41 protein-coding genes and 3 pseudogenes are annotated in these 42,377 nt (G+C 68.9%); 20 read left to right on the forward strand and 24 right to left on the reverse strand.

Going from position 1 to position 42,377, the window contains the following annotated elements; all coding sequences use genetic code 11:
* Positions 1-618: 618 nt before the first annotated feature.
* The gene (locus OXG55_10340; protein MCY4103641.1) at positions 619-1,833 is read left to right on the forward strand and encodes a CAP domain-containing protein; all 1,215 of its coding nucleotides are present in this window, start codon (positions 619-621) and stop codon (positions 1,831-1,833) included.
* Between the two features lie 401 nt (positions 1,834-2,234).
* On the opposite strand, the gene OXG55_10345 is transcribed toward OXG55_10340, so the two are convergent.
* On the reverse strand, positions 2,235-2,924 hold the full coding sequence (locus OXG55_10345) for a nucleotidyl transferase AbiEii/AbiGii toxin family protein (protein ID MCY4103642.1): 690 nt from the start codon (positions 2,922-2,924) through the stop codon (positions 2,235-2,237).
* Positions 2,911-3,513, reverse strand: coding sequence for a hypothetical protein (locus OXG55_10350; protein MCY4103643.1), 603 nt, complete (start codon positions 3,511-3,513; stop codon positions 2,911-2,913). Before OXG55_10350 ends, OXG55_10345 begins: the two co-directional genes overlap by 14 nt.
* Positions 3,514-3,557: 44 nt before the next feature.
* Here OXG55_10350 and OXG55_10355 point away from each other — a divergent pair.
* The 3 genes and pseudogenes from OXG55_10355 to OXG55_10365 all read left to right on the forward strand — a co-directional run bounded on the left by OXG55_10355 (position 3,558) and on the right by OXG55_10365 (position 5,451).
* Positions 3,558-3,890: pseudogene (locus OXG55_10355) on the forward strand (DUF4143 domain-containing protein).
* A gap of 78 nt (positions 3,891-3,968) precedes the next feature.
* Entirely contained in the window at positions 3,969-5,180 is a 1,212-nt protein-coding gene (locus OXG55_10360; protein MCY4103644.1) for a DUF4325 domain-containing protein, read from the forward strand.
* A gap of 103 nt (positions 5,181-5,283) precedes the next feature.
* On the forward strand, positions 5,284-5,451 hold the full coding sequence (locus OXG55_10365) for a hypothetical protein (protein ID MCY4103645.1): 168 nt from the start codon (positions 5,284-5,286) through the stop codon (positions 5,449-5,451).
* A gap of 39 nt (positions 5,452-5,490) precedes the next feature.
* Here the strand turns inward: OXG55_10365 and OXG55_10370 are convergent, their stop codons facing one another.
* From OXG55_10370 to OXG55_10405, 8 genes and pseudogenes are all read right to left on the reverse strand, one after another.
* Positions 5,491-7,464 (reverse strand): CapA family protein, encoded by a 1,974-nt coding sequence (locus OXG55_10370; GenBank protein MCY4103646.1) that lies wholly within the window; start codon positions 7,462-7,464, stop codon positions 5,491-5,493.
* Between the two features lie 312 nt (positions 7,465-7,776).
* Positions 7,777-8,055 carry a hypothetical protein gene (locus OXG55_10375; protein MCY4103647.1) on the reverse strand — a complete coding sequence of 93 codons (279 nt, stop codon included), beginning with the start codon at positions 8,053-8,055 and terminating at the stop codon, positions 7,777-7,779.
* Between the two features lie 102 nt (positions 8,056-8,157).
* Complete coding sequence (locus OXG55_10380; protein ID MCY4103648.1) at positions 8,158-8,484, reverse strand: molybdopterin-dependent oxidoreductase; 327 nt, start codon at positions 8,482-8,484, stop codon at positions 8,158-8,160.
* A 178-nt stretch (positions 8,485-8,662) separates the two neighbouring features.
* Positions 8,663-8,878, reverse strand: a pseudogene (locus tag OXG55_10385) (hypothetical protein).
* Positions 8,875-9,135, reverse strand: coding sequence for a 2Fe-2S iron-sulfur cluster-binding protein (locus OXG55_10390; protein ID MCY4103649.1), 261 nt, complete (start codon positions 9,133-9,135; stop codon positions 8,875-8,877). The pseudogene OXG55_10385 and the gene OXG55_10390 overlap by 4 nt, the downstream one beginning before the upstream one ends.
* Entirely contained in the window at positions 9,083-9,745 is a 663-nt protein-coding gene (locus tag OXG55_10395) for an FAD binding domain-containing protein (GenBank protein ID MCY4103650.1), read from the reverse strand. Before OXG55_10395 ends, OXG55_10390 begins: the two co-directional genes overlap by 53 nt.
* Positions 9,746-9,873: 128 nt before the next feature.
* A complete protein-coding gene (locus tag OXG55_10400) occupies positions 9,874-10,560 on the reverse strand; it encodes a flavin reductase family protein (GenBank protein MCY4103651.1) in 687 nt (228 codons plus the stop codon).
* A 91-nt stretch (positions 10,561-10,651) separates the two neighbouring features.
* Positions 10,652-11,227, reverse strand: coding sequence for a carboxymuconolactone decarboxylase family protein (locus OXG55_10405; protein MCY4103652.1), 576 nt, complete (start codon positions 11,225-11,227; stop codon positions 10,652-10,654).
* A gap of 237 nt (positions 11,228-11,464) precedes the next feature.
* On the opposite strand from OXG55_10405, the gene OXG55_10410 reads away from it, so the two are divergent.
* The 5 genes from OXG55_10410 (at position 11,465) to OXG55_10430 (ending at position 17,401) form a co-directional block, all read left to right on the forward strand.
* A complete protein-coding gene (locus OXG55_10410) occupies positions 11,465-13,489 on the forward strand; it encodes an ABC transporter substrate-binding protein (protein ID MCY4103653.1) in 2,025 nt (674 codons plus the stop codon).
* A gap of 178 nt (positions 13,490-13,667) precedes the next feature.
* On the forward strand, positions 13,668-14,678 hold the full coding sequence (locus tag OXG55_10415) for an ABC transporter permease (GenBank protein ID MCY4103654.1): 1,011 nt from the start codon (positions 13,668-13,670) through the stop codon (positions 14,676-14,678).
* Positions 14,675-15,568: an ABC transporter permease gene (locus tag OXG55_10420; protein MCY4103655.1), complete on the forward strand. Its 894-nt coding sequence runs from the start codon at positions 14,675-14,677 to the stop codon at positions 15,566-15,568. The genes OXG55_10415 and OXG55_10420 overlap by 4 nt, the downstream gene beginning before the upstream one ends.
* A 10-nt stretch (positions 15,569-15,578) precedes the next feature.
* Complete coding sequence (locus OXG55_10425; protein MCY4103656.1) at positions 15,579-16,622, forward strand: ABC transporter ATP-binding protein; 1,044 nt, start codon at positions 15,579-15,581, stop codon at positions 16,620-16,622.
* The gene (locus tag OXG55_10430) at positions 16,619-17,401 is read left to right on the forward strand and encodes an ABC transporter ATP-binding protein (protein MCY4103657.1); all 783 of its coding nucleotides are present in this window, start codon (positions 16,619-16,621) and stop codon (positions 17,399-17,401) included. The genes OXG55_10425 and OXG55_10430 overlap by 4 nt, the downstream gene beginning before the upstream one ends.
* A gap of 36 nt (positions 17,402-17,437) precedes the next feature.
* On the opposite strand, the gene OXG55_10435 is transcribed toward OXG55_10430, so the two are convergent.
* Positions 17,438-18,268, reverse strand: coding sequence for a hypothetical protein (locus tag OXG55_10435; GenBank protein MCY4103658.1), 831 nt, complete (start codon positions 18,266-18,268; stop codon positions 17,438-17,440).
* A gap of 364 nt (positions 18,269-18,632) precedes the next feature.
* Here OXG55_10435 and OXG55_10440 point away from each other — a divergent pair, with 364 nt between their 5' ends.
* Both OXG55_10440 and OXG55_10445 read left to right on the forward strand, forming a co-directional pair.
* Positions 18,633-19,916: a DUF4143 domain-containing protein gene (locus OXG55_10440; protein MCY4103659.1), complete on the forward strand. Its 1,284-nt coding sequence runs from the start codon at positions 18,633-18,635 to the stop codon at positions 19,914-19,916.
* Between the two features lie 89 nt (positions 19,917-20,005).
* Positions 20,006-20,104, forward strand: a complete 99-nt coding sequence (locus OXG55_10445) for a hypothetical protein (protein MCY4103660.1) — start codon at positions 20,006-20,008, stop codon at positions 20,102-20,104.
* Between the two features lie 155 nt (positions 20,105-20,259).
* Here OXG55_10445 and OXG55_10450 read toward each other — a convergent pair whose 3' ends face one another.
* The 5 genes and pseudogenes from OXG55_10450 to OXG55_10470 all read right to left on the reverse strand — a co-directional run bounded on the left by OXG55_10450 (position 20,260) and on the right by OXG55_10470 (position 22,973).
* The gene (locus OXG55_10450) at positions 20,260-20,790 is read right to left on the reverse strand and encodes a hypothetical protein (GenBank protein MCY4103661.1); all 531 of its coding nucleotides are present in this window, start codon (positions 20,788-20,790) and stop codon (positions 20,260-20,262) included.
* A 7-nt stretch (positions 20,791-20,797) separates the two neighbouring features.
* On the reverse strand, positions 20,798-21,112 hold the full coding sequence (locus OXG55_10455) for a hypothetical protein (GenBank protein ID MCY4103662.1): 315 nt from the start codon (positions 21,110-21,112) through the stop codon (positions 20,798-20,800).
* A gap of 115 nt (positions 21,113-21,227) precedes the next feature.
* A complete protein-coding gene (locus tag OXG55_10460) occupies positions 21,228-21,515 on the reverse strand; it encodes a putative addiction module antidote protein (GenBank protein ID MCY4103663.1) in 288 nt (95 codons plus the stop codon).
* Positions 21,512-21,712, reverse strand: a pseudogene (locus tag OXG55_10465) (type II toxin-antitoxin system RelE/ParE family toxin). The gene OXG55_10460 and the pseudogene OXG55_10465 overlap by 4 nt, the downstream one beginning before the upstream one ends.
* Before the next feature lie 4 nt (positions 21,713-21,716).
* On the reverse strand, positions 21,717-22,973 hold the full coding sequence (locus OXG55_10470) for a DUF4143 domain-containing protein (GenBank protein ID MCY4103664.1): 1,257 nt from the start codon (positions 22,971-22,973) through the stop codon (positions 21,717-21,719).
* 228 nt (positions 22,974-23,201) lie between these two features.
* On the opposite strand from OXG55_10470, the gene OXG55_10475 reads away from it, so the two are divergent.
* The 4 genes from OXG55_10475 to OXG55_10490 all read left to right on the forward strand — a co-directional run bounded on the left by OXG55_10475 (position 23,202) and on the right by OXG55_10490 (position 29,125).
* Positions 23,202-24,263, forward strand: a complete 1,062-nt coding sequence (locus OXG55_10475; GenBank protein MCY4103665.1) for a hypothetical protein — start codon at positions 23,202-23,204, stop codon at positions 24,261-24,263.
* Positions 24,260-26,857, forward strand: a complete 2,598-nt coding sequence (locus tag OXG55_10480; GenBank protein MCY4103666.1) for a hypothetical protein — start codon at positions 24,260-24,262, stop codon at positions 26,855-26,857. Before OXG55_10475 ends, OXG55_10480 begins: the two co-directional genes overlap by 4 nt.
* A gap of 78 nt (positions 26,858-26,935) precedes the next feature.
* A complete protein-coding gene (locus OXG55_10485) occupies positions 26,936-27,721 on the forward strand; it encodes an SDR family oxidoreductase (GenBank protein ID MCY4103667.1) in 786 nt (261 codons plus the stop codon).
* A gap of 108 nt (positions 27,722-27,829) precedes the next feature.
* Entirely contained in the window at positions 27,830-29,125 is a 1,296-nt protein-coding gene (locus OXG55_10490; GenBank protein MCY4103668.1) for an amidohydrolase family protein, read from the forward strand.
* Between the two features lie 110 nt (positions 29,126-29,235).
* Here the strand turns inward: OXG55_10490 and OXG55_10495 are convergent, their stop codons facing one another.
* Positions 29,236-29,640, reverse strand: a complete 405-nt coding sequence (locus OXG55_10495) for a cupin domain-containing protein (GenBank protein MCY4103669.1) — start codon at positions 29,638-29,640, stop codon at positions 29,236-29,238.
* A gap of 33 nt (positions 29,641-29,673) precedes the next feature.
* The gene (locus OXG55_10500) at positions 29,674-30,630 is read right to left on the reverse strand and encodes a phytanoyl-CoA dioxygenase family protein (protein ID MCY4103670.1); all 957 of its coding nucleotides are present in this window, start codon (positions 30,628-30,630) and stop codon (positions 29,674-29,676) included.
* Between the two features lie 223 nt (positions 30,631-30,853).
* Between OXG55_10500 and OXG55_10505 the strand changes: the two genes are divergently transcribed.
* The 4 genes from OXG55_10505 (at position 30,854) to OXG55_10520 (ending at position 35,213) form a co-directional block, all read left to right on the forward strand.
* The gene (locus tag OXG55_10505) at positions 30,854-32,392 is read left to right on the forward strand and encodes a hypothetical protein (protein ID MCY4103671.1); all 1,539 of its coding nucleotides are present in this window, start codon (positions 30,854-30,856) and stop codon (positions 32,390-32,392) included.
* A 175-nt stretch (positions 32,393-32,567) separates the two neighbouring features.
* The gene (locus tag OXG55_10510; protein ID MCY4103672.1) at positions 32,568-33,356 is read left to right on the forward strand and encodes an ATP-binding cassette domain-containing protein; all 789 of its coding nucleotides are present in this window, start codon (positions 32,568-32,570) and stop codon (positions 33,354-33,356) included.
* Positions 33,357-33,378: 22 nt separating this feature from the next.
* Positions 33,379-34,407 carry an ABC transporter permease gene (locus tag OXG55_10515; protein MCY4103673.1) on the forward strand — a complete coding sequence of 343 codons (1,029 nt, stop codon included), beginning with the start codon at positions 33,379-33,381 and terminating at the stop codon, positions 34,405-34,407.
* A gap of 269 nt (positions 34,408-34,676) precedes the next feature.
* A complete protein-coding gene (locus tag OXG55_10520) occupies positions 34,677-35,213 on the forward strand; it encodes a hypothetical protein (protein ID MCY4103674.1) in 537 nt (178 codons plus the stop codon).
* A 158-nt stretch (positions 35,214-35,371) separates the two neighbouring features.
* Here the strand turns inward: OXG55_10520 and OXG55_10525 are convergent, their stop codons facing one another.
* The 6 genes from OXG55_10525 to OXG55_10550 form a co-directional block, all read right to left on the reverse strand.
* Positions 35,372-36,016, reverse strand: coding sequence for a hypothetical protein (locus OXG55_10525; GenBank protein ID MCY4103675.1), 645 nt, complete (start codon positions 36,014-36,016; stop codon positions 35,372-35,374).
* A 148-nt stretch (positions 36,017-36,164) separates the two neighbouring features.
* Positions 36,165-37,052 (reverse strand): hypothetical protein, encoded by an 888-nt coding sequence (locus tag OXG55_10530; GenBank protein ID MCY4103676.1) that lies wholly within the window; start codon positions 37,050-37,052, stop codon positions 36,165-36,167.
* The gene (locus OXG55_10535; GenBank protein MCY4103677.1) at positions 37,049-37,936 is read right to left on the reverse strand and encodes a hypothetical protein; all 888 of its coding nucleotides are present in this window, start codon (positions 37,934-37,936) and stop codon (positions 37,049-37,051) included. Before OXG55_10535 ends, OXG55_10530 begins: the two co-directional genes overlap by 4 nt.
* Before the next feature lie 7 nt (positions 37,937-37,943).
* Complete coding sequence (locus OXG55_10540; protein ID MCY4103678.1) at positions 37,944-39,272, reverse strand: ATPase, T2SS/T4P/T4SS family; 1,329 nt, start codon at positions 39,270-39,272, stop codon at positions 37,944-37,946.
* Positions 39,259-40,152 (reverse strand): hypothetical protein, encoded by an 894-nt coding sequence (locus tag OXG55_10545; protein ID MCY4103679.1) that lies wholly within the window; start codon positions 40,150-40,152, stop codon positions 39,259-39,261. The genes OXG55_10540 and OXG55_10545 overlap by 14 nt, the downstream gene beginning before the upstream one ends.
* A gap of 10 nt (positions 40,153-40,162) precedes the next feature.
* Positions 40,163-41,674 carry an SAF domain-containing protein gene (locus tag OXG55_10550; GenBank protein MCY4103680.1) on the reverse strand — a complete coding sequence of 504 codons (1,512 nt, stop codon included), beginning with the start codon at positions 41,672-41,674 and terminating at the stop codon, positions 40,163-40,165.
* 292 nt (positions 41,675-41,966) lie between these two features.
* On the opposite strand from OXG55_10550, the gene OXG55_10555 reads away from it, so the two are divergent.
* On the forward strand, positions 41,967-42,377 hold a 411-nt coding region (locus OXG55_10555; GenBank protein ID MCY4103681.1), incomplete at its 3' end, for an AraC family transcriptional regulator.

A 42,377-nucleotide genomic window follows, 5' to 3' on the forward strand; every position in this document is an offset into this window, starting at 1 on the left:
CCCTGCATGCCCCCAGGATCCCACACCCCGCACCGAAACGCGAGCCTTTCAGGCCGAATAAATCAGCAGTCTCCTAGCGGGGTCCGCAGCACTTAGTCTCGCCACTGCAGGTGTCGCTAGTACGCTAGTTGCAGGGGGTACGGCAGTACAATTCACTAGGGGAATCACAATCACAGGCAAAGTTGTGGATTTCGTAAAGAGCTTGGGAAGACTGTTGGATGTGGGCCGATGGATTTATGACAATGATCGATCTCCATACAGTATCTATGCGGTGATTGATTCGTGGAGGACCTTCTGGGGGCAAGTCGCTTTGGAGATCAGCGAGCAGCTCTCTGGTGATCATCGCAAGAATTTTGATAGGTACAATAGTGCTTGCACTAGATCTAACGGGGTGCGATGGTATGATGCTGGGCAGACTATTGGACTCACGCAGGCATTCGTCAGAAGTGGGTACTTGGACTACCTTGATCCGGATCATGTCTCATAGGTGCAGTTAGACGCGATGCCGTGACTAGGGCGTAGCGGAGGAATCCGATGGATTGCTTTGTGAGTGACTCGCATTTGAGTCGGGCTGCTGCTCCCTGAGTCGCGATATGCGCCGCGGATGGTGAGCGAGAGGTGAGCACGGAGTCGATCGCGTGGTTGTGGTCGAATTGGAGAAGGGTTGCGAGCCTCTTGGGAGTGGTCGTGGCGGTCTCGGCGATCTCCGTGACGGTGGGGGCGCAGCAGGTAGGCGGTGAGACGCTTGACGTGCGGATCGTGGCGCGGAAAGTTGCCTCGGCCCGGGTGGAGTTCGCGCTTCAGCAGAGGGAGGTCGGTGGCGGTTGGGGGGAGCGGTTGTTGCCGCGGCAGCGGTTCTTTCCGGCGTCGGTCTCGGTCGGACGGTGGCTGGTGAGCACGCCTCTCGCCCTCGCGGGCGAGTCCTCCACGAGCGTGCCCCCGGGGCTCGGCTCGACGGCCGAGGATGGCACATCCGCGACGATTGTGACGACCACGTCGCCGAGCACGTCCCAGCCGCAGGCGAGCCTTGGCAAGCGGTTGCGGCCGCTTGTGCTGGACGGGGTGAACGAGTTGCGAGGAGGGTTGGCGCCGCTGGTGCTCGGTGACACTGGTGGGGCCGCGGCTGTTGGGGCCGCGGCGCAGGTGCTGGCGCAGGCCATGGCCGACGCCTCGGATTGGCAGACCGACTTCGACTTCGCGCCGCACCTGCGGGCCGAGTGGGACGTGTGGCGCTTCGTGACCGCGAGGTGGACGAGCCGGGATCCCGGCGACCAGGGCACCGTCCGGTCACTTGGCGACTCCCTGCTCGACGTGCCGGAGCACGGGCGCGCCGCGGTGGCGTGCGATCTGTGCACGCACCTCGGCCTGGGTGTCGCCACCGCACACGGGCGGACGTACGCCACCGTCGTCGTCGCCGGCCGCGCACCTGCCGAGGCCGTGATCGCCGCCGCGGAGGCGGAGATGGCCGGCCTCGTGAACGAACTGCGCGCAGGCTTGGGGCTGCCGACGCTCACCTACGACGCCGACATCGCGGCGGTGGCCCGCCGCTGGTCCGAGACGATGGGTGCCGAGGAGCGCCTCTACCACAACCCGAATTACTGGCGACAGTACCCGGCCGGTTCGCTGGCGGGGGCGGAGAACGCCTCGCAAGTGTCCGCGCCGCTCTCGCTTCGTGCCGCGGTCCGGAGGTCTTTCGACGGTCTGGTGGGCAGCCCGTTGCACTACGCCAACATGACCAACCCCGACTTCACCCATCTCGGAGTCGGCATCGCCCTCGACGACGGCGTCCTTTGGGTGACACAGAACTTCGCCCAGTACGCGGACGCGTCGTAGCGGAGTCTCGTGCCGGGCGCGATCAACCGTGCCCCGCGGTGGCAATCTCCCGGCGGGCGGCGATCATGTCTAGAGGATGCGCAGATAGGCTCTGAACAGGGGAGTTGCTGTCCTGGCACAGTGGTGCGAATCGCGCCGCCGGAGCCTGGATTCCGGCCTTCGCCGGAATGACACTCGCGGATTGGAATTCTCGGTCGGTAATGGCCGCCTATCTGTTAAGTGTATTAGCGGATAGGTAGTGACCAGGGGATTTGCTGTTCTACCGGTACATCTTTCGGCGCTGGTAGGAGGGTTGGAGGACACTCGGATCGGGATTGTCGGTCGGCGGCAATCACCTATCCGCTAACGCTCTGACGCTCTTTGGATCATCGATCGGGTGCGTTGGCCCCGTCGCCCGGTGCTCAGGTGGCCGGCGAAGGATCGTCGTCGGCCAGCAGCTGGCTGAAGGCGGCGACGATGTCGGCGTGGCGGTTGCGGAAGAACGACGTGACCGTGTCCCGGATTGCGGGACCGAAGGCGGCGGTCATGGCCGGATCGTCGTGCAGGTAGCGGAAATCCGTCAAGTGGCGCAGGAACCCGCGCACGGCCTCGAGGTCGAAGTCGATCGCGTGCCTGCGCAGATACAGGAGGATCCCCTGCTCGATGGTGATTCCGCCGTGCGTCTCGATGCGCATCACGTCGACGAAGTCGCGGAGTTGCTTGCGGTCGATGATGGCCCGGTACTTGGCGGCGGTGACGTCCTGCAGCGAACCGACGAGCAGTGAGCCCACGCTCATCGCCGGCCCGAGCCGGAACTCGTCGGCGTCGCTGACGATGTCGACCTTCACATCCTCGAACGTTCCGCGGATCATCCGATCCGACGCGGCGTCACAGTGAAACGCCCCGAGATCCGATAGAGCCGTCGTGATGCTGCGGGCCTCGAGCCGCACGGGCACGAAGAAGTCGAGATCCTCGCTCAGGCGGTGGCGGAGCCAGACGGCGAGTCCCGTCCCTCCCATGAGGATGCTGCCTGCGGGCAGGACTCCGGCGATCTTCGGCCAAGCGTCGATCGTGCCCGCCGGAAGTACGTCGGCGTAATCAGCCAGTGCCACCGTTCCGGCTCGCCAGCGTGTCGCGGATGAGCAGGCGCCTGTCCTCGGGGACGTGCGGCGTCTCCGCGACGCGTCGCAGCGCCGCGCTCGGCAGGGTCCGCAACGCCCATCCCCAGGACGTCACGTCGCCGCTCGTGAGGATCTGCTCGGCGACGAGGGCGGCGTCGCGCGGCAGCCGGTAGAGGGAGGTGTCACCCCACCAGAAGAGGTGGCGGAACCTCGCCGGGAGCCGTTCGGGCATCGGCCCCGCCGGGACCGCGGGCAACTGCGTCCTGCGCAGTACGTCCGGCACGCGGGACCAGGCCGCGACGGCGAGCTTCCAGACGAACTCCCGCCGGACCGGCCTCGACGGCACGGTCTCCTCCTCGCACGTCACGAGGCCCTCATCGAGCAGGTGCTCGAGTGCCATGGCGGCCTCCGCGGGCGTCACGCCGGCGGCCAACGCGACGGACTCCACCGGATACAGCCCCAGCGGTCGCCGCGACAGAGCGGCCAGGACACGTTGCTGCGCATCCGACAGCACGGGGGCATCCTCGTGGGGAGTAGCGAGCGGGGCGATCGCTCCGGTGGCCGTGAGTCCCGTGACCATCGACAAGACGCTAACACCCGCCGCCCGGCCCGCCGGCGGCCGGGCCGCTGCTGGAGACCTTCACGGTGAACGAGATCGCCCGCCAACTCTCCGCCTCGGCGCGGGACTGCGCGCTCTGGCACTACCGGGACAATCAGGGCCGCGAGGTCGACCTCGTTCTGGAGGACTCCGGCGGCGCCGTGGTCGCCGTCGAGGTGAAGGCGACCCAGTCCCCCGATCCCCGCCAACTCCGACCGCTCGCCTGGCTGCGCGACCGCCTCGACGACGTCGCGCCTGGCGCCTTCCGGGCCGGCCTGCTGCTCCACACCGGCGGCCAGTCCGGCAAACTGGACGACCGCCTCCACCTGCACCCCATCGACTCCCTCTGGACGGTCTGAACTCCGGGGGCGTCGCGGGCGCAGCCGTATACTCCGGCTGGCTGCCGCGACAGCCCTCCCGCGGCACGAATCAGGTACATGGAGGCGGTCCCCGGCATGTACGACGACGAGCTTGCCTTCCCGTTCGCGGGACAGTTCACCCGCAATTCGTTCACGCGAATCACCAAGGGACTGTACGGACGACCACCTCCTTCAACGTTGTCGATCGATCTCGGCGACGTTTCGCACGCGTACGCAACAGCAGTCGTCCCGCTGATCTCCTTGGTTCGGCATCTGGAAGCCAATGGGACCGAGGTCGACATCCGTTATCCGTTCAATGATTCCTACTGGGAACTCGCCGGATGGAAGCAGCTTCTCGAGGGGCGATCAGCGCCGCCTATTGACTCTCGCAGGTCCTACGTACCGGTTCAGGCGTATTCGGATGTCGCCGAACTCAGCGATTCCGTGAACGCGGCGATCGAAGTGCTGTCGCGACACATGGACTGTTCGCCAGGCGTCTTGGACTCGGTGGCGTGGACGCTCAACGAGCTTGCCGACAACGTTCTGATCCATGCCGGTGAACCAGGGGCGAGTGTTGAAGGCTTCATGCAGGTTGTGTGCCACCCTGAGCGGGAGAACGTCGCTCTTGTGGTCTCCGACTACGGGCGAGGGGTACGAGCATCGTTGTCGCAGTCGCATTCCGTCCGGGACGACGAACACGCCTTGGCGATGGCCATCCAGGCGGGAGTCACACGCGATCTGAATGCGGGGCAGGGCAACGGGCTCGCGGGGTCGGTCCGAATCGTCTCGGCCGCTGGCGGTGAACTGACCATCATGTCGGGTAACGCCGAGCTTCGTATCGTGAACGGGGACACGTCGACCCATGTGTCCGGTCAAGTGCCGGGCACAAGTGTCAGCCTGGTCCTACCCACGAGTGTCGGAATTGACATCTCGCAGGCGCTGTGGGGAACGCCTCCTACCTCCGAGTTCGAGATGTCCCACCTGGATGAGAGCGATGAGATTGTCTTCCGCGTTGCCGAGGAGGCAACCGGCTTCGGCAATCGGCAGACGGGCTGGCAGCTCCGCACGAAGTTGCAGAATCTCATGCGGCAATTCCAGGAGTCCAGGGTGCGCGTCGATTTTGCCGGTGTCGCCCTTGTGTCGGCTTCCTTTGCCGATGAGTTCATCGCCAAGCTCGTCGTCGATATGGGCCACTTCTCGTTCTTCGCTCGCGTGCGTATCGCCAACACGAATCGGTTGATCAGCCAGACGCTGGACAATGTGATCAAGCAGCGAAGTCAGCCCGGCTGACGAGCAGCCGGTGTCCGACCGGGGCACGTGCCGTCAGCCGGTGTCCAGCAGGACCGCAAGGACTCGGGGTGGGGCCATCGGCAGCTCGGGGAGGCGGGCGCCGATGGCGTCGCGGACCGCGCTGGCGACCACCGGCGCTATGGCGGTGATCAGTGTCTTCGACGCCGAGCAGATCGCCTTCAAGGTGAATGACCCCAACGGCGTCCTGCAAGCGCCGTTCGCCGTGTTCGATACTTGGATTCGGTTCGGGGAGGACGCACTCTTCGACTGAACGAAGAAGGCGTCGTCTGGTCCTCGCAGCCCCGATCGGTCAGGAGTCGGATGGAGGAGGCGACGCCGCGAGGTTGTCGACGCCGACGTAGAAGAACTCCCAGGGTTCGGGATCGGGTCCCTGGTTCTCGATTCCGGCGGGGTAGCTCGGTATGAAGCCGTGCCTCTTGGCCTCGAGGAAGTTGTCGGCGGCCAACCAGGCGTACGCGTCGGAGTGCTTGAAGTCGTTGATCCCGTACCCGGGTGTTTCCAGATCCACCGCGTACCCGGTCTGGTGACGCGAGTAACCGGGTGGCGCAACCACTCGGAGTGCTCGCCGGATCCTCTCGCTCGTGAAGGGCTCCTTCAGGTGGCGGAACAGCAGGAACCTCTGGACGTCGAATCCACGGTAGGCCGACCTCAGGATGAGTTGATGGCCTGCGTGCCGGGCCGCCGCGCTGAGAGACCCGTAGGCGCGTGCCGCCTCGGGTTGCAGCAGCTTCTGCTCGACGCTCACCAACTCGTCCAGGGAGGCGACCGCAGGCTGCAGCCGGTATCCCCGACCCTCGGCGACCTCGCCGATGCGCTCGTCGGTCTGCACGTCGCCGGTGATGGTGGGTGCGCCGGCAATGTCCACCAGGTTGGGCAGCCTCACCGAATCGAGCAGTTCCTTGAACTGTTGAGCCGAGAATCGCCGCATCCCCGCGTCCTGTTGCGCGGCGGATGTCGATGTGTCCCCCCGAACTGATGTGCCCCGTGGAGGCCTGAGGTCGTAGGGCGACGTTCCCTCGTACCGCTCGCAGTCGCCCTCGATGAGGTCATTGAGCCGGTCGAGTCGCCAGCCCGCGCCGGCCGGTCGCGGTGCGCCGTTCTCGTCGAGCAGGTGCGGATGGAACTCCCATCCGACGATCCGGTCGCCGGCGAAGTCGATCTGCAGGACGCCCGTCTCGCCCGTTATGCCCATTCTCGGGTGCCACACGAAGTTGCCCAGCGAGTAGGCCGCCAACTTTCCGTCGTCGAACTCGATGGCCTGCAGGACGTGCGGATGGTGGCCGATGACGGCGTCGGCGCCCGCGTCGAACAGTTCCTGTGCGAACGCCCTCTGCTCGGCGCTCGGGCAGGTGGCCACTTCGATGCCCCAATGGACGTTGGCGATTACGACGTCCGCCTCGCCGGCGGCGGTTCGTACGCTCTCCAGGACGCGTTCGGGTTCGGTGTCGGTGGCGATGCCGGGCGAGTCCGCGCCGGCGGGGAAACTCCGGGGCACGATCCTCGACACGCCGACGAATGCCACCGTCACGGCCCCGTGGACCTCCAGGAGTCGGTGCCGGAACGCCTCGGTGTCGTTGGCGCCCGCCCCCAAGGCGACCACGCCGGCGGCCTCCAACGAGGCGATCGTGTCGGTCAGCGCCACCGGGCCGTAGTCCTTGGCGTGGTTGTTCGCCAGGTTGGCGACGTCGATCCCGGCGTCGCCGATCCGCTTGGCCGCCGACGACGGGGCGCGGAACGTGAACTTCTTGCCGACCGGCGCGCCGCGGTCGCTGATGGCCATCTCCACGTTCACGACGGCGAGGTCGCCGGAGGCCAGGGGCGGTTCGATGCCCTCGAACGGGTCGATCCCGGCCGGCTCGGTGCGGTCCATCTGCACGTCCCCGCCCGCAAGCAACGTCCACTCCGGCGGTGCCGGGACGGCGCTCGGTCCGGCGGGCGTCAGGGGCGAGCTGGTGAGCCAGCGTCCCGGCACAGCGTCGGCGGGGATGAGCCGTCTCGTGGGCAGTTGGCGGGTTCCCCAGGTCCCCTCGCGCCGCTGCTGGAGCGCGAGTTCGATGCTCCCGCCCTCGAGCTTGCGCACGGCGATGCGTACCTGCAGGCCGGCGATCGGCAGGGGCGAGCTGGTGAGCCAGCGTCCGGGCGTGGCGTCGGCGGGGATGAAGCGTCTAGCCGGCAGGTGGCGGATTCCCCAGGTCCCCTCGCGCCGCTGCTGGAGCGCGAACTCCACGCTCCCGGCGTCGAGCACGCGCGCCGCGATGCGCACCTGCAGGCTCTCGTCGTCGTCCGCCGCGGCCGCGGTGCTGAGGACGCACGACGCGACGACGGCAGCGACCAGTGCGCACCGGAGGCGGCTTGGAGCGATCCGCCGGGGGGGGGGGGGAGATTGAGATGCGCGCCGACTCTTCGGCTCGGCGCGTGCCTGCCCACAGTCGCACTACCCGGACGAGCAGGGGGGCCAGATGGCTCTCGTCGTCGACGAGCCGGCCGGTTCCGCGGCACCGGCAGAGGCCGAGGCTACCCGCCGACGGGGCCTGACCGCTGCCTCACGATTCACCGCTTGGCGCGACACTGCACGTCAGGAGGCTGCGGAGAGGGTGGCCTCGATTGCGGCGATCCGCGCACCGTGATCGGCAATGCGCGCCAGCTGCCTGCCGTGCGCCTCCTGCGTCGACTCGATGCGCGCCAGCGACTCCTTCGCCCCGCTCATCTCCTTGCGAGCGCTCTCGAATCCCGAGGTCATGTCCTTGCGCAGGCCCGAGATGTCAGCGCGGATCGCCTGGAGGAAGACGATCAGTACGCCGATGAATCCGGCGCCGACGACGCTGATGATGGATGCGATGACGGCTGTGTTCATGTAAGCCCCCTGACAGTAGCAGTATCCGATGGTTGGGCGAACTGCTACTATAGGGAAGTCCAGCAATGTATATACAATTTACAATAATATCATGGATTTTCACTACTTGAAGCGCTCGGCTGTCAGGAGGGCGGCGAGGACGCGGGGCGGGGTCATCGGGAGCTCACGGAGGCGGGCGCCGACGGCGTCGCGGACGGCGTTGGCGACGGCGGGCGCGATGGCGGGGATGACCGGCGTGCCCACGCCTTTGGCGCCGTGGGGGCCGCCGTCGGGGTCGGGGTCCTCGACGAGGACCACCTCGATGTCGGGCATGTCGTCGGCCATCAGGACCTTGTAGCCCATGAAGTTGGGGTTCAGCGGGGCGCCCTCGTCGTGGCGCAGCTCCTCGAGGAGGGCGTAGCCGATGCCGTGGTGCAGGCACCCTTCCACCTGGCCGCGGCACCCGAGCCACGTTGCGGCGCCGCAACTCCACCGGGTCGATGTCCAGCGATCGGGCGATGTCGTCGAGCTGGGACTCCATGGCGAAGTGGATCTGCGCCGTGCCGGTGAGGATGCGCTGGACGGGCGGGGAGTCGGCGAAGATGCGAACCGGTGGAAGGTGCGCCACGTCGCCAGGCGTCAGGACCGCGAGAACACCCGGTATCGCCAGCGCGGCACTCGTGTCCAGCCCGGCGACGTGGGCGCGCGGGTGTGGCGAGCGCACGACGGCCGCGTGGACCATGCCCGGCAGCGCCATGTCCGCCAGGTACTCGGCGGAGCCCGAGACCTTTCCCCAGCCGTCAACCCGCGGCACAGAACGCCCGATGACCGGCTGCGGCGTCATCGTTCACCGCCGGCGGCCACGGCGGCCCGGACGATTGCGGCGAAGCCGCTGCAGCGGCAGATGTTCCCGGTGAGGAAACGGCGCACCTCGGCCTCGCCGGGAGCCGGGTTCTCCGCCAGCAGCGCCCTCACCGAGAGAACGAGCCCCGGCGTGCAGTAGCCGCACTGAACCGCGCCGGCGTCGAGGAACGCCTCCTGCACCGCATCAGGTGCCCCGTCCCCGATGCCCTCGATCGTCGTGATCTCGCGGCCCTCCATCGTGGCCGCCAGCAGGCAGCACGAATGGGCCGCGTCCCCGTCCACCAGCACCGTGCACGCCCCGCAGTAGCCGATCCCGCAGCCGAACTTCGTGCGGAACGAGGGCTGACACGGCCAACTCGTCGCCAGCCAGCGAGGTCATGAACGGCGCCGCCACCAGTTCGTCGACGTCCAGCAGCCGCGATCCGCGGGCCGACAGCACCTCCACCTCGGCGCCCAGGCAGAGCGCGGCCGGGATGAGGTCGCTGCCGGGGTCGGCGTGGCAGAGGTTCCCCACAAGGGTGCCGAAGTTCCGCACATGGGGCGATCCCACGTTGCTGGCCGCCTCGGCGAGCAGCGGTGCCCCGGCCGCCACGGCGGGGTCGGTCTCCACTAGCCGCGTCGTGACCATCGCCCCGAGACGCAGCGTCTCCCTCCCGGCGGTGATGCCGTCGAGGTCCCCGCAACGGTCGAGGCTGATGACGATCTCGGGGGCGGCGAAACCCAGCGTCAGGAGCGGGACGAGGGACTGGCCGCCCGCCAGGATCCGGGGATCGTTCGACGCGGACAGCAGGGCGAGGGCATCGTTGACCGAACGAGGTCTCTCAAGGGTGAGCGCGGCGGGCGGCAACGGCCCTGTCCCGCCTAGACGTGTGCCGGGCAGTCCGCCGGAAGCACTGGCGGGGCCGCCGGGCAGTGGATTCCGGCCTTCGCCGGAATGACATGGGGGCGCTTGGCGGCATCACCCGGTGGCTCCGGTCAGGTCCTGTTGGTGTCCTGGCCGCGGGCGGCCACGAACTCGGCCCACGGGATGCGGGGCAGGAAGTAGGCGCCCTCCTCGACGGTGCGCAGAAAAGACCGCAGGCCCAGGCGCCCGATGGCGCCGAGCCGCAGCGGGTCGATGCGGCCCCGCTCGTTGCAGATCGCCTCGTCGTAGGTGACCCACACCACCTCGGCCACGACCAGATGCACCTCGCCGAACGGCAGGCCCGGCGTGCCCAGATCGACGACCTGCCGCACCTCGCACTCCAGGCGGGCCAGCGCCTCACCGATGGCCGGCGAGGTGACCTTCGTTGCCGGCACCGGAGTCCAGCCCGTCAACTCGAACTCGTCGGAGTCCGCCGGCCCCTCGATGGCGACCACCTCGATCTGATCACCGAAGACCTCGGTGGTGACGTTCACCACGAAATCCCCCGAGGCCATGGCGTTCTGGTAGGTGTGCTTCAGCCCTCCGTCCTCGCGCAGTCCCATCGTGATGCCGATCAGCATCGGGTCGCCGGTGATGGGCAGGTAGTAGCTCATCGGGGCGATGTTGGCGATGCCCTCCGGGCTGCGAGTGGACACCATGGCGATGGGGCGGGGCACCACCAGTTGTGACAGCAGGAACTGGCAATCCATCGGGCTGTTCTCGGCCGGATCGAAGGTGATCGCGCGATCGGGATTCATCGGATCTCCGGATTGTCGTGGGCGGAACAAGGTCATTCCGCCCGACAACGGTACGGCGAAAGCCACCGGCGGGTGGTGTGCCGCCGGCGGTTCAGTCGGTGGGGATGGCGTCGTAGGCGGGGAAGTCGGGGTCCACGACAGTGTGGATGCCGAGCCCCGTCACCACCCGGTTGACATAGTTGAGATGGGCGCAGTGGGCGTTGGCGTCCAGGATCGCAAGGTCATCGAAACCGGCCTCACGCAGCGTCGCCAGGTCGGCCTCGCTGATCTCACCGGGACGGGTCGTCAGGTCGATCGTGTAGCGCACCAGGGCAGCCTCGGGTGCGGGCAGGGCGCCGGCGGCTGCGGCAGGATCGGTGGCCAGCAGGGTGATCTCCTCGTCGCTGAAGCCGTCGCCGCGCAGCTTGACGGTGACCTGGCTCATGCAGTGGACCGTGCCGTTCACTGCAGAGGTCACGAATCCGATGAGGTTGCGCTGCCGCGAGGTCAGCGCCGACGGGCAGCGCTCGGTCGCGGCGTAGAGCTCCAGGCGGGCGGCCACCAGCCGCGGGTACAGCGACCCCGCCAGGGTCATCTCGGTGACCTCGCCGAGCGACTCGCGCTGGCGGTCGTAGTGGCGGCGCAGCTCGTCGCCGGCCTCCTCGTAGGGCACGGTGCGGATCCACATGCCGCCATGTTCGCGCAACCCGCCCGCCCGATCGACAGGCGGCGCGGCGCGCGTGCCGTCCTCGGGTCGGCGGTCCGGTGCCCGCGGGCGGTGCCGCCGTGGAAGAACTAGTGTGCCTCCGTCACAGAACGGAGGCCGGCCCCCGCGCGCCGCACCCAAAGTCGGCTCGGAGGGTCCTGCTCTCGTTCGCTTGTGAGCGTTGTTGACAGGTCATCGCACGATCCAAGGGGGACAGAGATGACGGGAACAAAGCATTGGACACGACTCTTGGCGATCGGGGTCGTCCTCTCCTTGATCCTCGCGGCGTGCGCCGCCGAGGACACGGGCGAGACGGACGCGGCGCGCGCCGAGGCTGCGGCAGCCCAGGCGGCCGCCGATGCGGCTGAGGCGGCGGCGCAGGCCGCGGAGGCCGAGGCCGAGCAGGCCAGGGCGGAGGCCGAGCTGGCGGCGGCGCAGGCCGCGGAGGACGAGGCCGCGGTCGCCGAGGCCGAAGCCGCGCTCGCCGAGGCCGAGGCACAGGCGGCGGCAGCGGCTGAAGCCGCCGAAGCGGCCGCCGCGGCCGCGGAGGCTGAAGCGGCGGAGGCGATAGCCGAGGCTGAACTGGCGGCAGCCCGGGCTGCCGAGGACGAGGCAGCCGTCGCTGAAGCGGAAGCCGCGCTGGCCCAGGCGCAGGCCACAGCCGATGCGGCCCAGCAGGCTGCGGAAGAGGCGCAGGCCCAGGTCCAAGCGGCGCGGGCCGAGACCGAAGCGGCGCAGGCCGAAGCGGCTGCGGCGCTGGCCGCCGCCGAGGAGGCCGCGGCTGCTGCGGGCATCGACCTCGACAACGTGATCATCAGCACGCCCAGCCTCGTGGCGCAGGCGGACTACGCCAGGGCTCCCTACGTGGCGCCCGCGCATGCCGCCGGCCTGCTGGCCTTCGGTGGCTACCTGTATCGCTATGACCCGCAGGGTGACTACGTCCCGGACCTGGCGACGGACTTCCCGGAGTTCTCCGAGGACGGCCTGACGATGACCGTGACGCTGCGCGAGGGGCTCGTCTACTCCGACGGCACGCCGGTCGTGGCCCAGGACGCCGTCGTGACATTGCAGCGCGCCCGGGACGAGGGACCGTTCGGTGCCCAGATGGCGTCGTTCGAGTCCGCCGAGGCCGTCGACGATCACACGATCGTCTACACCCTGAACGAGCCGTTCAGCTGCCTCAACAACCAGATCGTCTGCAGCGAGAACATGCCCCTGCACCCGCACGAGCAGGTGCTCGCCGATCCGGAGGGGTACTTCGCCGAGCCGGTCAGCGCCACGCAATACGTGGTCTCGGACTGGGTGCCCGGCTCGCCGACGATGGTGCTCGAGGCCAACCCCAACTACTGGGCCGGCGAGGCGGTCATCAAGAAGCTGACGCTGGCGTCGGCGACCGACCCGATCTCGCGGCTGCTGCAGGTGACCACCGGGGCCGCGGCCATGGGCTTCGACATCCCGGCGTCGGTCCGCGCCGACCTGCCGGACGACGTCATCCAGATCGTCCACCCCATCGGCGGCACGTTCTGGTTCGTGATCCGAAGCGACGTCGAGGGACCCCTGGGTGACGTGCGGGTACGCAAGGCCCTGTGCCTGGCGATGGACCGCGACGCCATCAACGAGAGGGCGTTCCTCGGGACCGCCGAGCCGGGCGGCTCGATCCTGTCGAGATACCGGAGCGAGTGGGAGTACGAGGACATCGTCCCGCTGGCCCGCGACGTGGCGGGCGCCCAGGCGCTCCTCGCCGAGGCCGGCTATGCGGACGGCTTCTCGACGCCGTTGCAGACGATGGGCGCTCGTCCAGGCTGGACCGACGCCGCGACGATCCTGGCCGAGAACTGGGCCGACATCGGCGTCACCGCCGAAGTGCAGCCCCTGGAGGACGCCATCATCATCGACAACATCATCAACCGGGCCTACGACGCCATGTGGATCGGGAGCGGTGGTCCCAACTTCTCGACCCTGCGGACCCTGTTCTACCCGGACAACTTCTGGTCCAACTCCGTCGCATTCGCCGATGATTCGGTGACGACCGCGTTCGATCAGTTGGCGGAGGCCATGCCCAGGGGCGACATGGACGCCTCGCAGCGCCTGCAGACCGAGGTGCAGCGTCTGGCGCTCGACATCGGCGCCAACTACTGCCCCATGGGTGAGCGCGCCGTCCTCGTCGGCAGCCGCCTGTCGACGGACATCCTGGCGATGATCCCGGCTTCCCAGAACTTCTGGGTGGCGACCGAGAGCGGGTAGTCAACTGACATCAACGGGCCGCTGAAGCGCCCGTACCGGAGTCCCGGGGTGGTCCGACCGAGCCGAGCGGCTCGGTCGGACCACCCGCCGGTCCCTTGCCGGCAGTCGCGGTGGCCGATGCCGCATTCGCTCGCCGAACCTCGGCAGTTGAGAACCTCCCGAACGCTTTGAGAGGCTCGTGACGAACGAAGTGACGGGTTCCACGCCGGCGACCGATGTCGTCGCCGCGGAGCCCTCAAAGCGCGACCGCGTGCTGGCGCTCATCGGGCGTCGGCTGGTGCGGGCGATCCTCGTGGCGTGGGGAGTCTCCCTGCTGGCTTTCGCCATCGTGCGTATCGTCCCGGGTGACCCGGTTGCGACGCTTCTCGGGGAGGAGGCCACGCCGGACCGCGTCGAGGTGCTGCGGGAGCGGCTCCATCTCGACGGGTCGGTCGTCGAGCAGTACGGCAGTTGGATGGGCGACGTCGTCAGGGGCGACCTGGGGCAGTCGCTCCAGTCCACGAGACCGGTGCTGGACACCATCGGCGATCGGTTGCCGATCAGCCTCTGGCTCGTCGGGTTGGGCATGGTGTTCGCGCTGATCCTGGCGATACCGCTGGGCGTGATCGGAGGCCTGACGCGCTCGAACTGGTACAAACAGGGTTTCGGTCTCGGTTCGGCGGCGCTGATCGCCACGCCGCCCTTCGTGACCGGGGTGTTGCTGCTCCTGGTTTTCGGCGTGAGGCTCCAGTGGTTACCTGTCGCCGGCTACGTCGACACGTTCCCGCAGAACCTGGAGTACCTGCTGCTGCCGGCCATCGCCATCGGCATCCCCGTCGGCATGATCTTCGCCATCGTCCTGCAGGAATCCATCCGCGAGACCAACTCCGAGGAGTTCGTGGAGACGGGGCTGGTCTGGGGGCTCGCCAAGCCGCAGTTCATCTGGCGCTACCTGCTGCGGCCCTCCATCGCGCCGGTGATCGGCCTCATGGGATACATCGTGGGCGCCAACCTGGCCGCAGCCGTGGTCGTGGAGACGGTCTTCAACCTCGAGGGCATCGGCACCTACCTGGTGCGGGCGGTGCTGGCGCGTGACTATCCCGTGGTACAGGGCACGCTGTTCACGTTCGGCTTCATCGTGGTCGTCGTGCACTTCTTGAGCGACACGGTGTCCGCGCTGATCGATCCTCGCGCCCGGACGCTGTCGTGACCTCGCTGGGTGACGCCGGGACGCGGTCCGCCGGATCGGCGGCAGCGAGCGGCCTGCGCGGGCGACTCGTCGCAGGCTGGCGAGCCATGCCGCCGAGCATGAAGTTCGGCATCGCCATCATGCTCCTGATGATCATCCTGTCGATCGTCGTCCCGGCATTCAGCCCTTACGACACGCGCCGGGGCGGCCCCGACGCAAACCTGCCCCCCAGCGCCGAGTACTGGTTCGGGACCGATCATCTGGGGCGGGACGTGTTCGCACGCACCTTCGAGGCGGCGCGCATCGACATCATCCTGGCCGCGGCGGCGGTCTCGGTGCCGCTGCTGGTCGGCACGATCGTGGGCTCGATCATCGGCATCACCCGCAGCAGGCTGGTGCAGAACGCCGGGGACCTGGCCATCGAGGTCATCAACTCGTTCCCCACGCTGATCATCGTGATCGCGCTCGTGGCGGCGTTCGGGCGGGGTACCAGGGGCATCCTGCTGGGTCTGTTCATCACGGCGTGGGCACGCTACGCCAAGGTGGCGCGCGCCCGGGCTCTGATCATCCGCGACATGGACTACCTGGAGGCCGGCCGCTGCCTGGGGTACAGCCGCGCCCGCATCCTGGGCCGTCACGTGGCGCCCAACGTGTTCCCACTCACGCTCGCCTACGCCGTCAGCGACTTCGTGGTCGTGATCCTGGCGGTTGCGGGTCTGTCGTTCCTGGGAGCCGGCGTCCAGCCGCCGACCCCTGAATGGGGTGCCATGCTGAACGACGCGCGCCTGCACATCTTCCGCGCCTGGTGGCCGGTGCTGTTCCCGGGAATCATGCTCTCGATCACCGCCCTCGGCGTCTCGCTGATCGCCCAGGGGATTGGCCGGCGCGCCTCGGAGAACCTCGTCGGATGAGGATCGCGCCGTGCTGACGGTCGACGAACTCTCCATCGGGCTCCTCGGGCGGCGGGGCGAGACCATCCCCGTGATCGAGCGGGCCTGGCTCCACATCGGCGAGGGCGAGACCCTGGGCCTGGTGGGGGAGTCCGGATCGGGCAAGTCGATGCTCTGCCGGTCGCTCGTGGGAACGCTCTACCGGCACTCGGCCACGGTCACGGGCGGTTCGATCCTCTTCGAGGGGACCGAACTCACCGGAGCCACCGATGCCGTGTGGCGGGGCATCCGCGGGCACCGGATCGCGTATGTGCCCCAGAGTTCGCTGGCGGGCATCAACCCGGTTCTCACGGTCGGCACGCAGCTCATGGCGCTCGTGCGGGCGGCCCGCAGCGATACCGGCGAGGACGTCTCGCCGCGCGCCCGCGTGCGCGAGCTCCTCGAACTGGTGGAGATCCCCCGGATCGATTCGGTGATGCACGAGCGCCCACACCAGCTCTCGGGCGGGATGCGACAGCGGGTGGTCATCGCCGGTGCGCTCGCCCGCAATCCCTCCCTGCTCATCGCTGATGAGCCCACGACGGCGCTGGACGTTCGCGTGCAGGCCCGCATCCTGGACCTGCTGCGCCGGCTCCGGGAGCAACTGGGAATGTCGCTGCTGCTGGTGTCCCACGATCTCGCGGTCGTGGAGGAGGTGTGCGACTCCATCGTGGTGCTCTATGCGGGCGCGGTGATGGAGTCGGGATCGCAGGATCTGGTGCGGGAGCAATCCCGGCATCCCTACACGGCGGGACTCGTGGCGGCGGCGCACATGGAGCTGGCGGGCGGTTACGAGCCGATCCCCGGTGAGGCGCCCAGCGTCGGTGCCTGGCCGTCGGCCTGCCGCTTCCACCCGCGCTGCGGCCTCACACTGCGCCTCGGCGACGGTGTCCCGCACAGCCGCTGCTGCGAGGGTGCGCAGCCGCAGCCCACCGAAGTTGACGGGCGTCTCACGGCCTGCCTCTTCGCTTCGTCGATGGCCACCGAGGGGGCGCCGACGGTCGGGGCGCAGGTCGCCGAGGGGGAGGCGACGTGACCGGCAACGGCGCGGGACTTGCGGGCCACGACATCCGCGTGACCTTCGGGCGGGGCCACAACGCCTTCAATGCCGTGGAGGGTGCCGACATCGACGTGGCCGAGCGCGAGGTCGTCGGACTCGTGGGCGAGAGCGGGAGCGGCAAGACCACGCTCGGCAAGGTGCTGGCGCTACTGCATCGGCCGACCCTCGGGGAGGTCAGCTACCGCGGCGAACCTCTCGAGATGCCCCGCGGCGGTGCCCGCAGCGAGGTGCGCGGGCAGGTGCAGATGATCTTCCAGGACCCGTACTCCAGCCTGAACCCCAAGCAGCGGGCGATTCACGCCGTGGCCGAGGTGTTCCAGGTCTGGCAAGGCGTGTCCCGATCGGCGGCCCGCGGCTCGGCGATGGCGCTGCTGCGCGAGGTCGGGATCAGCGAGGAGCAGGCGCGGCTGTTCCCTCAGAGCCTCTCCGGCGGGCAGCGCCAGCGGGTGAGCGTCGCCCGCGCCCTTGCCGTCGAGCCACGCATCCTGATCGCGGACGAGCCCACGTCGTCCATCGACCAGTCGGCGCAGGCGCAGCTGCTGGTGCTGCTCGGGCGGCTCCAGACCGAACGGGGTCTAGGAATCCTGCTCATCACCCACGACCTGCGCCTGGTCCGCAGCTTCGCCGACCGGATGTACGTGATGCGCCGCGGCGAGTTGGTCGAGAGCGGCCCCACGGACGATCTCTTCTCGCGCCCGCAACACCCCTACACCCAGGATCTGATCGACGCGGTCCCCGGCGGGATGTTCGGTTGAACCACCGAGGCGTGCCGGACCACTGCCCGCCGCGGATCACCGGAGGGCCGGCGGGATGGGCTGCTTCCAGAGGCGGACCGTGAAGCGGTGCTCCTCCTCCACGAGATCCGGCTCGGTGCCGTTGTGGGCGCGCATACCCGGGATGATCTTGTTGCGGACCCCCATGCCGCGGGCGTCGACGTAGCGGTAGTCGCGCATGACGTTGACCAACGTCTGATTGCGGGCGTAACGCAAGCCGGCTCTCATCCCTTCGACGGTCACGGTGTTGGGCAGCCCGCCGGGGCTTTGGATCTCCAGGCGGTCCGCATAGACGGTCAGCATGATGTCGGCGCCGGCAATGCTGTAGTCGCGGTGCACGAGCGCGTTCACGACGGCCTCGCGGATCACGCTCTCGGGGTATTCCCAGCTGTCGATCCGCCGGGCGCCCTCGAGCCGCGATGCAGGCGTCGTGTTGCGCCGGACGAAGTCCCATGCCTGCTCCACCAGGCCGGGCTCCGCGAGCGAACCGTCGGCGGCCCGAAGCGGGAGCATCGGAGCGCGAAGATCCTCATCGGCGCGCGTGGCGTAGTCGGCCTCGGTGCCCGGGTAGCAGATCGCGCGGATCCCCGACTGGGGGACGAACCGCTTCGGGTTCCTGCCGAACAGCAACAATCCCTCGATCGTCGCCACGGATTGGCCGGCGGATTGCGTCATGAGATCGATGTTGGCCAAAAGGGTCCGCAGGTCTTCTTCCTCGCCGCCCCACGGATCGACGTCGTGGCCCACCGCGGCGAGGTAGTCGCGCAGCCGGCGGGCGTCAAAGGCGTCCAGGTCGGCCCCCGGCACGGGCTTGAGGCCGTACTGCAGCCGGCCCGATGCCTGGTACATCCTCTCGAGTTCCTCCGTCCGCACGGTTCTCTCGAAGGCCCGACCCCTATGGCGCGCCGGCCGGCCCGATGAATCCCGGCGCACCTCTGACCAAGACAGCCTACGCGCCCCCGCGCGCCGCCGCCGGCGCGGCTCTCGTCCTCGACGTCTGCGGGGTGCGGCCGACAGCCTGATGGCGCAGGCGCCGGACGACGCTCCCGTGCCCGTCGCCGAACCGATTGGAACTGCGGTATGAGACCAGAACGCGCAATGATCAATCTTTAGGACGCGCTATGGTGAATCTTCAGAACGCGCTATAACTAATCTCTAGAACGCGCTATAGTTGGCCGCTGGAACGCGCAATCGATCTCGGGGCAAGGCCGTTGTGAGCGAGACGCTGGCAACACTCACGATGCCCGGGCACCTTCCGCGTCTCGTGGACGCCGACGTGGAGAGTGCTCTGCGGCGGCGGGGGGCAGTCCTGATCGAAGGTGCCCGCGGCTGCGGCAAGACTTGGACCGCCCGTCGTTTCGCCCGCAGCGAGGCCCGGCTGGACGACGAAGGGACCTTGCTGCTGGCCGCGTCGGATCCCGCGGCGGTGTTGCGAGGACCCACCCCTCGCCTGCTGGACGAGTGGCAGAACGCGCCGCGGCTATGGAACCGGGTTCGGCGCGAGTGCGACGACCGTCCCGGGAGCGGTCACTTCATCCTCACCGGCTCGGCAACGCCGCAGGACGACATCACCAGGCACACCGGTACGGGACGCATCAGCCGGGTGCTGCTGCGGACGATGTCCCTCTGGGAGACGGGGCATTCCAGCGGCGCCGTGTCGATCCGGGGGCTGTTCGACGGTGAGACGGCTTCGTGCCTGCCCGAGGAGACCCGAGGGCTGCGAGAGATCGCCGCCCTCATCTGCACCGGCGGCTGGCCGCAGAACCTTGAGCAGGACGAGCACGACGCGCTCCGGTCGCTCGGCGACTATGTGAACGAGGTCATTCGGCTGGACGTTCCCGCAGCGAACGGTGTCCGCTTCAACCCGGCCGCCGTGCAACGGCTGATGCTGTCGGTCGCGCACAGCATCTCCACCGAGGCCAAGATGACGAAACTGGCGTCGGACATGAGCACCGACACGATGCCGAGCCGCAACACCGTCGCCGCGTATCTGGAAGCGCTGCGGCGCATATTCGTCGTGGAGGATCAGCCCGCGTGGTCGGTGAACCTGAACTCGAGGGCGACCCTGCGGAAGGAGGCGAAGCGCCACTTCGTCGATCCCTCGCTGGCAGCGGCCATGCTGCGAGTCACACCGGATCGTCTGCTCTCGAACCACGTCGTGTTCGGCCAGCTGTTCGAATCGCTGACGGTCCGGGACCTCCGGATCTACAGCGGGGCCGACCGCGGCAGCGTGTACCACTACCGGGACAACACCGGTCTGGAGTCCGACGCAATCATCGAGCGCACCGATGGTTCCTGGATCGCGGTCGAGGTCAAACTGAACTCCGGCGCCGCGTCGGTCGACAGAGCGGCGAGGTCGCTGCTCAGGCTCAGGAACAAGGTGGCGCTTCAACGTCGAGACGAGCTGGCCGCTCTCTTGGTCGTGACCTCCACCGGTGCCGCCTATCGCCGCCCCGACGGGATCCAGGTAGCTCCCATCACGTCTCTCAGCCCCTGATCAGCGAGAATGAGGGGACCGACTCATCACGCGCGACCTGCGCCTCGTCCGTCGCTTCGCTAACGGGTGTAGGTGATGCGTCAGGAGCACTGGTCGAGAGCGGCCCCACGGACGATCTCTTCTCGCGCCCGCGACACCCCTACACCCAGGATCTGATCGACGCGGTCCCCGGCGGGATGTTCCACTGACGCCAGTGAGTGGCAGTCAACCACATCACACCTGCGGCGGGCGTAGTTTCGAACCTGTGCCGACGGCAGCCGCAACAGCCAAGGCAAGATCGTCAAGGCGAGAGACAGCCTGGAGGTCGAGGCGGCTGACCTGCTCCACAGGTTGCGTCGGTGAGTTATCCGACTCGCGGCTTCAACAGGTGTCGGCGGCTTCGCTCATCGGCGATCGTTGCGATGCAAGCCATGTCGAGCTGTTCGGGGCATTGCTGCCTGGCCGACTCGAGTGAGGCGACCGCTCGGTGGGCGAGCGACACCGCATCCGTGGCATCACGCTTCGTGCACAGGTAGCTATGGTCGTAGTCGGCGAGTATGCGGCGGGTGTAAAGGGCGTCGAAGTCCTCTGCGAACTGCAGCAGATCCTCGTGGCACGCGGGCTTGCCGAACAGCCACGGAACCGTCCCGGAAGCCCGCAGATTGCGGCAGACGGTCCGAGCGGAACCGTGGCTCGCCAGTCGACGCACGGCATGTTGTGCTTCGGTACTCGGGAAGTGGTGAGCGATTTCCTGCGTCAGCGCGGCGAATGCTGCGTAGTACGCCGTCGAAATCGCGCGCCGGAGCCGCGCGGGCGATGGTCGCCCCCGTCCTTCGGGCATGAGGTGCTCGGCCGCCTGCAAGAGCCCTTCGGGATTGAGACCGGTTGCCGCCATGTGTCGGTCAGGCTGGCTGCAATTGCTCGCCGCGTTGATGTCCCGGTTCGGACAACTCCTCTGGGGTGCGGAACAGGCAGTGGACTGTGGCGATGTCACCGACGGCTGCGTAGGTTCGCCGCCGGTATCCGTCCAGTTGCTCCAACGGCCATTCAGCATCGTCGAGCGCCGGAAGTTCCCAGGTCGCCAGAATGATCCACTCGTCGTCGTACTCGAAGTCCGGCTCGACGGAGACGTACCGCACGCGTGCCACGTCCCCGTCCGACTCCAATTCAGCGTTGAGGTTCTCGAAAGCACCCTTCGCCTGCTCCCAGCGCTGCATATCGAGATTCTATCTGCGCCTCGTCCGTCGCTTCGCTGACGGGTGTTGGTGATGCGCCAGAAGCACTGGTCGAGAGCGGCCCCACGGAGGAGATCTTCGCCGGTTGCGCCTGCGCCTACGAGGCCGCCGCGCGAAGCCTGAGTCCGAGTGCCTGCACCACCCGGAGGACGGTGCCGAACTCCGGGTTGCCGCTCGGCGAGAGCGCCTTGTAGAGGCTCTCTCTCCCCAGTCCTGCCTCCTGAGCGACTTCGGTCATCCCCTTGGCTCTGGCGATGTCGCCGAGCACGGCTGCCACGAGCTTGGGGTCGTCCTGCTCAAGTGCCGCCTCCAGGTAGGCGACCATGTCCTCACTGGTCTCCAGGTGCTCCGCCGCGTCCCACGGCCGGGCCTCGGCTCCTTTCACAGCGTGTCCTCCTGCAAGTCGTTCGCGAGTTCCCGTGCTCGCCGGATGTCCCGACCCTGGCTGTCCTTGTCGCCGCCAGCGAGCAGGACGATCAAGGATCGGCCCCTTCGCGAAAAGTAGACCCGGTATCCGGGCCCGTAGTCGATGCGGAGTTCGGAGACACCTCCCCCAGCCGGTCTTGCGTCACCGGGGTTTCCCGGATTATCGGTGCCAGAGGATGCTGATGGGTGCTGCCCAGATACTGTCGCTCACGTCGCTTCGGATGTTGCTGACGTAGCGACCGGTTGTGAGCACCAGCCCGAGCCTGAACCTGTCCCCGAGTCGTTGCGCCAGCCATTCGATGTGCTTGATGTCAGCGGGTCTGTGCCGGTTTGCCGACTTGATCTCAACCGCCACGATGCCCCCGTCGTCGGTTTCGATGATGCCATCGATCTCATGGGTGCCCTTGTGGGTGCGAAGATGACTCAGCGCATCCTGCCTGTCGAGGGCCTCGAGTTCGGCGCGGATCTGACCGAGGGCGAATGTCTCGATGATCCTCCCGTAGAGATCGCCGTTCAGCTTCAACCGGGACAGCGGCACCTTCAGCGCTGCAATCAGCAAGCCGGAGTCACTGAACAGCATCTTCGGAGACTTGGCCAGGTAGGGAATGTCGTCACTGATGAACGCCGGAACCTCGACGGTTAGGTCCAGATCAAGGAGGATGTGCCGGTAGTCGCGGTGGGTTGCCGGATTGACCTTGGCTGCGCTGCGCAGGCTGCCGTCCTCGGGAGACCGTGCGGAATGATGGGCGGCAGCGGTGAGGTATCTGTTGAAATGGGAGGCCGAGCGCCTCGATCCGAAGAGTGGCAGGTCGCGTCGCAGGAGCACTCTCAGGTAGTCGCGGCACCATGTCTGCGAATAGGTTTCAGAGCCGCCGGCTGCACACTCGGGGTAACCACCGACCGCGGCCATGTCCAAGTATTCGAAGATGTCGGGTGTCTGTGCCGGCCGGGCCGCAGGCGGCGTGCCCGACAGTAGATCGACGACTGCGTCGGCCTGTGACGGCGGAGCGACCCGCAGACTCCTCTCGCGCACCGTCATCGGATTGAGGCGGAGAACCGCTGCCCGGCCGGTGAGTGCTTGGATCTCCGAACGGCTTTGAGGCTCGGGTGACCCGGTGAGGATGAACCGGCCCGGCCGGCGGTCCCGATCGACGGTGCGCTTGATCGCCCGCACCACTTCGGGGGCCAACTGCCACTCGTCCACCAAGAGCGGCTCTTGGAACTGCCCGAGGGCGGCTTCGGGGTTGTCCTGGAATACGGTGACCGTGGCCGTGTCGTCGAAGAACGCGCACGACTTGGCCAACTGCTGGGCCGTGGTCGTCTTGCCGACGCCGCGGGCGCCCGTCACCAGCACAACGGGGTGGGTCCGGAGAGCCCGGGCCAGTTGGGCGTCAACGAGCCGAGGAATATAGTTCACGAAGCTTATCGTAGCAGTTCTCGGCGCATTATCATAGCAGTATTCGGAATACTATCCTAGCAGCGTTCAGAGCACGGACGCAGCAGTATTCGGACGCGCTCCCGGCTCTGCCTGGGTGCCGGTGAACCATGTCGTGGTCGTCGTCAGTGCTTCGGCGCTGCCGTCGGCGAAGGGTTACGATCCGCGGCGGGGTGTGGCACCTGTTCCCGAAAGGCGAGGCGTGAAGCCGTGAACACCGATGGCACCGCCGACGGCGCGTGCGCGATGACCGTTACCGGACCGGTGCCGGTGAGCGAGCTCGGCCCCACGCACGTCCACGAGCACCTCCATATCGATTGCCGGCCGCTACTGGAGATCCACGGCTATCCGGCGGTCACCACCGAGCCGCTGAACATGTGCACGGCGGCCGAGGCGCGCTGGAACCCTGGCGGCTTCCCCGACAACTATCACCAGACCGACGTGGAGCAGGTACTGGAGGAGTTGGAGCCGTTCTACGCCGCGGGCGGGCGTACCATCGTGGAGGTCACGCCCTGCCACCTGGCGCGCGAACCGCTGATCCTGCGGGACCTCGCCCGCCGCAGCGGAGTGAACGTGATCATGGGCGGCTTCTACTATCTGGCGGCGTCGCATCCCGAAGGCACTGCCGAGCGCTCCACGGAGGACCTGGCGGCCGAGATGGTGGACGAGTGGCGCAACGGGGTGGGCGACACGGGCATCCGCCCGGGCATCATCGGCGAAGTCGGCACCTACGATCCCGTGCATCCCGAGGAGTTCCGCATGCTGCGGGCCGCCGCCTGGGCGCACAGCGAGACCGACCTGCCCATAACGATCCATCTGCACCCCTGGGGCTTCGAGGGCATCAAGGTGCTGGACGCCCTGGAGGCAGAGGGCGTCGATCCGCGGCGGGTGATCATGGGGCACATGAACACGGCCATCGCCGACCTGCCCTACCAGCTGGAGATGCTGGAGCGCGGCGCCAACCTGGCGTACGACCTGATGGGCTTCGACCATTCGCTCATCGGGCTGGGGAAGTACCCCCCGAGCGACTACGACATCGTGCAGGGCATGGTCGGGCTCGCGCAGCGGGGCCACCTCGAGCAGCTGTTCGTCTCCCAGGACATGGGCGGCGTGAAGACCCGGCTGCTGGCCTACGGCGGCTGGGGCTACGCCCACACCTTGAACCACGTGGTGCCGCTGTTCCGCAACGCAGGCTGGGGCGACGACGAGGTCGAGATCCTGATCGTCGGCAACCCGGCCCGTGTCCTGGCAGTGGAGGGGCTGAGCCGATGACGACCCAGGCACCGAAACTCCCGCTGGGGATCAACGGCGGGCGTGCCGACCTCTTCGAGGAGTTCATGCGGCAGCCCTTCGGGCGGCACACGCCCGACCTGCAGTCACTGCTCAACTACATGCGGGGGATCCCGCTCGTGGGCAAGCACTTCCTGCTGATGACCCGCTCCAACGTGGAGTGGATGCTGGCCCGGTTCACCGAGGGCGATCCGCTGGGCGTCGAGCGCCTGCCCGAGGTCGTCTTCGACGACATCGAAGAGGCCGAGCGCTACGTGTTCCGGGTGCGCTGGGCGGAGATGTTCGGCGGGCTGCCGGCGGGAGCCTCGGGTTCGGTGCCCGAGGAGCCGACGGTGGTCCGCGCCGGCTTCGAGGATCCCGAAATGCTGGCCTACGCCGACCGCCAGACGCTGCGGGCGGGTGAGGAGATCAACTTCAAGGCGTCGTGTTCCGGCGTCGAGACGTACAGGCTCGACGTCGTGCGCCTGCTCAGCCCTGACTTGGGCGACGGGCCGGACGTGCCGCCGTACGTGGCGACCGAGATGGCGACGCCGGTGTGCGGCGAGCACGCGGCCCGGCACCAGGAGATCCATCCGGGATCGTACGTAGCCGTGCCGGCGGGCGCCGGAGGCCACGCCGAGGGGGGCTTCACCATCATGCTCTCGGTGTTCCCGACGCTCCTGGCCGCCGGTCATCAGATGCTGTTCGGCACGTACTGCAACGACACGGCTACCGGTGCCGGTCTCTTCCTGTCTCCCGACGGGCATCTGGGGTTCGTCGTTGGCGACGGGATGATCGGGGAGGTCGTCCTCAGCGATGTCGCTGTCGCCGAGTCCCGCTGGACCTGCGTTGCCGTGAGTTGCGACGGTGCCGGTGGGATCACGTTCAGTGCCGGCGGTCTCGCGTCGCACCGCCTCGAGGATCGCGGCTGGGTGCATGAGCAGCACCATGGAGGCCCGGTCGCAGGTCTCGGAGAGGCTCCCATCCTCATCGGCGCCGAACAGACCGGGGCGGGCCACGCGGTCTCGTGTTTCAACGGCCGGCTCGAGCGCCCGCGGCTGTACGGGCGCGCCCTCGACGACGCCGAGATCGAAGCCGTCGCCGAGCGGGGCCCTGCGGCGGTCGCAGAGGGAGCGCTCGGGGACTGGGATTTCTCCGTCGACATCGGCAGCGAGGACATCTTCGACGTCTCGGGCAACGATCGCCACGGCACCATCGTCAACATGCCGACGCGCGGGGTCGGCGGCTCCAACTGGTCCGGGCTGACGTCGGACTGGCGGGCGGCCCCCGGGGAGTACGGGGCGATCCACTTCCACTGCGACGACATCAGCGACGCCCTCTGGGAGACCACGCAGACGCTGCGCGTTCCAGACGACTGGGCCAGCGGCTGCTACGCGGGCCGGTTCCGGGCCGGCGAGGCGGTGTTCTGGGTGCCGTTCGCGGTGCGCCCGGCCGCGGGTGCGCCCACGAGCGACGTGGCGTTCCTGCTGCCGACCGCCACGTACGGCGCCTACGCGAACTTGCAGATGCGCGTGGTCAGCCCGTTCAACGAGATGATCCACGGGCGTCTGACCGTGCTCGACGAGACCGACCTGCTGATGTTGCGCTTCGGTGAGATCGGCGGGTGTACCTACGACAACCACGCCGACGGCAGCACGGTCGTGCACTCCTCGATGCACCGACCGGTCACCAACTTCCGCCCGCACGGCCGCATGTACAAGTTCTGCCAGGATCTGCTGATCGTGGCGTGGCTGGAGCGCACGGGCGTCGGCTACGACACCATCACCGACGACGACCTGGATCGGGAAGGTCTCGCGGCACTCGCCCCCTACCGGGTCCTCGTCACGAGTTCGCATCCCGAGTACACGAGCACGCCAATGATGGACGCCGTCGAGGGCTTCGTGCGTCGCGGCGGACGGCTGATGAATCTCGGCGGCAACACCTACTGGCACCGCATCGCCTACCACCCCACTCGCTCGGGGATGACCGAGGTGCGCAGGCCCGACCTGCCGCGGATCTGGCGTGCCGACGCCAGCCAGGCCCACGACACGCTCACCGGCGAGCCTGCCGGCACGTGGATCGGCATCGGCCGGGGACCGCACACGATCGGCGGCGTGGGGTTCATCACGCAGGGCTTCGACACCTGCTCCTACTACCGCCGCACGGCGGCCAGTCACGACCCGCGGGCCGCCTTCATCTTCGAGGGCGTCGCGGAGGAGATCATCGGCGACTTCGGCATCCTGCAGGGCGGGGCGGCCGGCTACGAGATCGAGCGGGTCGACGCCGGACTGGGCACGCCGGCGCACACGCTGCTGCTGGCGTCCTCGGAGAACCACTCGAACCTCTACGACCTCATGGTGGCGTCGATCGGCGATGTCCTGCCGAACACCGACCCCGATGCGCCCGAGAAGATCCGCGCCGACATGGTGTTCTTCGAGACCCCCGGCGGGGGTGCCGTCTTCTCCACCGGGTCGATCGCCTGGTCAGGCAGCCTCGGCAACTTCGGCTACGACAACAACGTCGCCGCTGTCAGCAACAACGTGCTGCGCCGCTTCATGGATCCCGAGCCGTTCGTCATGCCCGCCGGAATCACCTGATTGTGATGCTCCCACGCGGCTACCTGCTCGCCGCCTTTCCGGCGAAGGCCGGAATCCAGTGCCAGTGGAGCAGTTCTCGTGACTGATCACGCGGGCGTCGGCTACGGGGCTTTGGGAGCCGGCCTGGAGGGCCGCGGCGTGATCGTGACCGGCGCCGCCCGCGGGGTCGGAGCCGCCACGGCGCGGGCCATGGCGGCCGCCGGCGCCCGGGTGGCCGCCTTGGACATCAACGCCGCCGGGCTGGCCGGGTTGGTCGCGGGACTGGACGGCACGGGACACCGTGCGATCACGTTCGACCTGCGCGATGTGGCGGCCATCGACGATCTCGTGGCCGGGATCATCGAGGATCTCGGCGACATCTGGGCGCTCGCCCACGTGGCGGCTCTGCTGCGGCGCCAGGACGTCGATGATGTGACGCCCGAGGACTGGGACGCCCAGAACGACGTCAACATGAAGGCCACGTTCTTCCTGAACAGGGCTGTCGGCAACGCCATGATCGCCGCCGGCGGTGGCGGGAGGATCATCAACTTCAGTTCGGGGGGATGGTGGAACGGGCCCGTGTTCGGCAGCGACGCCTATCTCGCGGGCAAGGCCGGTGTGATCACGCTCAGCCGCGGCTTCGCCCGCCGCTTCGGCCCGCACGGCATTCTCGTGAACTCCATCGCGCCCGGCCAGGTCGACACACCGATGCAGCACGACGACCTGCCCCCCGAGATAGAGGAGGCCTCGACGAAGGCCTGCCCCGTGGGCCGGATCGGGCAGCCCGAGGAGTTGGCCGCCGTCGTGGTGTTCCTGGCGTCGATCCATGCCGGCTTCGTCAACGGCGCCACGCTCAACGTGAGCGGGGGCGGCCTCATCTACTGAGCGGGCCGTGACCGAGGGGTTCACTCTCCCCGTTCCCAGCGCCGCGAGAGCGCCGAGGGCGGCCTGCCACCTCCCGTCCGCCACCCCCGGTGGCCATCGGGGGCGAATGTGACGACGGCCGTGGAGGTTCGCTGGGCCCTGGCCCCCGACGCGCTGTTCGACGGTGAGCGGTTGCGGCGGGCCCACGCCGTCGTGGTCGAGGGCGAGCGCGTCGTCGGCGTCGAAGCAGTGGGGGCGTTGCCGGACGGCATGGAGGCGCGTCAACTGCCCGGTTGCACGCTGCTGCCGGGTCTGATCGACTGCCACACTCACATCTCGGACTGGATGCTCCCGGCGTTCCTGGCGGCCGGGGTCACGGCGATACGCGACACCGGCAACGACCCGGTCTGGATCCTCGATCGCCGCGAGCGCACCAGAGCCGACCCGATGGCGGGCCCCGACATTCTCTGCTGCGGCCCCCTGCTGGACGGCGACTCGGCGTTCTGGCCGCGGATCGGGCGCCCGCATACCGACGCGGCGGCGATCCGGCGCTCGGTCGACGAGATGGCCGAGCGCGGCGTGGATGCCGTGAAGCTCTACGTGCACCTGACCACCGAGCAGATCGGCGCCGCGGCGACCCAGGCCGACCGCCGCGGTCTGCCGCTCCTTGCCCACCTGGGTCCGTCGGTGGACCTGGCCACGGCAGTCTCGGCGGGCGTGCGCGAGGTGCAGCACCTCACGGGCTGCGTCCACCACGTCGAGGGGTGGCGGACCAACGTGGAGGAGGTGGCCGAGTCAGCCGCCTCACTTGCTGCGGCGGGTGTCGTCCAGTGCCCGACTCTGGTGGTCTGGGACCGGCTCTGCCGCCTGAGCGACGCAGCATTCCTCCACGACCGGCGCGACCGCTGGGTCCACCCGGACGTCGCCGCCGTCTGGCATCGCTTCCCGCACCGCACCGGCGAGGTGACCGACCGCCTGGACCGCCAGCGCAGCGTCAACACCATGAAGCGGATCCTGGGCGCCCTGGCCGCCGCCGGCTGCACCGTCATCGCCGGCTCCGACTCGCCGTTCCCTCACCTGGTGCCCGGGTTCTCCCTGCACGACGAACTGTCGCTACTGGTCGACGCCGGCCTCGACCCCGCGGCCGCCCTGGCGTCGGCCACGTCGGTCGCCGCCGACCGGCTCGGCCTCGCCGACGCCGGGCGGATCAGACCGGGCTCGATCGCCGACATGGTCGCGGTGGACGGTGATCCCCTCGACGACATCCGCGTGCTGTCGGACGTGCGCCTCGTGCTGCGCCGGGGACGCATCGTGGATTTCGACGCACTGGCCGCAACCGCCGCCGAGGCGTTCGCCCGGCCGCCCGAGGACCCTTTCTCCCAACTGATGATCGACTTCGCCACGCCGGCGGCCGGCGGGAGCTAGCGCGCCTCGGCGTCCCTCTTCTCGTCATTCCGGCGGAGGCCGGAATCCAGGGCCCGAATCCACTGTCCGGCGGTCCGGGTGGCGCTGCGGGCCGACGACCCGGCGCCCTCCTACAGGAACCCGCCGTCGAGTACCCGCTGCTCGGCGCCGGAGGGGCTGTAGAGGAAGTAGACAGTCACCGGCTCGTCGCCGTCGTTCACGAACTGGTGGTCGGTGCCGGGCGGGGTGTACACCACGTCACCGGGTGCCACCGGCCTGTCCTCGTCGCCGATCCGCGCCCGCCCCTGGCCCGACAGGATCATCCAGACCTCCGTCGTTCCGGGGTGGGAATGGCGCGTCCCGACGACCCCGGCGGGAATCTGGGTCATCCCGACCGCGAAGTCGCCCATCCCCTCCTGCAGCAGCGGGGACAGCAACACCCGCACGTCGCGGGTTGCCGGGGCCGGGGTCACGAAGCCGACACCGTCGTCGCGGTTCAGGAACAGCGGCTCGTTGGCCGTTGGGTTCGATGTCATCGTGTCGATCTCCTGATCGTGGCCGGAGCCGGCTCAGACCCGCCGCGGGTCGGTGTTGTCACCGAAGGCGTACTCGGGTCCTTTCACCGTGCCCACGCCGTAGCCGGTGCCCCAGTCGTAGGGGGGATCGCCGGCCTGCTCCTCGGCCCACTGCTTCAGCGGGATGTTGTCCCAGTCGGCGGCGAACCAGTACTGCGAGTCGGGGTGGTTCTTCGGGTCGGGTCCGAGGGGGTGGGAGAGGTTGCCCATGGCGCCCAGCAGCTGGCGGCGGATGGGGTCACTGCGGGCCACGAGGTCGGGATCCTGCTCCACGTGGCCGGACGGGCGGATCCAGCGGGGCGCGTAGCTGATGTAGAGGGCGCGGCGCTCGTGCGTGCCCAGGTTCGGGCCGGCGGCGTGCAGCAGCGTGGGGCGCCACATCATGAGGCTGCCCGGCGGCACCTTCAACTCGAAGACGTCCTCGGGGCGGATGTCCTCCCGCCAGCGGGCCCGCCGCTCCATGCCCCAGAGGTGGCTGCCGGGCACGAAGAGGATGGAGGCGTGGCCGGGCTCGGTGGCGTCGGAGACGTACCAGCCGATCTTGAAGTCCAGCCAGGGCATCGGGCCGTCGATGCCGATGCCCGTGAACTCCTCCTCGTAGTCGAAGTGCCAGCCCAGCGAGAGGGCCGACGGGTGCCGGCCGGGCGTGGGTGGTGTCCAGAGAATTACGCTGTCGCGGTTCTGCAGGTTCCAACCCACGATGTCGACCACGTAGCGCAGGATGTCCGGCCGATCCATGAGGTTCAGGAACGCCTCGTGCTTCACGAGCCCGTTGCGGCAGCTGAGCTGGGCGTCGGGGGCCATGCCGCGCTCGCGGCGGAGCCGTGCCCCGACCTCCTCGAAGGCATCGTTGAGGACCGCCACCTCGCCGGCGTCCAGGTACTCCTCGATGACGAAGAACCCCTGGGTGTTCAGGAGTTCCTTCTGCTCCGACGTTGCTGCCAGTGCCACTGAGCTCCCCCCGTCCGGATCGGTTGCCGAACGCCGAGGCTAACGGAGAATCGGCGGCCGGTCGCACCCCGCGCCGGGGTCCCGCGGTCCCCCTGGCCGCGGATCATGGCGTCTCCGCCGGTGACCGGACACGATTCTGACCGCCGGAGCGACATTTACTATGCTGCCCCGGACGTTTGGTCGTGGCCGTTGCGGGCTGCGGACACGGAATGAGGGAGAGAACATGATTTCCAGACGTAGGAATCTCTGGCTGGCCGCCGCACTTGGGGTGGCGTTAGCTCTGGTGGCAAGTGCCTGTGCCGCGGATGACTCGGCCCAGGATGCAGCCGACGCGGCGATGGCCGAGGCCGGTGCCGCCCGCTCGGATGCTTCTGCGGCGATGTCCGAAGCACAGAGTGCTGGCTCGGCCGCTGCTGCCGGAGCGGCCGACGCTGCCGCGGCAGGTGCCGAGGCCAGTGCGGCGAGCGCGACCGCAGACGCCGCCGCCGCCGCAGCCGATGCGGCGAGCGCCGAGGCGGCCGCGGCAAGCGCCGCCGCCGACGCAGCCGAGGCTGCCGCCGACCTCGCACTCGCGACCGCCGAGGGCAGCGAGGAAGCCGTGGCGGCCGCCGAAGCGGCCCTTGCCGACGCGCAGGCCGCAGCCGAGGCCGCCAGTGACGAGGCTGCTTCCGCGAGGGCAGAGGCCGCCGCCGCCCAGGCCGACGCCGAGGCCGCCCAGGCTGAGGCCGCCGCCGCCCAGGAAGAGGCCGCTGCTGCTCAGGCTGAGGCCGCCTCGGCTCGCGAGGAGGCGGCTACGGCTCGCGAGGAGGCGGCCGATGTGGCCCGCCACAACGTGAGGGCCATCGCGGGCGACTACGAGGCGGTCATCCGCCCCGCCACCCAGCGTTGGACGATCGGCCACGCCGACGGCCTTGCCGGCATCCCGTTCACCGACTCGGTCACCGACAGCATCTACGAGGTCGCCGACGCCATGGGCGTGGACATCATCTTCTGCGACAACGCCTACGACCAGGAGAAGACCGTCGAGTGCGCCAACCTGATCGTGGCGCAGGAGGCCGACGGTGTGATCTTCGCCAACTGGATCGCCGGCACCGAGGAGCTGATCGCGGGCATCTACATCGACGGCGGTCTGCCCTGCATCACCTGGGACGGCCCGCATCCGGGTTGCAAGAACTTCGGTCCCGACAACTTCGAGGCCTCCGTCGAGGCTGGCCGCTACCTGGCGGGCTTCGCCCAGGAGCAGGGCTGGGATCCCGCCGAGACCGAACTGGTGGTCATCTGGACCCAGGGCGTGCAGGTCATGGGCGAGCGTCGCGACGGTGCGATCGCCGGCGTGCTGGAGTCCTTCCCCATCCCCGAGGAGAACATCCACGTGGACATCCCGCACGCGGCACTCGACGACGTGTTCCCGCTGGTGACGGACTGGGCGACCGCCAACCCCGACGCCAAGAACGTGCTCTGCTTCGGCCACAGCGACCAGCCCGGCGTGGACTGCGCCCTGGCCCTGGAGCAGGCCGGCTTCCTCGGCCGGGCCGCGGCGGCCAGCCTGGGTGCCTCCGACGAGGCGCTCGTGGACCTGCGCCAGCGCACCGACGAGGAGTCGGTCTTCAAGGCCACCATCTCGTTCTTCCCCGAGCGCTACGGGCAGTACCTGGTGCCGGCCGTGGTGGACATGCTCGAGGGCCGGATCGTGCCCGACCGGGTCATCCCTGCGGTGGAGCCGGTAACCCGCGAGACCGTCCACGAGTTGTACCCCGAGTAGGCGATCAGCACGGATCGGCGTGTGCATCCCGGCGGACATCCGCCGGGATGCACAACGCCCGGTCGTGCGCCAGTTGCCCTTCCTTGAGCGGAGGTGGCCATGATCGACTCGATAGTCCGCACGAATCCGCTGGCGTGATGACCCGTCCCTGTTCGCCGACCTACGGGGAGTCGTGATGCCCCCACTTCTCAGCATGATGGGCGTGTCGAAGGCCTTCGGTCACGTCGTGGCCCTCGCCGGGGTCGACCTCGAGATCCAACCCGGCGAGGTGATCGGCCTGCTGGGTGACAACGGCGCCGGCAAGTCGACGCTTATCAAGATCCTCTCCGGCGTCTACTACGCCGATGAGGGGAGCTTCACCCGCAACGGCGAGCCGGTCACGATCACCGATCCCAACGACGCCATGGCCCTCGGCATCGCCACGGTGTACCAGGATCTCTCGCTCGTTGAGACGCGCCCGGTGGCCCACAACATCTACCTCGGGAGGGAGCCGCGACGTTGGGGCATCGTGTTGAACCGCCGCAAGATGGAGCGTGACGCCACCGAGTTGCTGGAGCGCCTCAACATCAGGCTTCCCTCGGTACGCGTCGACGTGGGCGTGCTCTCGGGGGGCCAGCGCCAGGCGGTGGCCATCTCCCGGGCCGTGGCCCAGGGCGGCGACATCCTGCTGCTCGACGAGCCGACCGCCTCGCTCGGCGTGGAGCAGACCGCCCAGGTACACGACCTCGTCGTCGACATGAAGTCCCACGGCAGCGCCATCGTCCTCATCACCCACGACCTCAGCGACATCCTCGACATCGCCGACCGGATCGTCGTGCTGCGCCAGGGTCGGCTGTGGGCCGACACGCCCTCTGCGGCCACGACCCAGACGGAGGTCATCGGCTGGATCACCGGGGCGCTGCCGTCGCAGTTCGCCAACGGCACCTCGACCAACGGCACCTCGACCAACGGAGGGTCGTCGTGATCCGGTCTCCGGAGCAGCGGGCATGGCCGGCGGCTTGAGTTCCCGGATCCTGGACTGGGGCATGAGTGGCCTGCTCGTGTCGCCCGAGGACCGCCGGCACCCCTGGTGGCCGTTCAGGCGCCTCAACGACTGGACGATCCCCGGTCTGCTCGTCGCGCTCGCGGGCCTGTGCATCTACTCGTGGCAGCGCTCTCCCTACTTCTTCACCGTCAACAACTTCGTGAACATCGGCGAGGCCCTCTCCATCCGGGGACTCATGGCCGTCGGACTCACGGTGCTGCTGATCAGCGGCGGCCTCGACCTGTCGATAGCCGCCGTGGCCGCGTTCACCGGGATGTTCGCCGCCATGATGATCAACGCCGGCGTCAACGGCGCCGTCTCGGGACTGGTCGCCCTTGCGTGCGCCGCCACCATGGGGCTCATCAACGCCTTCATCATCGTGCGGCTCCGGGTCAACCCGATCATCGCCACACTCGGCACCCTCCTGCTGTTCCGGGGGCTCGCCTTCGTGGTCAGCGAGGGCGACAACATCGTCATCGGCGTCAACGCCTGGAGCACCTTCGGTCGGGGCGAGGCGCTGGGCATCAAGGTGACGCTGTGGGTGTTCGCCGGGGTGCTGGTGTTCGGCATGTGGTTCATGCGCCACTCGTTCATCGGGAACAACCTCTATGCCATCGGCGGCAACCCCTCGGCCTGCCGGAATGTGGGCATGAAGGTGGACCGCATCCGCATGTGGTCGTACGTGGCGATGGCCATCCTGTCGGGCATCGCCGGCATCGCCTTGATGTCACGGGGTGGGACCGCCCAACCGGCCGCCTTCGAGGGGGCCGAATTGGAGATCATCACCGCGGTGTTCCTCGGGGGTGTGGCCCTCACCGGAGGCCGAGGCAGCCTGCTGGGCACGTTCCTGGGCCTGATCATCATCGGTGTCATCACCAACAGCTTCGTTCTCACCAACGTGCCGATCTACTGGCAGATGGTCGTCCGGGGCATCATCCTGATCCTGGCCGTCTCCATCGACAGCATCCGAAGAGGCGGCGGCTACCGGTGAGGTAGGGGTCGGCACCCACCGGCCCCGTACTCAGTTCGTCGTTCCGGCGGAGAGCCTGCCCCGGACCCGATCCGGGGCCGGACTCCAGAGCAATGGCCAGGGGACCCCAGCCTCTCACTTGGCGGTCCGGGCGGTTGCGGTCCAGCAGATGGGACTCGAGATGGATGAGTATTGGTTGTTGCAGGCTTTATGGGAATATCTCGACAAATACCGCAAACGTCGATAATCCCGACAATAGCCAATCGTCGGGGTGTGGACTCCGTTTCGATGTGACCGAGGGATACCCGTACTTCCTGCAGGAGTTCGGGAAGCAGTCCTGGGACATCGCCGCCGGTCCTGCCACGATCACGAGGGGCGATGTGGAGGCTGCTGTTCCCGTAGCCAAGGAGGAACTCGACACCGGCTTCTTCCGGGTTCGCCTCGACCGGAGCACTCCCGGCGAGCGGGCCTACCTCTCGGCGATGGCCTCCCTCGGCGCCGGGCCCTATAGATCCGCCGACGTGGCCGCCGTGATGGGACGCACGACGCCGGGCGCCGGATCGCTGCGTGATGCCCTGATCAAGCGCGGCCTCTGCCACGCGCCTCGCCGCGGCGTCATCGCGTTCACAGTGCCCATGTTCGATGACTTCGTCCGTCGCCGGCTGACGCACCGGCCATCCCTGGAGGCGCGGCTCGAGGCGGAGCGTCGGCGCCAACGCGCGGGAGGGATCGACGACACTGCGGAGCGATTCGGGCGACTGCCTGCGCTCGACGAGCGGGAGCCTGACGGCATCATCGGCTACGACGATCACGGGCTGCCGTCGTGAACGTCGTCGACACCTCGGTGATCGTCGCTGCGCTCTTCGGCGGAGACGACTTCTCCCGAACCGACGCGCTCGTGGGCTGACCGGGCCGCGCGCCCCGGCCACTCACTCGGCGGACAACCCCTCTGGCTGACTGTGATCAACCCGATAGCCATTTGCACCTAGGATCCATTGGGGATCGTGACCGCGCATTTTGCTGTTGAGAAGGCGGCGCCGGTCTCGGCGTTCGCTTCGGCCGCGTTGTCTCTGTCGTTCAGGGTTCCCGAGTTGGCGGCCACGATGTGGGTGGTCCCGGTCTTCGTCGCGACGGTGGCGGGCTCCCACTGTGCGGAGAGGCCGGCGATGTCACCGTAGGTGATCGCGAGCCGGGCGCACTCGTCGGTACCCGCTGCGTTGACGGCGTTCTGCTTGTCGATGATCGCATCCATCGCCGCCGTCCCCGAGCCGGCGTTGGCGGTGTTCAGTGACGTGACCTCGGCGGCGGTGTCGACGGCCTGCGCCTCGGCGAGTGTCGGCAGCAGCGCCCTCTTCTCGCGGGTGATGCGTTCGGCGGCGACCTGGGCGGCTGTGCCCCGGGCGCTGCTGCCGCTGATCTGTTCGGCGGTGTCGTCGACGACGTTCTGGACGAGCACCACGGCGAGCGCGGCGAGGCCGGCCACGGCGGCGACGATTAGCAGCCATTCGAGCGTGGTCAGGCCGCGCTCGTCGGCCCGACCCCGGCGGAGCCGCCCGACTGCCTGCGTCGCGCGGCGCAGCGTTCCGTACGCAGGGTCGGCGGTCGTTGTGGTCTTCTGCGTTGCCTGCATGGAGTGCTCCTTGTGCGGTGCTCGTGGTGTTTGCGTAGGCGACTCTCGGGTCTCCCCGATGGCTGACGGTGCCTCCGAGGTTGCCCGCTCAGGAGCGGGTGTGAACGACCGGATTGCTGCGGGACAGCAGCGGCCGTGAGACCGCAATTCAGCCGCCCATCCCGGCGATGCCGCCGCCGGTGAGCGCCGTGAACGGCGGGTAGATGAGGATTCCGGCCAGAGCGATCGCCACGCCCGTGGCGGGCAGAACGATGATCTGGGCGCGGCGGGCCGCCTTCTCGCGTTCGCGGCTCGTCTCCTCGTCCCACAGAGCGTCGGCGGCCACCAGGATGGCTTCCGAGAGGCGCGTGCCACGACTGACCGCTAGGCCGAGGGAAGAGACGATCGGCACGAGGTTCGTGATTCCGTACCGGTCGACGAGATCGACGAGACCCTCCCAGGGCGGGCGCCGCTCTTGCTGGGCCGCTAGCAGGAACCGGTGCAGCAACCGCCACCCTGGCCGGCGCCCGGCACGGGACGCGACGAGCATGGCCGCCGCCGGATCGGCGCCAGCGGAGACCTGCTGGGCCACGAGGATCGCCCAGTATCGAACGATCCTGTCCATCTCGTCGCGGAGCTTCCTGGCGGTGTCTCGCACGCCCAGCAGCGGGAGGAGCCGGCCCACGAGTGCGCACCCGCCTGTGAGTAGCGCGAAGCTCGCCGGCCCGCGGCCGGTCAACGACGCGATCACCACACCCGCGGCGAGTCCGCCGAATAGGCCCAGGATGCGCTGGCGAGCGTAGGTGACCGGGGTGAGGCCGACGAGGCGCAGGTTCGGCAACTCGCCGGCGGGGCGGGCGATCAGCGACATCAACGGCGGCACGGGCGCCTCGACGGCGGTGTGGCCGGCTGTCGGCGAGGCGGGGTCCACAGCAGGAGCCGGCTCGGGTCCTGTCTCGGCCGCTGCGGCGCCCGGGCGCGGTCGGCGCAGGCCGAGCACCACGAGCGCAACGCCGACGAGCGCCGCGGCGGCGACGATGAAGGCACCGGGGTTCACAGCGGGTCCTTCATGGTCTCCCGGCGGGTGGGCGGCGCCAACACCGAGCGCTTCTCGCGGACCACCGAGTGGTGCACCAGGAATGTCGTCGCGATGAGCAGCAGCCCGGAGATGCCCACGAGCACGAGTTGACCGGCCCCGGCGCGGTAGGGCTCGAAGTAGGCGGGGTTGTTGCGGTACATGAGGATGACGACGCCGGCTGCGAGGGACAGCAGGGTGATCGTCTGGGTCCAGAGTTGCACCACGGCCTCCGTCCTGCGGTTGTGCAGTTCGACGATGTCGCTGATGCGGGCGTTCAGATCCAGCAGGGGTGAGGCCACCGAACCCCCGGTTGTGGCAGCCATGCGCAGCCCGGCGGCCACTTCGGGCTCCCAGACGTGGCCGGCGGCACCCAACTCCTCGAGCGCCGCGTCAATGCCGTCGACCCTTGACCTCGCCGCGACGACTTCGAGCGTGGGGCGCAATTCCGGCGGCGCGTACGGCACGCTGGCGGCGATGGCGTCGTTGAGCCCGGCGCCGGCGCGGGCCAACTCGGCGAGTTGACGGGTCCAGAGCTGCCAGGCCCGTGCGAGCTTGGACTGTTCGCGGCGGCGGCGGGGCGCAGCCATGAACGGCGGGAGCAGCGCGCCCAAGCCGCCGAGCAGCACCGCCATGCCCAGCAGCCCGGTGGCATACCAGCCGAGGATCAGGCCTCCCAGGGCGCCGAGGATCTGTGCCAGCCCCACCTTCGACAGCCGGCGCCGCCCGGCTCCGGCGGGATTCTTGGGATGCTCCGGCTCGGGTTCACCGCGGGCACTGCGCCGCGCCCCTGAGGCGCCAGTCGCTCCGGCGGTGATCACGGCAAGACCCACCACGGCTGCTGCGACGAACAACAGCCCGCTCACGGCGTCCTCACGGGGCTACGAGGTCGCGGGCCCGCTGCACGGAGTCGAGGAGACCCTCAGGGGGCCAGCGCGACGTGTCGAGGCCGCCTTCGAGGATGCGATCGATCACCTCGGGATTGCGGGGTTGGGAGCGCAGCATCAGCGGGGCATTGCGTGACGTGCGCCCGAAGATCTCATGGGTCTCGAAACGCTCACCGTCGGCGCAGGAGACCTCGGCGATGGAATTGACGCCCCGGAATCCGGTACGGGGGTCGCCGCGCAGGTGCACGACGAGGTGGATCACCTCGGCGACCTCCTGTACGAGTGCCGACTGGATCCCGGCGCCGCCCGCCGCCAGGCAGTAGCGCACGAGCCGGCTGAGCGCCTGGCGCGGCGAGGAGGCGTGGATCGTGGCCATGGAGCCGTCCGAGCCGGTGCCGCACGCTGACAGGAAGGTGGCGGCCTCGGACCCGCGCAACTCGCCGACGATGACCCGGTCGGCGCCCGAGCGCAGCGACCGCTTGGCGAGTTCCTCCATGCTGATCTCGCCGGAGCCGTCGCTGTTGGCCTCGCGGGTCTCGACGGCGAATGTCAGCGGGTGCGACTGGTCGAGGAACAACTCGAATGTTTGCTCGAGGGTGCAGACCACCTCTGAAGGCCCGACCTCGGCGAGCAGGGCGCGCAGCAGCGTCGTCTTGCCGGCGCCGAGGGCGCCGCACACCAGGATGTTGGCCGGCCCGGGCGGGCGCACCGCGGCGCGCAGGAACTCGGCCGCCTGCTCCGAGAGCGACCCGGACTCCACGAGATCGTCGAGCCGCACGTCGCGGTGGCGGTGGCAGCGCACCGTCAGGAACGGGGCGCCGCACACCTCCATGGCCGCGAAGACGCGTTCGCCGGTGCGCAGGCGCAGATCCAGCAGCGGCGAGGACTGGTCGAAGCGGCGACCCGTCTGGCCGTGCGTGGTGGCCAGGTGGGCAACGTAGCGGACCATGTCCTCCTCGTCGCCGAACACGGGCTCACCCACGAGCTCCTGGCGGCCCCCCGACAGGCCCAGCATCACCAGCTCGGGTCCGAAGCAGTAGATGTTCTCGACGTCGTTGCGCTCGAGGAAGCGCTGCAGCGGGCCGGCCCCGAGCAGCCCCGCCATCTCCTCCTGCAGCCAGCGCAGATCGTCGTCGGACAGCACCCGGCCGGTGGTGTTGAGTTCCCGCGCCAGGCGCGAACGGATGGCGCCGTCGGCAAGATCCCGGCAGCCCTCGGCCACGGCCAGCGGCTCGTCGTCGTTCTCCTCGACGTTCAGCCGGTAGTCCTGGACGAGCGGCAGCACCTCGTCCCAGATCTCCTCACGCAGAGACATCCCGCCTCCTCCACTGGCGCGTCCGGTTCTCGGACTCGGCCTCCGCGTCGGCTCCGGCGCCGGTCCGGGCCGGGGTCGCAGAGGTCGGTGCCGCGAGCCGGTCCTGGGGCAGCGATGTCACGACGGTCCCCGGATCGCCGGTGGCGTCGATGACCCCGCTGAGGCGACCCGTCACCTCGGCGAGGACCGTCCCGAAGGACGAGTCGCGGCCCCGGAACCGCATCCTGAGGAGCTTCTCGTCGGAGATGAGCGGCAGGCGGCCGATCACCTCGAGTCCGGTGATCCGCTGCAGCGCATCGTCGGCCGGCGGGGAGTCCGCCTCGGCGAGGAGCAGGCGCAACTGCGCGGCGCTGCCGGACAGGCCGGCCTGTCGCAGCCAGGCGGCGAACGCCTCCGCGGTCCCCTCGCCGGCGAAGCGCTTGTGATGGACCAGCGCCGAGGCGTGCTCGAGCAGCGGCAGGACGGCGTCGAACTGCTGCCACGACGGTACCGAGACGATCACCCGCCGAGTGCGGTCGAGTTCGCGCAACTCGGCAGCGCGCTCGGCCAGCCAGCCGCCGGCGACGCGCCCGCCGGCGGCGCTGTCGGGCGCGAACAGCAGCCACAGCGACTCGGGCCGGGCGCCCAGGCTGTAGCAGTGCGCAGCCAGCGCGTCGACCCGCATCGGGTCTCGCGCTGCGATGAGTGTCGGCAGGCCGCGGGCAGCCGGCGAGAACGGCGCGCCGAGGGCTCGGCCGCATCGCCGCGCCAGGCGCGACCCGGTGGCGTCGGCGTCGACGAACAGCGCCCTCCGGTCGCTCTCGCTGAGCCGCCGGCCGAGCGCCAACGCCAACGATCCCGTGTCGAGGCGCGTCCGGTCGCCGCCGGCGACGACTAGCACGGTGCGTCTCCTACGGCGCCCATTGCAGGTACGCCGCGTCCACGGCCTCCACCAAGGCTCTGACCTCGGACGCGTCGAGTTTGCGGTCCGCCGGCTGGTTCACCGGCAGCACGATCGGCGTGGCGCCCAGTCGTTGAGGCAGGTACGTGTAGTAGGCCCAGCGGTCGGGAGGAGCCCAGAACGTGGCGACGCCGCCGTCCCAACCCTCCAGCACCCGCGACTCGATGACGCTCGGCGGGCGGCCGGGATCACCCAGCCCTAGATCGTTGATCTGCGCCGGCCGGCCCGGATCGACGATCAGTACCAGATCGCCGTCCCGGAGCGGCGCAGCGGCACCGGCCTCATCAAGCGGCAGGCTCACCTGGAACCACCCTGCCGGCGCCGTCGGCAGGGCCGCCACGTCCTGTCGCCACCGGGACTCCCACACGGCGTCGAGTTGGGCCGCCATCTGCTCGGCGTCGGTGCCGTCGGGGACCGGCAGAACCAGCGGGTCCGCCCCGATCTCGGTCGCCAGGAGCCGCCACTCGATCCATTCCCGCGGCGGCACGAACAGGCGCACCGACGTCCCCTGGAATTCCCGCAACTCGAGCGTGCGAATCACGCGGCGCGGCCTGCCCGAGTCACTTGCGGTCGGTTCGGCGCCCGGGTCGACCAGCAGCACCAAGTCGCCCGTGCGCACGCCGGACGGCACGAGACGCGTGTCGAGCGGCACGATCACCTCCAACTCGCCCGGACCGGCCCCGTGAACGGGCTCGGGCTCCGGCAGCGACGCCTCAATGAACTGCGCCTCCGCCTCCCACTCGGCTGCCCACACCTCGTTGAGACTTCTCGCCATCGCCTCGGGGTCTCCACCGGGCGGGACAGGCAGGACCTGTGGAGCCGACCCCAACGCCGCGTGCACGTCCCGCCATTGGGCCCACTCCGCCGGCGGCACGAACATCCGCATCGAGCTGCCGTCGAAGTCGCGCAACTCGAGCCACTGGAACACCTGGCGAGGCCGCCCCGGGTCTCTTTCGGTGGGGGGCGCGCCCGGATCCACCAGGAGCACGAGATCGCCGCGCTGCGGTGGAGTCGGGACGAGACTTGTGTCGAGCGGGACGATGACCTCCAGATCCTCGCCCGAAGGCGCCCCGGCGGGGTCGAAGAACAGGCCGCCGTGCACGACGGCACCCGCCGGGATCGGCGCCAGGGCCACGAGGCCGCTGAGCGCGCCGGCGGCCATCGGTGACCAGGCGATGTGGGGGATGCCGCCGATGTCGACGCGGACGCCGGCCAAATCGCCCGCGGACACCGCACTGCCGCGGGGAATGTCCACCGCGGCGACGAGGACCTGCTGCGGCTCCTCGAAGAAGCCGGAGGTGAGCAGGTAGCCCGCCACCCCGCCGAGGAGCACGAGAACACCGAGCAGAACGATGAGGAGACGGCGCCGCGATCCGGAACTCCCGGTCGTCGCGACGGCGGCCGGCTCGCCGGGTTGCTGGTCGGATGAGACTGTTCCGAGGACTGACACGGCCTGTGACAACGAACCTTTCTACCGGGTGCCGCGCACTTGGCTTCGAGGAGCAAGGGACCGGCATGCCGATGGCTCGGTGGGACCGACCGAACTGTCCTCGAGACAGGCGATGCGCCGCGAGGCGTCAATCCAGCGGTGGTGCAGCAATGTGACCTCCGAGGTGCCCAGAACCGGCAGCGGCACAGCGTTAATATCTGTATCCTACTGAATACTTGGTGAAAGCTGCAATCCATCGGAAACCGTCCACGTGCCGGAGGAGAGGATCGGGCGGGCATCGCCGTGTCTGTAAGGTGTGTTCATCGTGGACGAACTCGTCGACCTCATTGCGGGCCGTGCGGTGGCCGACGGATCCAACGAGTCATCCTGGCCGGGCCTCACCTACTACCGGTTCAATGGCCCGGCGCGGGTCCACGACCAAGTCGCGAGATCGCTGTCGATCTATGTCGTTGCCCAGGGTCACGGACGGGTCGAATTCAATGATCGGACTTGCGTATGCGGCCCTGCTGACTTCTTCGTCGTGGCGCAGGGCACGCGGCTGGTAGCCGACGTGCTCGAGGCTTCGCGCGACAGGCCGCTGCTCGCAGCGAGCCTGCGGATCGATCCCGTGCTCACGATCGAGTTGCTGAGCCAGATCGAACAGTGCCTCGAGAGGCCGCGGGCGGCGGCCGGCCGCCCGGCCGGGGGGGCGGGCGCGCGCGGGGCGGGGGGGGGG

It is taken from the genome of bacterium (assembly GCA_026708055.1).
Classification (GTDB): Bacteria; Actinomycetota; Acidimicrobiia; order Acidimicrobiales; family CATQHL01; genus VXNF01.

Excerpts from the sequence above, each read along its gene's own strand:
- OXG55_10350 (MCY4103643.1), bottom strand. The coding sequence starts at position 3,513 with ATGGTCACGGGACTCACGGCCACCGGAGCGATCGCCCCGCTCGCTACT.
- OXG55_10360 (MCY4103644.1), top strand. The coding sequence starts at position 3,969 with ATGGAGGCGGTCCCCGGCATGTACGACGACGAGCTTGCCTTCCCGTTC.
- OXG55_10365 (MCY4103645.1), top strand. The coding sequence starts at position 5,284 with ATGGCGTCGCGGACCGCGCTGGCGACCACCGGCGCTATGGCGGTGATC.
- OXG55_10375 (MCY4103647.1), bottom strand. The coding sequence starts at position 8,055 with ATGAACACAGCCGTCATCGCATCCATCATCAGCGTCGTCGGCGCCGGA.
- OXG55_10390 (MCY4103649.1), bottom strand. The coding sequence starts at position 9,135 with ATGGAGGGCCGCGAGATCACGACGATCGAGGGCATCGGGGACGGGGCA.
- OXG55_10400 (MCY4103651.1), bottom strand. The coding sequence starts at position 10,560 with ATGAATCCCGATCGCGCGATCACCTTCGATCCGGCCGAGAACAGCCCG.
- OXG55_10405 (MCY4103652.1), bottom strand. The coding sequence starts at position 11,227 with ATGTGGATCCGCACCGTGCCCTACGAGGAGGCCGGCGACGAGCTGCGC.
- OXG55_10410 (MCY4103653.1), top strand. The coding sequence starts at position 11,465 with ATGACGGGAACAAAGCATTGGACACGACTCTTGGCGATCGGGGTCGTC.
- OXG55_10435 (MCY4103658.1), bottom strand. The coding sequence starts at position 18,268 with ATGTACCAGGCATCGGGCCGGCTGCAGTACGGCCTCAAGCCCGTGCCG.
- OXG55_10450 (MCY4103661.1), bottom strand. The coding sequence starts at position 20,790 with ATGGCGGCAACCGGTCTCAATCCCGAAGGGCTCTTGCAGGCGGCCGAG.
- OXG55_10455 (MCY4103662.1), bottom strand. The coding sequence starts at position 21,112 with ATGCAGCGCTGGGAGCAGGCGAAGGGTGCTTTCGAGAACCTCAACGCT.
- OXG55_10480 (MCY4103666.1), top strand. The coding sequence starts at position 24,260 with ATGACGACCCAGGCACCGAAACTCCCGCTGGGGATCAACGGCGGGCGT.
- OXG55_10495 (MCY4103669.1), bottom strand. The coding sequence starts at position 29,640 with ATGACATCGAACCCAACGGCCAACGAGCCGCTGTTCCTGAACCGCGAC.
- OXG55_10505 (MCY4103671.1), top strand. The coding sequence starts at position 30,854 with ATGATTTCCAGACGTAGGAATCTCTGGCTGGCCGCCGCACTTGGGGTG.
- OXG55_10510 (MCY4103672.1), top strand. The coding sequence starts at position 32,568 with ATGCCCCCACTTCTCAGCATGATGGGCGTGTCGAAGGCCTTCGGTCAC.
- OXG55_10515 (MCY4103673.1), top strand. The coding sequence starts at position 33,379 with ATGGCCGGCGGCTTGAGTTCCCGGATCCTGGACTGGGGCATGAGTGGC.
- OXG55_10525 (MCY4103675.1), bottom strand. The coding sequence starts at position 36,016 with ATGCAGGCAACGCAGAAGACCACAACGACCGCCGACCCTGCGTACGGA.
- OXG55_10540 (MCY4103678.1), bottom strand. The coding sequence starts at position 39,272 with ATGTCTCTGCGTGAGGAGATCTGGGACGAGGTGCTGCCGCTCGTCCAG.